The 57671-nt window shown below is 50.7% G+C and carries 55 protein-coding genes and 1 tRNA gene (2 of these 56 cut by a window edge); 23 read left to right on the top strand and 33 right to left on the bottom strand.

Translation table 11 applies throughout. The features are described from left to right. The 3 genes in view from CFREI_RS03965 to CFREI_RS03955 are tightly spaced (each overlapping or abutting the next) and all read left to right on the top strand, a layout consistent with a single transcriptional unit that may run on beyond the window. Window positions 1-1677 carry the 3' portion of an ABC transporter ATP-binding protein gene (locus CFREI_RS03965; protein ID WP_051256039.1) on the top strand. The gene continues 93 nt to the left of window position 1, outside the view, so the window shows 1677 of its 1770 coding nt (coding positions 94-1770); its start codon lies off the left edge, out of view; it ends in the stop codon at window positions 1675-1677. Then, the gene (locus tag CFREI_RS03960) at window positions 1674-3446 is read left to right on the top strand and encodes an ABC transporter ATP-binding protein (protein WP_084170808.1); all 1773 of its coding nucleotides are present in this window, start codon (window positions 1674-1676) and stop codon (window positions 3444-3446) included. Before CFREI_RS03965 ends, CFREI_RS03960 begins: the two co-directional genes overlap by 4 nt. Continuing rightward, complete coding sequence (locus CFREI_RS03955; protein ID WP_169719165.1) at window positions 3370-4116, top strand: TetR/AcrR family transcriptional regulator; 747 nt, start codon at window positions 3370-3372, stop codon at window positions 4114-4116. The genes CFREI_RS03960 and CFREI_RS03955 overlap by 77 nt, the downstream gene beginning before the upstream one ends. Before the next feature lie 6 nt (window positions 4117-4122). Here CFREI_RS03955 and metG read toward each other — a convergent pair whose 3' ends face one another. The 3 genes from metG to rsmI form a co-directional block, all read right to left on the bottom strand. Then, the gene (gene metG, locus CFREI_RS03950; protein ID WP_027013171.1) at window positions 4123-5952 is read right to left on the bottom strand and encodes a methionine--tRNA ligase; all 1830 of its coding nucleotides are present in this window, start codon (window positions 5950-5952) and stop codon (window positions 4123-4125) included. A 604-nt stretch (window positions 5953-6556) separates the two neighbouring features. After that, window positions 6557-8464: a BCCT family transporter gene (locus CFREI_RS03945; protein ID WP_084170807.1), complete on the bottom strand. Its 1908-nt coding sequence runs from the start codon at window positions 8462-8464 to the stop codon at window positions 6557-6559. Window positions 8465-8613: 149 nt separating this feature from the next. Beyond that, window positions 8614-9474 (bottom strand): 16S rRNA (cytidine(1402)-2'-O)-methyltransferase, encoded by an 861-nt coding sequence (gene rsmI / locus CFREI_RS03940; protein WP_027013170.1) that lies wholly within the window; start codon window positions 9472-9474, stop codon window positions 8614-8616. Here rsmI and CFREI_RS03935 point away from each other — a divergent pair. Continuing rightward, window positions 9463-11001, top strand: a complete 1539-nt coding sequence (locus CFREI_RS03935) for a dolichyl-phosphate-mannose--protein mannosyltransferase (protein WP_084170806.1) — start codon at window positions 9463-9465, stop codon at window positions 10999-11001. The two genes, rsmI and CFREI_RS03935, sit on opposite strands and share 12 nt — an antisense overlap. A gap of 33 nt (window positions 11002-11034) precedes the next feature. Here the strand turns inward: CFREI_RS03935 and CFREI_RS03930 are convergent, their stop codons facing one another. Next, window positions 11035-12213, bottom strand: a complete 1179-nt coding sequence (locus CFREI_RS03930; protein WP_035112321.1) for an alpha-amylase family glycosyl hydrolase — start codon at window positions 12211-12213, stop codon at window positions 11035-11037. Window positions 12214-12312: 99 nt separating this feature from the next. Here CFREI_RS03930 and CFREI_RS03925 point away from each other — a divergent pair, with 99 nt between their 5' ends. Both CFREI_RS03925 and CFREI_RS03920 read left to right on the top strand, forming a co-directional pair. After that, window positions 12313-12918: a TetR/AcrR family transcriptional regulator gene (locus CFREI_RS03925; RefSeq protein WP_027013168.1), complete on the top strand. Its 606-nt coding sequence runs from the start codon at window positions 12313-12315 to the stop codon at window positions 12916-12918. 76 nt (window positions 12919-12994) lie between these two features. After that, the gene (locus CFREI_RS03920; RefSeq protein ID WP_027013167.1) at window positions 12995-13894 is read left to right on the top strand and encodes a hypothetical protein; all 900 of its coding nucleotides are present in this window, start codon (window positions 12995-12997) and stop codon (window positions 13892-13894) included. A gap of 329 nt (window positions 13895-14223) precedes the next feature. On the opposite strand, the gene CFREI_RS03915 is transcribed toward CFREI_RS03920, so the two are convergent. Together CFREI_RS03915 and CFREI_RS03910 are read right to left on the bottom strand one after the other, a co-directional pair. Next, window positions 14224-14901: a zf-HC2 domain-containing protein gene (locus CFREI_RS03915; protein WP_027013166.1), complete on the bottom strand. Its 678-nt coding sequence runs from the start codon at window positions 14899-14901 to the stop codon at window positions 14224-14226. After that, window positions 14898-15302 carry a DoxX family protein gene (locus tag CFREI_RS03910; RefSeq protein WP_027013165.1) on the bottom strand — a complete coding sequence of 135 codons (405 nt, stop codon included), beginning with the start codon at window positions 15300-15302 and terminating at the stop codon, window positions 14898-14900. Before CFREI_RS03910 ends, CFREI_RS03915 begins: the two co-directional genes overlap by 4 nt. A 490-nt stretch (window positions 15303-15792) precedes the next feature. Between CFREI_RS03910 and CFREI_RS03905 the strand changes: the two genes are divergently transcribed. Together CFREI_RS03905 and CFREI_RS03900 are read left to right on the top strand one after the other, a co-directional pair. Continuing rightward, window positions 15793-16482, top strand: a complete 690-nt coding sequence (locus tag CFREI_RS03905) for a GOLPH3/VPS74 family protein (RefSeq protein ID WP_169719168.1) — start codon at window positions 15793-15795, stop codon at window positions 16480-16482. Between the two features lie 139 nt (window positions 16483-16621). Further along, entirely contained in the window at window positions 16622-19468 is a 2847-nt protein-coding gene (locus CFREI_RS03900) for an FAD-binding and (Fe-S)-binding domain-containing protein (protein ID WP_035112319.1), read from the top strand. Between the two features lie 20 nt (window positions 19469-19488). Here the strand turns inward: CFREI_RS03900 and CFREI_RS03895 are convergent, their stop codons facing one another. The 3 genes from CFREI_RS03895 to CFREI_RS03885 all read right to left on the bottom strand — a co-directional run bounded on the left by CFREI_RS03895 (window position 19489) and on the right by CFREI_RS03885 (window position 22008). After that, the gene (locus CFREI_RS03895; RefSeq protein WP_051256037.1) at window positions 19489-20484 is read right to left on the bottom strand and encodes an NlpC/P60 family protein; all 996 of its coding nucleotides are present in this window, start codon (window positions 20482-20484) and stop codon (window positions 19489-19491) included. Between the two features lie 381 nt (window positions 20485-20865). Continuing rightward, window positions 20866-21123, bottom strand: a complete 258-nt coding sequence (locus CFREI_RS03890; RefSeq protein ID WP_035112316.1) for a GlsB/YeaQ/YmgE family stress response membrane protein — start codon at window positions 21121-21123, stop codon at window positions 20866-20868. Between the two features lie 24 nt (window positions 21124-21147). Further along, window positions 21148-22008: a fructosamine kinase family protein gene (locus CFREI_RS03885; RefSeq protein WP_027013161.1), complete on the bottom strand. Its 861-nt coding sequence runs from the start codon at window positions 22006-22008 to the stop codon at window positions 21148-21150. 314 nt (window positions 22009-22322) lie between these two features. On the opposite strand from CFREI_RS03885, the gene CFREI_RS03880 reads away from it, so the two are divergent. The 5 genes from CFREI_RS03880 (at window position 22323) to CFREI_RS03860 (ending at window position 28351) form a co-directional block, all read left to right on the top strand. Further along, window positions 22323-23090 (top strand): DNA alkylation repair protein, encoded by a 768-nt coding sequence (locus tag CFREI_RS03880; RefSeq protein ID WP_084170804.1) that lies wholly within the window; start codon window positions 22323-22325, stop codon window positions 23088-23090. 159 nt (window positions 23091-23249) lie between these two features. After that, window positions 23250-24545, top strand: a complete 1296-nt coding sequence (locus CFREI_RS03875) for an HNH endonuclease signature motif containing protein (protein WP_051256036.1) — start codon at window positions 23250-23252, stop codon at window positions 24543-24545. A gap of 123 nt (window positions 24546-24668) precedes the next feature. Then, window positions 24669-25298 carry a TetR/AcrR family transcriptional regulator gene (locus CFREI_RS03870; RefSeq protein WP_027013159.1) on the top strand — a complete coding sequence of 210 codons (630 nt, stop codon included), beginning with the start codon at window positions 24669-24671 and terminating at the stop codon, window positions 25296-25298. Beyond that, window positions 25292-27598: an ABC transporter permease gene (locus tag CFREI_RS03865; RefSeq protein ID WP_027013158.1), complete on the top strand. Its 2307-nt coding sequence runs from the start codon at window positions 25292-25294 to the stop codon at window positions 27596-27598. The genes CFREI_RS03870 and CFREI_RS03865 overlap by 7 nt, the downstream gene beginning before the upstream one ends. A gap of 12 nt (window positions 27599-27610) precedes the next feature. Beyond that, entirely contained in the window at window positions 27611-28351 is a 741-nt protein-coding gene (locus CFREI_RS03860) for an ABC transporter ATP-binding protein (protein ID WP_051256035.1), read from the top strand. Window positions 28352-28468: 117 nt separating this feature from the next. Here the strand turns inward: CFREI_RS03860 and CFREI_RS03855 are convergent, their stop codons facing one another. From CFREI_RS03855 to CFREI_RS03830, 6 genes are all read right to left on the bottom strand, one after another. Further along, entirely contained in the window at window positions 28469-28861 is a 393-nt protein-coding gene (locus CFREI_RS03855; protein ID WP_205618468.1) for an SRPBCC family protein, read from the bottom strand. Window positions 28862-29030: 169 nt separating this feature from the next. Beyond that, window positions 29031-29106 (bottom strand) — tRNA-Ala (locus CFREI_RS03850). 26 nt (window positions 29107-29132) lie between these two features. Continuing rightward, a complete protein-coding gene (gene sepX, locus CFREI_RS03845; RefSeq protein ID WP_027013155.1) occupies window positions 29133-30074 on the bottom strand; it encodes a divisome protein SepX/GlpR in 942 nt (313 codons plus the stop codon). Window positions 30075-30272: 198 nt separating this feature from the next. After that, window positions 30273-30962 (bottom strand): GNAT family N-acetyltransferase, encoded by a 690-nt coding sequence (locus CFREI_RS03840; RefSeq protein ID WP_027013154.1) that lies wholly within the window; start codon window positions 30960-30962, stop codon window positions 30273-30275. After that, window positions 30963-32237 carry a molybdotransferase-like divisome protein Glp gene (glp, locus tag CFREI_RS03835; protein WP_027013153.1) on the bottom strand — a complete coding sequence of 425 codons (1275 nt, stop codon included), beginning with the start codon at window positions 32235-32237 and terminating at the stop codon, window positions 30963-30965. Window positions 32238-32270: 33 nt separating this feature from the next. Then, entirely contained in the window at window positions 32271-33188 is a 918-nt protein-coding gene (locus CFREI_RS03830) for a UTP--glucose-1-phosphate uridylyltransferase (protein WP_027013152.1), read from the bottom strand. An 81-nt stretch (window positions 33189-33269) separates the two neighbouring features. Between CFREI_RS03830 and CFREI_RS03825 the strand changes: the two genes are divergently transcribed. The 3 genes from CFREI_RS03825 (at window position 33270) to mscL (ending at window position 35052) form a co-directional block, all read left to right on the top strand. Continuing rightward, window positions 33270-33836: a 5-formyltetrahydrofolate cyclo-ligase gene (locus CFREI_RS03825; RefSeq protein WP_051256034.1), complete on the top strand. Its 567-nt coding sequence runs from the start codon at window positions 33270-33272 to the stop codon at window positions 33834-33836. A 6-nt stretch (window positions 33837-33842) separates the two neighbouring features. Continuing rightward, a complete protein-coding gene (locus CFREI_RS03820) occupies window positions 33843-34532 on the top strand; it encodes an SAF domain-containing protein (protein ID WP_027013151.1) in 690 nt (229 codons plus the stop codon). 112 nt (window positions 34533-34644) lie between these two features. Next, window positions 34645-35052, top strand: coding sequence for a large conductance mechanosensitive channel protein MscL (gene mscL / locus CFREI_RS03815; RefSeq protein WP_027013150.1), 408 nt, complete (start codon window positions 34645-34647; stop codon window positions 35050-35052). A gap of 66 nt (window positions 35053-35118) precedes the next feature. On the opposite strand, the gene CFREI_RS03810 is transcribed toward mscL, so the two are convergent. The 9 genes from CFREI_RS03810 to rpmB form a co-directional block, all read right to left on the bottom strand. Further along, window positions 35119-35280 carry a hypothetical protein gene (locus CFREI_RS03810; protein WP_156907789.1) on the bottom strand — a complete coding sequence of 54 codons (162 nt, stop codon included), beginning with the start codon at window positions 35278-35280 and terminating at the stop codon, window positions 35119-35121. Then, entirely contained in the window at window positions 35273-35827 is a 555-nt protein-coding gene (locus CFREI_RS03805; protein WP_027013149.1) for a MogA/MoaB family molybdenum cofactor biosynthesis protein, read from the bottom strand. Before CFREI_RS03805 ends, CFREI_RS03810 begins: the two co-directional genes overlap by 8 nt. 28 nt (window positions 35828-35855) lie before the next feature. Continuing rightward, window positions 35856-37667, bottom strand: a complete 1812-nt coding sequence (locus CFREI_RS03800) for a trypsin-like peptidase domain-containing protein (protein ID WP_240483226.1) — start codon at window positions 37665-37667, stop codon at window positions 35856-35858. Window positions 37668-37747: 80 nt separating this feature from the next. Continuing rightward, the gene (locus tag CFREI_RS03795; protein WP_240483225.1) at window positions 37748-39325 is read right to left on the bottom strand and encodes a sensor histidine kinase; all 1578 of its coding nucleotides are present in this window, start codon (window positions 39323-39325) and stop codon (window positions 37748-37750) included. Next, complete coding sequence (locus CFREI_RS03790) at window positions 39322-40014, bottom strand: response regulator transcription factor (protein WP_027013148.1); 693 nt, start codon at window positions 40012-40014, stop codon at window positions 39322-39324. Before CFREI_RS03790 ends, CFREI_RS03795 begins: the two co-directional genes overlap by 4 nt. A gap of 379 nt (window positions 40015-40393) precedes the next feature. Next, a complete protein-coding gene (gene rpsR / locus CFREI_RS03785) occupies window positions 40394-40642 on the bottom strand; it encodes a 30S ribosomal protein S18 (RefSeq protein WP_027013147.1) in 249 nt (82 codons plus the stop codon). Window positions 40643-40653: 11 nt separating this feature from the next. Further along, a complete protein-coding gene (gene rpsN, locus CFREI_RS03780) occupies window positions 40654-40959 on the bottom strand; it encodes a 30S ribosomal protein S14 (RefSeq protein ID WP_027013146.1) in 306 nt (101 codons plus the stop codon). Window positions 40960-40962: 3 nt separating this feature from the next. Then, on the bottom strand, window positions 40963-41127 hold the full coding sequence (rpmG, locus tag CFREI_RS03775; RefSeq protein WP_027013145.1) for a 50S ribosomal protein L33: 165 nt from the start codon (window positions 41125-41127) through the stop codon (window positions 40963-40965). Window positions 41128-41130: 3 nt separating this feature from the next. Beyond that, window positions 41131-41367, bottom strand: a complete 237-nt coding sequence (gene rpmB / locus CFREI_RS03770) for a 50S ribosomal protein L28 (protein WP_084170802.1) — start codon at window positions 41365-41367, stop codon at window positions 41131-41133. A gap of 620 nt (window positions 41368-41987) precedes the next feature. On the opposite strand from rpmB, the gene CFREI_RS03765 reads away from it, so the two are divergent. The 6 genes from CFREI_RS03765 to CFREI_RS03740 all read left to right on the top strand — a co-directional run bounded on the left by CFREI_RS03765 (window position 41988) and on the right by CFREI_RS03740 (window position 46152). Continuing rightward, window positions 41988-42254, top strand: coding sequence for a type B 50S ribosomal protein L31 (locus tag CFREI_RS03765; RefSeq protein WP_027013144.1), 267 nt, complete (start codon window positions 41988-41990; stop codon window positions 42252-42254). Window positions 42255-42268: 14 nt separating this feature from the next. Next, window positions 42269-42442: a 50S ribosomal protein L32 gene (rpmF, locus tag CFREI_RS03760; protein WP_027013143.1), complete on the top strand. Its 174-nt coding sequence runs from the start codon at window positions 42269-42271 to the stop codon at window positions 42440-42442. A gap of 94 nt (window positions 42443-42536) precedes the next feature. Then, window positions 42537-43463 (top strand): putative nucleotidyltransferase substrate binding domain-containing protein, encoded by a 927-nt coding sequence (locus tag CFREI_RS03755; RefSeq protein WP_027013142.1) that lies wholly within the window; start codon window positions 42537-42539, stop codon window positions 43461-43463. Window positions 43464-43516: 53 nt separating this feature from the next. Next, entirely contained in the window at window positions 43517-44179 is a 663-nt protein-coding gene (locus CFREI_RS03750) for a TetR/AcrR family transcriptional regulator (RefSeq protein WP_027013141.1), read from the top strand. Between the two features lie 91 nt (window positions 44180-44270). Next, window positions 44271-44459 carry a DUF8730 family Cys-rich protein gene (locus tag CFREI_RS13445; RefSeq protein WP_084170800.1) on the top strand — a complete coding sequence of 63 codons (189 nt, stop codon included), beginning with the start codon at window positions 44271-44273 and terminating at the stop codon, window positions 44457-44459. A 4-nt stretch (window positions 44460-44463) separates the two neighbouring features. Further along, a complete protein-coding gene (locus CFREI_RS03740; protein ID WP_027013140.1) occupies window positions 44464-46152 on the top strand; it encodes an FAD-dependent oxidoreductase in 1689 nt (562 codons plus the stop codon). Here CFREI_RS03740 and CFREI_RS03735 read toward each other — a convergent pair. The 8 genes from CFREI_RS03735 to CFREI_RS03700 form a co-directional block, all read right to left on the bottom strand. After that, window positions 46149-47003 carry an HpcH/HpaI aldolase/citrate lyase family protein gene (locus CFREI_RS03735; protein ID WP_035112312.1) on the bottom strand — a complete coding sequence of 285 codons (855 nt, stop codon included), beginning with the start codon at window positions 47001-47003 and terminating at the stop codon, window positions 46149-46151. The two genes, CFREI_RS03740 and CFREI_RS03735, sit on opposite strands and share 4 nt — an antisense overlap. Before the next feature lie 706 nt (window positions 47004-47709). Continuing rightward, entirely contained in the window at window positions 47710-49143 is a 1434-nt protein-coding gene (aldA, locus tag CFREI_RS03730) for an aldehyde dehydrogenase (protein WP_027013138.1), read from the bottom strand. Beyond that, complete coding sequence (locus CFREI_RS03725) at window positions 49140-49778, bottom strand: substrate-binding domain-containing protein (RefSeq protein ID WP_051256032.1); 639 nt, start codon at window positions 49776-49778, stop codon at window positions 49140-49142. The genes aldA and CFREI_RS03725 overlap by 4 nt, the downstream gene beginning before the upstream one ends. Further along, window positions 49762-50115, bottom strand: a complete 354-nt coding sequence (locus CFREI_RS03720; protein WP_051256031.1) for a LacI family DNA-binding transcriptional regulator — start codon at window positions 50113-50115, stop codon at window positions 49762-49764. The genes CFREI_RS03725 and CFREI_RS03720 overlap by 17 nt, the downstream gene beginning before the upstream one ends. A gap of 62 nt (window positions 50116-50177) precedes the next feature. Then, window positions 50178-50465, bottom strand: a complete 288-nt coding sequence (locus CFREI_RS03715; RefSeq protein WP_240483229.1) for a hypothetical protein — start codon at window positions 50463-50465, stop codon at window positions 50178-50180. Window positions 50466-50916: 451 nt separating this feature from the next. After that, window positions 50917-52539: a bifunctional phosphoribosylaminoimidazolecarboxamide formyltransferase/IMP cyclohydrolase gene (purH, locus tag CFREI_RS03710; protein ID WP_027013136.1), complete on the bottom strand. Its 1623-nt coding sequence runs from the start codon at window positions 52537-52539 to the stop codon at window positions 50917-50919. A 32-nt stretch (window positions 52540-52571) separates the two neighbouring features. Continuing rightward, window positions 52572-53180 (bottom strand): phosphoribosylglycinamide formyltransferase, encoded by a 609-nt coding sequence (gene purN / locus CFREI_RS03705; protein WP_035112310.1) that lies wholly within the window; start codon window positions 53178-53180, stop codon window positions 52572-52574. Next, window positions 53158-54615: a cell division protein PerM gene (locus CFREI_RS03700; protein ID WP_051256030.1), complete on the bottom strand. Its 1458-nt coding sequence runs from the start codon at window positions 54613-54615 to the stop codon at window positions 53158-53160. Before CFREI_RS03700 ends, purN begins: the two co-directional genes overlap by 23 nt. 221 nt (window positions 54616-54836) lie before the next feature. Here CFREI_RS03700 and CFREI_RS03695 point away from each other — a divergent pair, with 221 nt between their 5' ends. After that, window positions 54837-55568, top strand: coding sequence for a M23 family metallopeptidase (locus CFREI_RS03695; RefSeq protein ID WP_027013134.1), 732 nt, complete (start codon window positions 54837-54839; stop codon window positions 55566-55568). A 141-nt stretch (window positions 55569-55709) separates the two neighbouring features. On the opposite strand, the gene pcrA is transcribed toward CFREI_RS03695, so the two are convergent. Next, window positions 55710-57671, bottom strand: the 3' portion of a protein-coding gene (gene pcrA / locus CFREI_RS03690) for a DNA helicase PcrA (RefSeq protein ID WP_084170798.1). It continues 468 nt past the right edge of the window; 1962 of the gene's 2430 nt are visible here — the last part of the coding sequence; its start codon lies beyond the right edge, outside the window; its stop codon occupies window positions 55710-55712.

The following is a 57671-nucleotide window of genomic DNA, read 5'->3' as shown; positions in this document are numbered from 1 at the left end:
CGAACTCAACTTATGATCGGCAGATTTGTTGCATTGTGCTCTGCAGCATTAGCTATTGCACCATATGTTGCCTTGGTTGAACTTGGCAGACTGCTACTCGACGCCCAGAATGCTGGAGTGGCCCCCGACAAGGCAGCGGTACAAGATTTGATCTGGTGGCTGATTGCTACATTTATCGGGCAACTCACACTACTATTTATCGCCCTTGCCATTACCCACTTTGCAGATAATATTCTTGTTCGAAATCTGCGCCAGCAGATTATTGATCGAGTTGCTCGCGCCCCATTGTCCTGGTTTAGTGACACAACATCCGGGCGAGTTCGGAAAGCTGTACAAGATGACACACGGACGCTGCACCAATTAGTCGCACACGCTCCGGTAGAAATAACCGTTGCGGTTGTGGTTCCTATTTCGCTGCTGTGTTATGCAATATACATTGATTGGCGCCTTGGACTACTCGCTATTGGTACCTTGCCTCTTTACCTACTTGTGCAGTTGTATTCCATGAAAGATATGGGTGTAAAAACCGCAGAAATGGACAACTACCTCGGCGAAGTATCATCAACTGCAGTTGAATTTGCAGACGGCATTGAAGTTGTTAAGGCGTTTAATACTGTTGGTGAATCCCACCAACGATATCAAAACGCCACATCGCAGTTCCATAAGTTCTATCTAGCCTGGGTATCCCCTCTGCTGCGGATGTCTGCCCTTTCTGAAGCAACAATTAGCGTTCCAATTCTGGTACTTGTCAATATCGCTGGTGGCGCTGCGCTTGTACATGCTGGGTATATCTCCCCTGTGGATATTATGACAACCACCCTTATTTCATTGGTACTACCCGCAACCATTCTTATTATTGGCACTACGACCTGGTCATATCAGCTTGCTGGAAATTCTGCACTCCGCATTGTTGAGTTTATCGATGGCCCAGAACTACCAAACACTGATCTGGACATTGAAGTTCCTGAAACTACTATCGAATTTAATGGTGTTTCATTTGCATATGGTGATCATCAAGTACTCAAAGATATTCACCTCACCTTGCCACCAGGGAGCATCACTGCACTCATTGGCCCTTCTGGCTCTGGCAAATCCACGTTGGCTACAATGCTCGCCCGATTCCAAGATCCAAAAACTGGTTCGATCACTATTGGTGGCGTGAATATTCAGGATCTGCCCACTGAAAAGCTGTACAACCTTGTGTCTTTTGTACTGCAAAACCCACAATTGCCAGAGATTAGTATTCGGGACAATATCACCCTTGCCGCACCCGATGCTACTGATGAACAAATCCTTGAAGCAGCTCTCAATGCCCAAATCTTGCAGGATATCGAGGCGCTGCCCAAAGGTTGGGAAACGATTGTTGGCGATGATGCCGAACTTTCCGGCGGGCAGAAACAACGCATTGCCATTGCTAGGGCATTGCTTGCCGATACCCCAATATTAATCCTCGACGAGGCCACCGCAGCCACGGATCCTGATTGTGAGGCTGAAATTCAAGCCGCCCTCAACCGTCTGGTGCAGGGACGAACAGTTCTTGTTATTGGACATAAACCAGAAACCATTATTGGAGCTGACCAAGTAGTTCTTTTGCGTGATGGCCGAATCACCGATTTTCTACAAGGCGTTGAAGTTACCGCTGAAGCCATTCATAACCTTATGGAGGTGCACTCATGATCCGCTCAGTACTTGAAGATCCTTTCCTGCTCCGTAAATGTCAACGGTTTATGGATTCAGAGGGGGTAATGCATCAACGTAAATCAGCAGCCAATGCGTTTTTATCTGGGACTTTTGACGGCCTAGGAATGCTTACGCTTATTCCAATCGCTGCATGTTTAGTCACAAACGAACCTCAGTTTGGTTTATCCATTCCAGGATGGTTAATAACGCTTGCCGCACTCGCGCTACTTGGCGGAGTATTCCGCTACTTTGCGGCTCGGCATAGTTATTCTTCTGCATTGAACTTTATGAAAGATTGCCACAATAAAATTGGCGTCTCCCTGGCTACGCTGCCTCTAGGCTGGTTCCGCAGCGAGCGAACAGGTGAATTATCTCGACTAGTTACCCATGGGCTTATGAGCTCTGGTCAAGCACTGGCGCATATGATCAACTTGCTATTTAGCAATCTGGCCACACTTGTGGTTATTTTGATTGGTTCGTGGATTTGGGACCCTCGTCTCGGACTAACTCTTACAATTCTCGCGCCATTCGCGGCAATAATCATGTTATTTGCCCAAAGTTTAAAACGCCGCTTCGCCGATGCCGTGGTTCCCTCTGAACAGGAACTTTCTCACCGCATAGTGGAGTTTGCCACCTGCCAACCGGCGATTCGAGCTGCTGGCCGAGCAAAGCATTTCCAACCATTAGAAAATGCGTTAAAAATAAACGGGCAGGCCATGCTAAAAGAACTTTGGCTTTCCATGATCCCACTAATGCTCAATGGAATTGTGGTTCAGTTCTTCGTAGTGTCCATTATTACCGTAATTTCATTCGCAGCTCTTGACGGCTCATTCAGTGCTATTGAAACAATTGTTTTTATCGGTCTCACGCTACGCTTTACACAAAATCTAAATGAGTTTGGACAACTTATAATCGGCGTTGATAGTGCCCGGCCTCCTCTGGAGGAAATGTCGGAGATTACCGACGCCCCGACCCTCCCCGAACCCAAACAGCCACTCGAAGGCGATGGTAGTGGCCGCATCGAATTCTCAGACGTTACTTTTGGCTACCATCCAGAAAAGCCTGTTTTGCGGAATATTTCATTTTCAGCTGAACCCCACCAAGTCACGGCAATTGTGGGACCTTCAGGCTCAGGTAAAACCACAATCGCTCGCCTTGTAAGCCGATTCTGGGATGTGGAACACGGAACGGTAAGCGTTGATGGAATAGATATTCGGCAACTTGGGACCGAGGCACTAATGTCCAGGTTATCCATGGTCTTTCAGGACGTATACCTGTTCGACGACACCTTGGCCGCAAATATTCGCGTTGGCAACCCAAATGCCACCGACGCTGAACTTCTTGAGGCCGCAACACTCGCGGGCGTCGATAAGATCGCAGAGCATTTACCTAATGGTTGGGATACCAAAGTCGGCGAGGGCGGTCGTTCCCTATCTGGCGGCGAACGTCAACGCGTATCCGTGGCTCGAGCCTTGCTAAAAAACGCGCCAATCGTACTCTTTGATGAGGCGACATCAGCGCTCGACGCAGAAAACGAACGCAATATTCTTGCCGCAATGGAGCGACTCCGTGCACAATCAACATTCCTTGTAATCGCACACAAGCTCGATACTGTTCGCACGGCCGATAAAATTATCGTCCTGGACGATAACGGACACATTGTCGAACAAGGCGCCCATGAGGAACTCTATGAAGCCAACGGTCCTTACCGGAATTTCTGGAACCGTAGGCTCGCCGCCACTGGTTGGAGCCTCACAGCAAAGTAAGATCACATCCATGACCACCGTAGGGCGCAAAACCGGGCCGAAACCACGTTTCCACATCGAAGATGTGATCACTACAGCTCTTAGCCTCGGCTTGGACACCTTTACGCTTTCCGACGTCGCGCGAGCGCTTAAGGTGTCCACGCCCTCCCTTTATAGAGTCGTCTCAACCCGGGAGGAACTCGTACACCTGTGCCTTAGACACGCAGCGAAAGAACTCCAGCTCCCACCAGAGACACAATCATGGCAAGATCAACTCCGCTTCTATGTCGACGAACTTTGGTCCTTTGCCGAACGACACCCCGGCACCACAAAAGCAATCGTTGATACCCCTGGCGCCCATATCCATGTTCAACAATACTTCGAAGATTTTGGCAAATCACTGACAAAGGCAGGCTTCCCCGGAAACACAAATGTAATCGACTTTACACTCGATTTCCTCGGGGATATTACCCTTATGACCCATATCCAAGTCACAACATTCCGCGCCTCCACCGAGCACGGCATCACAGGATTCGAACAGGCCAAACAAATCTTCGACGCCGCCGCTAAAGAAACCGGCGGCGCCACCCACTTCCCACCAAATGAAGCTTGGATTGAACGCGGATACCTCGAACGTAAAGTCGAATTTATTATCCGTGGACTCGAAGCGAAACTCGCACCAGAATTCTAAAACATCCTACTGAACCGGAGCCCACTCCGGACCAGTTTCACCAAGCTCCGAAGGCAGTTTGGCAATAAGCGGCTTAGGCTTTGCAAGCACAGTGCCGGGCGCGACGTCGATACGCTGCCAAATTGCCTGCGCCTGCGCATAATCCCCAGTAATTACCGGATATGCGCGCCCCTCCGCCGGAACGCCAACACCAACTGGCGATACCGGCATATCATCAACAACCTGCCGAATCTCCGGGAACCCCGACCAATCACCAGCACGCCCAAGTGTTTCATGAACCTTTTGCGCAGTAAACGGCAAATACGGAGTAAGCAACGTATTGCAATCACTAACCACCTGCAACGCAGTCCACAACACTGTAGCCAACCGGTCACGCTGCGCCTCATCCTTGGCAAGTTTCCATGGCTCCTGCTCCGCAATATACGCATTGACCTCCCCAACCACATGCATAATATGCGAAATGCCTGCCTTAAACCTGGAATGCGATAGTGCCTCACCTACCACACCAAATGCCTGCTCCGCCAAATCCAAAATACGACGATCCGAATCCGTAAACACACCCGGTTGCGGCACCTCACCAAAATTCTTAAATGCCATAGAAACCGTGCGGTTCACCAAATTGCCCCAACCATTAGCCAGCTCATTATTTACCCGGCGAACAAACTCTTCCCACGTAAAATCCGTATCACTATTCTCCGGGCCGGCAACAGCAATAAAATACCGCAATGGATCCGGGCCAAACTCACGCAAGAAATCCTTTACATAAATCACCACACCCTTAGACGAAGAAAACTTCGAACCAGACATAGTGAGATACTCTGAAGATACAACCTCTGTAGGCAACTGCAAATCCCCGAACTCACCCGGATTGCCACCGCGGGAACCTAAACCGCGATAACCTAAGAGCTCAGCGGGCCAAATCTGGGAATGGAACGTGATATTGTCCTTGCCCATAAAATAAAACGAATCGGCAGATGGGTCACACCAAAACTTCCGCCAGGCCTCCGGGTTGCCGCTACGGAATGCCCACTCTATTGAAGCCGATAGATAGCCAACAACAGCATCAAACCAGACATACAGCTTTTTGGCGTTATTATCCTGCCAGCCATCGATTGGGATTGGCACACCCCAATCAATATCCCTGGTCATTGCGCGGGGACGAATATCCTTTAACAAGTTCAATGAAAACTTCAGCACATTCGGGCGCCAATCCTCACGCTGTTGCAACCAGTTAGCGAGTGCCTCCGCAAGTGCCGGCAAATCCAAAAGGAAATGCTCGGTTTCCACAAACTGTGGGGTTTCGCCGTTGATTTTAGAAACCGGGTTAATCAGATCTGAGGGATCAAGCTGATTACCACAATTGTCACACTGATCCCCACGAGCACCACCAGCACCACAAATTGGGCAAGTGCCCTCAATATACCGATCCGGCAACGTACGGCCCGTCGAAGGGGAAATCGCCCCAAGCGTAGTTTCTTTCACCATATAACCATTCGCATACAAACCACGGAATAGTTCCTGGACCACCGCATAATGGTTGCGTGTAGTAGTGCGAGTAAATAAATCATATGAAAGACCAAGGCCCGCAAGATCCTCCACAATTTGGGCGTTATACCGATCCGCCAACTCCTGGACCGAAACTCCCTCCTTCTCCGCCTGCACCAACAACGGAGTTCCATGCTCATCCGTGCCCGAAATCATTAGCACATCAGCTCCTGACATTCGCTGAAAACGCGAAAACACATCAGAAGGAACACCAAAACCCGCCACATGACCAATATGGCGAGGACCATTGGCATAAGGCCAAGCAACCGCAGTGAGCACAGACTTTGTCATGCATTCCACCTTAATTTATAGAAACGCAAATACGCGAAGCGAAGCGACGAAACCTCACTGTATACCTATTGGTTAGCACTACTGCCCCCTAGTGAGATACGGGGCTTTTGCTGTGGGGCTTTTGCTGTGGGGCTCGATGACTTAGACATTGCCTAGGTTGAATACGTAACCCTTGGTAGCTTTGGCACTGCTTTTTAGTCCAACTGGCCAGGAAGAACAGGATCGTTTTGGGCAGATGATACAAAAAGGGCAAGTTTTTTAAAAACCCTTCCATTTTGTACCAGTTGGGTTTTTCTGACCTGGGGTTTTAGAAACGGCAATGATACAAAAAGGGCAACTTTTTGAAAAAGTTGCCCTTTTTATATCACCTGCTGGAGTAACCACATTTCAGAGGCGTCTTTCAAAAGCATCCCCCACTCTGACACCAGACCGTCAACCCCGGACTACCTCGAACAAAAACAATCTCCCACCGGGCAAATTCAAACCCCCTGAAACTAATGCTCATGCATCAGTCCAGGGGGAGTACTTTCAGGGCACTACGTGCTTCCGGCCAACAGGCACCCTTCAAGCTCAAGCCCTTCAAGCTCAAGCCCTCCAAGCTCAGTTACTTTGTCTTCTGGGCTCCAGCACCGGTTCCTACTGTTTTAGGTGTGGGGTGTTCGGTGATATTCCGGCTTTCGGTTTTTGGAGCTGCTTTCCCAGCTGCCTTCCCTCCTGGTTTTTTCCTGCGGGGTTGATGGTTGTGGAGGCGTGCTTTTCGGGCTGCAGCGGCTTTGCGGCGTGCTTCGTGCTCAGCATGGATACGTCGTTCGCGAGCGAGTTTCATGGCCCACTTTTGTTGGGATTTGTGGTCGAGGTAGAGCGGGTCGTCGGAGAGCCCGCGCGCTAACGCAACCATGAGACCAATAATGACAAGTAGGAATGGGCTAGCTGCGATAATGGTAACGCTTTGGAGATTACTTAGTGAGTCTCCTCCTCCAGAAACAAGGAGGGTAATGCCAATGGCTGCGGTAAGTAGACCCCAGACGGCTACTACCCAACGGTCGGCGTCGAGTCGTCCGTGTTGGCTCATGGATCCCATAACGGTCGCTGCCGAGTCTGCAGAGGTGATAAAGAATGTTGCGAGCAGAATCATTGCAACGATGGCTGCGATCCAGCCTCCGGGGAGGGAATAGAGCAGGTCAAAGAGTTGTCGTTTAGCATCGCCTTCACCCCAGATTGATTTATTTTCTTGTTCGAGGTGAATTGCAGTACCGCCAAAGATTGCAAACCAAACCACTGAAACAGCTGCGGGTACAACCATAACGCCTACAACGAATTCACGGATTGTGCGTCCACGGGAAATACGGGCAAGGAACATGCCTACGAATGGGCTCCAGGAAATCCACCAGGCCCAGTAGAAAATGGTCCAGCTAGCGAGCCATGGCCCTGCGGTACCGTCTGCTGAGTCGGCGGTACGGGCTGCCATTTCAAAGAAGTTTTGGAGGTAGTTGCCAACCGCTGTGGGCACCATATTGAGCAATGCAACTGTAGGCCCCATAACAAATACAAAGATGGCCAAGACTGCAGCAAGCACCATATTGGCGTTGGAGATATATTGAATTCCTCGACCTACTCCGGACATGGCGGAAAAGATAAAAGCCAAGGTCAGGATGCCTACAATCACAACCAGTGTGCGGATGGAGGGATTGCTCACTAAGCCTGTGCGATCAAGACCAGCACCGATTTGAAGTGCACCCAAGCCAAGTGAAGCGGCAGTACCGAATACGGTTGCAATGACGGCGAAGGCGTCGATAAAGCGGCCGGTGATCCCATCGGCCGCACGGGGCCCAATGAGTGGAATAAACGCGGAGCTTAAAAGCTGCTTTCGGCCAATTCGGAAGGTGGAGTAAGCAATGGAAAGTCCGACGATTGCATAGATTGCCCATGGATGAAGCGTCCAGTGGAAGAGTGTAGACGCAAATGCCATGCCAACTTCATTGGGCTGGTGCTCCGGCACACCATTGCGGTAGAACGTGAGGGGTTCCGTGGTGCCGTAAAACATCAAACCAATACCCATCCCGGCCGCGAACATCATTGCGATCCAGGAGAAGGTGGAAAATTCTGGGGCTTCGTCGTCTCTGCCTAATCTAATGTGCCCGAATCTACTGGCCGCGATTGCAACAATGTAAAAAACGAACACGGTGCCGAACAGCACAAAGGCCCAGCCAAAGTTCTGCACAATAAAGGCAAGCGCACCCGAGGCAAACTCCGAAAACGCCTCTGGCCAGCTTAAACCCCAAACAACAATAGCTGCTACTACAGCCATTGCGGGTATTACCACCAGCCAATTTATGCCGGCTTCGCTGGATTCACCCTCAAGCACCACTTCTGGCTCTTCAGGAAGATGGGTGACGGGATTATCAAGCATCGCGGCGAGCTGCTGCGTCGCCGACATTTCGCTTGTCGACGCCGCGGCAGGCCCGGCGCCTGCTTGGCTCCCGTCTACATGGGTTGTTTCAGAGGTAGTCATGCCTCCAGCTTGAAGGCCCCTACCAGCAGATTTCAAGCTGCACGCTTCATATCTGCCACCAAAACATGTTGATGTTACCCATTCGTAACGCAAGAAGGTGCCAGTATATTTACACCTTTTGCATCACACGATCACAAAACTATAACAATTTAGTATCGAGCGGCTACATACGCGTCATATAGCTCCTTCTTGCTCACTCCGTGTCGCGCCGCTAACTCCGAGCACACAGCCTTTAAGCGTTCCCCTGCAGCCACTCGATCAGCTACTTCAAAAAGAAGAGACTCAATATCCACTACAGGTCCGGTAGCCCCCTCAAGGACAACGGTTATCTCGCCTTTTACTCCATCACGAGCCCATACCAATAATTCTGCTAGCGAACCTCGCCGAACTTCTTCAAACATTTTTGTGAGCTCACGGGCAATGGCCGCTCGGCGATTGGGCCCCAAGATTTCTACTGCCTGTTCAAGAGTATCGACCAGCCTATGTGGGGATTCGAAAAAACAGACGGCTCGTTGTTCGGAGCGTAATGATTCCAACCATCCGCGGCGCGCCCCATCTTTACGGGGTGCAAACCCCTCAAAGCAAAACCGGCCTACAGGTAACCCGGAAAGCGCAAGCGCCGTGGGTACGGCGGATGGGCCCGGGAAGCACGTAACTGGCACGCCCTGTGCGTGCGCGGCGTCGATAAGCGCAAAACCGGGGTCGGAAACGCTGGGCATGCCAGCATCAGTAACAATAACGACGGTCCCGGAGGTTGCTGCCTCCAGAAGCTGCGTGATGCGTGATTGTTCATTGTGGTCAAAATTTGAAACAACGCGGCCGGTAATCTCCACCCCCAAAGCCGACGCCAAATTCCGCGTTCGGCGCGTATCCTCGGCCGCAATCACGTTCGCTTCCGCCAAAGCTTGACGCAGGCGAGGCGAGGCATCGTGAATATTTCCAAGGGGCGTCGCGGCAATAATAATGCCCCGCGGAAGCGGCTCAAGGTGTGTTTGAAGATGAGTGTTCATGCACCACACCCTACAATCAACAGAGTGATTGACAGCCAGCAACGCACCCGCCGCGCCCGCAGTGCACCCCGAACTCGCCGCAAGCGGAAGCAAGCATATAACGAGCTTCTCGCCTCGCTGATTGTAGGGGTCCTCGCATTTGCCACACGTTTTATCGGACTTGGGCAAGCAACCAGCAGCAATACCCCTGTTTTCGATGAAAAGCACTATGTGCCACAAGCATGGGACATGGTAGTAACCGCCACCGATCCAATTACTGGCGGCATCGAATCAAACCCTGGCTTCGGACTGGTTGTCCACCCACCACTGGCAAAACAGCTTATTGCTATAGGGGAATTTATTTTCGGATACACCCCTCTTGGCTGGCGGGTCATGACAGCACTTTTTGGCACCCTTACTGTACTGCTCATTATGGGACTGGCAAAGCGCCTTACACATTCCTCCACTATTGGGCTGCTTGCTGGGATTATTGCAACCTGTGATGGTGTGCTGCTGGTTTCATCACGATTCGGCATGCTGGATATTTTCCAAGTCTTCTTTATTGTTGCGGCAACATATTGCTTGGTCCGTGACCACCAACAAATGAAACATCACATCGAAGCATGGCAGCCCCACACCCCCACTGAAAAATTCAAATTCGGGTGGCGGTGGTGGCGGTTCGCCATGGGCATAAGCCTTGGATGTGCGCTCTCTGTAAAGTGGTCCGGGCTCTACTACATGGCCTTTTTCGGTGTTCTATGCGTGGCACTTGACTGGATGCTGCGGCGCCAACACCAACGCAAAGGCCTAGCCAATACTCTTACATTCGATGCCTTCCCGGCATTTGCATCAATCGTCTTACTGCCAATCGCCCTTTATATATGGAGTTGGCGCGCCTGGTTTGCCTCCGAAACCGGCGTATACCGACATGCCGCCAGCGACGGAACCATACCGGAAGACTCGCCACTTATGTTGCTGCCTGAAGCACTCGCCGGTTGGATTCATTACCACCAATCTGTACTCACATTCCACGCCTCACTCACCACATCCAGTGGCAATAACCACCCATGGGAATCAAAACCATGGTCATGGCTGGTGGCAAGCCGCCCCGTGCTTTATCTATCCGCCACCGACACCCCCTGTGGCGACACCGAATGTCGAACCGCCATATATCTATTTGGCACACCCGCAATCTGGTGGCTTACTGTGCCACTATTGTGCTGGGCAACCTGGCGATTTTTTATTCACCGTGAACGGCTCATGAGCATACCAATCATCGCCTTTCTAGCAGGGTTTGTCCCATGGGTACTCGCCTACGACCGCCAAATGTACTTCTTCTATGCGGTAGCCCTTGCACCATTTACTATCGTGTTACTTGCCTGGGCATTGGGACTCGCAGCCCGCAGTGGTCCCAAAGGCAAATGGGCCGCCGCCGCATATGCGGCACTCATCGTTGGCCAATTCATTTACTTCTCCCCCATTCTCTACGGCTTCCAAATCCCCAATGCCTGGTACGACCAACTCATGTGGCTGCCAAGCTGGAGATAACGCAATAACAATACTGATTCGTGCAACTAGTTGTTATTGCGGAGCATGGATACTTAAAACCTCCTCACCTTGTTCAAAAACTTGCGCTGAGGCGGTATCAAGATACAAGCGCACTTCAAGGCGTTCCCCTTGGGGACCAATGACCTCGTAAATATATTCAGTATTGGTCAGGTGCACTTGTTGAGTTTTCGCAAATTCCAACCATGGACGCTGCGCCCGAAACTCTAAGCAATGTTGATGCAGTTCATACATCCACCAGCCTTCTGCTGCAAGGCCCTCCGGATATTGCGGGAACACTGGGCGCACTGCATCATCCCCACCGATACGCTCTTCTTTTACTCCGCGAAAAGCCTGTTCATCGCCATAATAGATACTTGGGTTACCGGAAACAGTGGCTACAATACATAAGGCCAAAGCCGCACCCGCATCACCAATTTGCGAAGCAATCCGAGTAACATCATGATTTCCCACAAAAGTCATTGGGGAAAATACAAGGTCATTATTGCGCTGTAAGCACCAATCCAATTCAAAGAAATTCCGGTCACGGATAGAACTCCAGATGGCCTTCCAAAGCTCGTATTGGGTCACAGCATCAAGGCCAGATTCAGATACATAGGCGTTGTAATCACCGTGAATCATTTCGCCAACAAACCACGCCGATGGGTGGTTTGCACGCACTGGTGGTAGCACCCGTGCCCAGGTCTGTGGGGCCATGGCATAGGCGGCGTCTAGACGCCAACCAGATATCCCTTTATCCAACCAAAAACTCAAAACTTCGCTAATGTATTCGCATACTTCTGAATTTGTATGGTCTAACTCAAGCAAATCCTTGTGCCCCTCAAACACCGAGCCGGAAAGCAACCCACGCCGCGCTAATTCATGTTCAGCAGCCACATGGTTAAACACTCCATCCAAAACGACGCCCAGTCCCCGCGAGCGCGCAGCCCGAATAAACCGTTCAAAATCCGCCAAGGTGCCTAAACGTGGATCGATCTCAAAATGATCAATAGTGTCATACCCATGGGTTTTCGATGCAAAAATCGGACCAAGCTGAATGGTATTTATATGCATATTTGCCGCATAATCCAACCAACCCTCCAGGTATTCAAAAAAGTTTTTCGATGGATCATTAGGGGCGGGACGCGTACTTTGAGCTGGGCGAATTTCTGCGTCAATAAAACCTAATGGATAGAGATGCCAGCAAAGATACATTGTGTTTCCTTAGTGGTGTTTCGGGAGTATCTTTCCGCTAGTGAGTCTGAGTCACTAACTATTAATGACTCTAACTCACTAACCCACTATTCTGTCAATATGCCATGCGAGACAACCCCTCACGGCCGCCGCCGCCTTAACCCCGAAACCCGCAAAGCCACCATTATGAAATGCGCAATGGAGCGGTTTAGCCAGTCACCCTACGAGCAAACATCAATTGCCCAAATCGCTTCCGATGCAGAAGCCTCCGTGGCGCTCGTCCATAAATACTTTGGCACCAAAGCCGAACTATATACAGCTACGCTAGATAGCACATTTGCCGAGCTCCTCCGGCGCCAACAACAAGCAGATGACCCCCAACAAAGCGCACGAGAACGTGTTCGAATAATGCTGCTTGTTTATATTGATCTTGTGGCTGAACTGCCAATCGAATGGGCGAAAATATTTGTAAGTCCGGGCGCCGAGCCAGCACTTGCCACACAAACCCGAATGCACTACCACCAACAAGAAGTGACAACAATAGCCGAGCTTATCGGCGGTATTCACTGGTACCGCGATGAAGCCGCCCTTCACGGGTACCTTGGCTTCCTTCAAGCCGCCACCTACGCATGGTTGGAAGCTGGGCGCCAAAAGGACCACAAACACGCACTTATCGACGCCACTCTTGGCGCACTCCAAGGAGCCCTCGGCGACTGGCGACAATAAACTCCCCCTATTGTCCACGTTCAGGCATACATGCTACTTTGGCTGATACATGAACAAAATAACTCTGGGGGGAAATATGAAAACACCACTGACCAGGAATGACATCCTAGAAATCAAAAACTATCGCGGCGCTGCTCGCACAAAACTCTACCGAGGAATCCAGCGCGGGATCTACACCGTTCTCGCCCCCGGAATAGTCACACCGACCAAAACATTTGAGCCTCTTCCCCACTGGGAACAACACAAACTGCGAGCCCTAGCAGTTGGAGCAAATCGAACGCGCATTATCGCTGGCATATCGGCAGCAAACCAATGGGGAATGTGGACTAATATCACCCCTAGGCAGCCCGTAGAGTTCTACACGCAAAAAGATATCCCAGCCAGGCAATTTAACTATGGTCAACGGCTGCGAGGATACTTGCCACACAGCCATATATGTATCGGCCAACATATTAGCGCAACCACAATTCCCCGAACAATCATTGACGTAGCCAGATACCACTCCTACGAAACGTGCTTTATGGCAGCTACCTGGGCGATCCGCAATCAAGCATGCACTAAAACAGATATTCGAAATTCACTGACGCCATCACTAAAGATAGACACCACGATTGAAGACATATTGGAAAAAGTTGACCCAATCGTGGAATCCCCACCGGAAGCTTACTTATTCGCCCAATCTCACAAATACGGGCACTTTACACTCGTTCCACAAGAACCCGCAGTAGATCGAATGCATACAATCCGTCGCGCAGACTTTCGGATCCGAAACACCCGCTACCTTGTAGAGATATCAGGTACCAGTAAATTTGGCAGGACACACAAAGAACAAACCATTAATTTCCAGCAAGAAATCGAACGCCATTACGCTTTGACCAATAACGGATACCACATTTTAAGCTATACGGCTGCCGATGTATTTTCAGGTCGCGCGTATAACGACATCGTTTTCCGGCTCCAAGAGCCCGAGTTTTAGTGAGTCCAGCCAAGCCCCAACGGTCTTGCACATCCTGCATGGTAGGGGCGTCGAAAAGCAAAAATATGGCAAGCACCCTTGCTATAAAATCATACTGGTACAAAATGGAGGGGTTTCTTTAAAAGTTGCCCTTTTTGTATCATTCGACGCTCGAAAGGCCCAGGTGAAAGTTCGGCCGATGGTACAAAATGGAGGGGTTTTTTAAAAAGTTGCCCTTTTTGTATCGTTTGCCCAGGTCAGCCGTGCCTGAACGCCTCCGTGCCTGAACGCCTCCGTGCCTGAACACCTCCGTGCCTGAACATCCCCGCGACGAAAGCTCACGACGAAGTTCACGCAGTGGGTTGGGCAGTCACAGTTTTCCAGGCGCGGCTAATTGTGGCGAAACCAATGCAATGAAGCCAGGTGGAAAGCATCAAAAGAACACTAATAAAAAGGAGGAATAACCCAAGAATGTCTTGTGTGCTAGCAAACCCAAGGACAACTTCGCGAGTCGCAAAGCCAAATGAGAACGCCCAAAGGGCACCGTAGACCGGCAGAAGCCCCGAGGTAGCGGAGGGCCGCCACGTGGCAAAAAAGAGCCCAAAAGCCAGTGCGAGCCTAACTGCAGCAGCATCTACAAGGAGACTGGCTGCTTGTTCATCTTCGGCGGCAAGGTGGCTGGTTTGACCAAGAAGAATAATCGCCCACCCGATATAAGCGCACCCCAAAATACTCAAACCTACCCGGGAAAACGCAAGGCCTACCGCGTGCGTAGTTGCAATATGTCGGCGTTGGGGTTCGATTCCAGCGAGGATAGCTTCGGAGAGATCCGGCGGCGTACCGACGTCCGCGACCCGACCGCCCGAACCAAAGCGCAATGCACCGCAAAGAAGCTCGATTTTCTCCGCATAAGCTTGACATTCGGCGCAGCCAGACACATGGGCATCCACAATATCGTCTGGTACGCCGGTTTGTTCACCGTCGCACCGCGCAGACAAAGCCGCCTGCACTTGCGAACATTCGATCACCTGTTTAGCACTCCGTCAATACTCGCTCTACCACTACCAAACACCACAATAATAAATAGCGCGGCAACAAGGAGAAGCGTGTATTCGAATCCGTTTTCAGATATAAAGAGCCCGTGATCGAGGTGCACAAAATACAGTGCCGCCGACATAAGCAGTGCCATTGCTCCTGCGATAAAAGTGCACAAAAAACCAACGACGAGCAAGGAGCCGCCAATGAGTTCGGCAAGTGTGACGATCCATGTAGACAGCTCCGGCTGCGGCACACCTAGTGCGCTAAACTGACCGGTATTTTCTTCGAGTCCTAAAATGAACATACGATTCCAGCCATGCGCAATAAAGATAATGCCGAGTACGAGCCGCAAAAAGAGCAGCGCTCCATCCCTGACAACCGGTTTATCCATGCAGACGAGGTTACCCGCTTCACACCAATAACGGAGTAGCGAAACTTCAACACCCCTATTACGGCACACCTAACTGGGGCTTTGGCGATAAAAAACCCACATTTCAAGCCCACTTACATACAGTGGTTACCCCTGAAATAGAGTACTAATTTAGGCGATTATTTGTGCGCATAATCTCAAATTTAAACCAGTTTGCCTGGATAAACACCGAGGCTGTCACGATTAAGCAAACATTACACCCGAGAACAAAATTGCGAAAAAAGTCTAATTATAAGCGACGTACTTTCCATTGCTCCCCTAACACAAATAGAAAACAACCTTATTGCACCTAATGCTTTTCCGCGTATCGACGCCCCACCTGTGCAATGCCGCAGATAGCCGCATGCTACAGCTGGGTGGGCGTCGAAAAGAAATTTGCAGCCCCGAAAAATGGTGCCCGACGCCTTTTGGCATAAAACGATAACGTGGACTGCGAAGAGAGGATGAAGCATTGCAAAACCTAACCATTTCACAACAGTTTCTGTTGTGTGCTGTCAACGCTAAAGGAAAACTACCGAGTACACATACAAACCCATGGTTATGCTTTGTATTCAGTGCACTGATGGATATGCATCTTGCTGAATGTGTGGATTTTGATGAGTCGAAAAAATCACAAATCACAATTACGGCGCCATTACCGGAAAAACTCCGCCACTTAACCCCCGCCTACAATGACATTGCGGAAAAAGCCCCAATAAGAATCACAAAATTAATTGAGCAATACACTCTGGGGCTAAGTGCAACCCAACGCACAAACCTATTTGAATCCATAGGAAATAGCCTGGTGCGCGCCAATGTGGCAACCACCGAAACTAGCGGATTTCTTAGAAAAACTGACGGCTTTGTCCCCGCCCCAAACGCTGTCGAATATATTATCAATAAAATTCGCACGCAGCTCAGCACTGGCAATAGCGCTGAACAGGCGGATGAGGAAACCGTTGTTATGGCCGCACTATTGAAAAATAGCCAATTACTGCAAAGCTACTTCGCCAAACCAGAACGCAAACAAATCGAACAAGCATTAAAAGATTTTGCAGAAACGCAGTCTGGATCATTGCTTAAGAAAACAGTACGGCATATAGATTCGCTTCTTGCAACAATCTTCCTTGCCAGCGCAACAGCAGCTGGTAGCTCTACATAATCTGCAGCGGCGGGGTACTGGCCCGAGGCATTGAGGATTGGCTAAGCACACTCGGTAATTACGTTTGGTGGGTATCGTGCTTTTTATACGAGGTTTTCGCCCGTAACCAGCCAGTTCTTATCCCCTCGGAGCACCCACAATGTCTGTTACTACATCACGATCATTGCTTTCTCAAGGCAATACCGCTGCCCTTGAAGCATTACGCGCCGCGCTTGGGGCCGACACAGTAAGCACCCGCGAGCTTGATCGCATGGCGCTTGCTGTTGACGCCTCCCACTATTTACACACACCAGATGCAGTTATGCGTGCCAAATCTCCCACCGATATTGGCATTGCAATGCGAATAGCCGCAGAAATGAACTGGCCATTAACATTTCGAGGTGGCGGCACCAGCCTTTCTGGTCAGGCACTATCCGAAGGGCTCACCGTCGACGTTCGACGCCACTTTCGAGGCATGGAAGTCCTAGACAACGGAAAACGTGTTCGAGTGCAGCCGGGACTTACAATTAGCCAGGTCAATGCCACTCTGGCACGCTATGGAACAAAACTCGGGCCGGACCCGGCGTCTTCAATAGCGTGCACGATCGGTGGGATGATTGCCAATAATTCCTCCGGCATGACTTGCGGCACTACGGCGAATGCGTATCGCACAATCGATTCTATGACCATAGTGCTCCCAAGTGGCACGGTAATTAATACTGCCGCACCTAACGCCGACGAGGTACTCCGCTCCAATGAGCCAGCACTCGTCGAAGTGCTTGAACGTTTGCGCGACACTTTACGCGGCGACGCATACCGCGCCGATATCGAACGCCGTTACGCGATTAAAAACACAATGGGCTACGGCATTAATTCCTTTTTAGACTTTGATACACCAGCGAAAATCCTTGAACATCTTATGATTGGATCCGAAGGAACCCTGGGATTTGTTGCCGAAGCTGTGTTCAATACCGTACCGGTCCCAAAGCGCACGGCCACCGGGCTACTTATGTTCGATTCCCTTGATGCTGCCACCAATGCATTACCCACACTTGTACATTCCGGCGCCGATGTTGTAGAACTTATCGACGCCGCGTCCATCCAAGCAATGGGCGAAGATGCGGCGAACGTACTCCCCAAGGGTTTTCAAGTGAATCAACATGCTTCCCTATTGGTGGAATATCAGGCCATGGATGATGATGGCATTGCCGAACGAATAACCGCAGGCAAATCTGCATTTGAGCAATTAGGCGGGTTGGCCACAGCGCCGGAACTTACAAACTCCCCAGATCGGCGCGCACAAATGTGGGTTATGCGCAATGGGCTCTACACCAAAATTATGCGAAATCGGCCCAAAGGAACGATGGCATTACTTGAGGATATTGCCGTCCCAATGGAACAACTTGGCGGAGTATGTACCGAACTCCAGGAGCTTTTTGTCAAACATAATTATGATGGCGCGGTTATTTTCGGACACGCCAAAAATGGCAATATTCATTTCCTAGTGACAGAAGATTTTGCTGGGCCTGCGTCCCTTAACCGTTATGACGCTTTTACCGAAGATATGGTTGATCTTGTATTACGCGAGGAAGGAACCCTCAAGGCCGAGCATGGTACCGGGCGAATTATGTCTCCATTTGTACGCCGTCAATATGGTGACGATCTTTACCAGGCAATGGTGGATATTAAAGATGCCTGCGATCCAAAGCGAATACTCAACCCCGGAACGATTATTACCGACGACCCAGAGCTTCACCTTAAGCACATTAAACCAACCGAATCTGTCCGCGAGATTATCGATGATTGTGTCGAATGTGGTTATTGCGAACCGGTGTGCCCATCCCAGCACCTCACTACTACCCCAAGACAGCGGATTGTAATCCAGCGAGCCATCGCTGCCTGCGAAGCAACAGGTGCTTATGACCTTGCCGAACGCCTTAAGGAACAGGAAGTTTATGACGTCACACAAACATGTGCGGTAGATGGTATGTGCCTTACAGCCTGCCCGGTGAAAATCAATACCGGTGATCTCATTCGAGAAAAACGGCGTGAGACACAATCCAAAACACTAGATAAAGGTTGGAAAATAGCCGCTGAGCATTGGGGAAAGGTCTTGCGCGGGGCGTCGATAGGCATGAGCATGACCCATGCGGCGCCTACACCACCATTGCGCACTGCGCTTGGGCTTGCTCGAAAAGTAGCCGGTGAAGATATCGTGCCCACATTGACATCCGAACTGCCTGGCGGAGGAAAAATTCGAACTCCGAAACCAACAAAACACCCAGATGCGATTTTTATGCCTGCATGTGTTGGCACCATGTTTGGAACCGAGCATGCGTGCGGAAAAGGCGTAGCTGATGCAGTGCGCGACCTAGCCCAATACGCTGGGTTGCAACTCAGCACTCCAAGCGGTATCCAGGACCTTTGCTGTGGAACCCCATGGAAATCTAAGGGTCTGGCGCAGGGCTATGATGTTATGAAAAACAAACTCACCGAATGGATTGTCGAGCACACGCAGCAGGGCGCAATCCCCCTGATTTGTGACAATGTTTCCTGTACGGAAGGCATAATTGTTGCACTTAGAAACGCTGGGATAGAAAATATACGCGTTTTAGACGCCACCGAATGGGTAGCCGAGCATATTGCGCCTTTATTGCCTCCGCTCCCCAAAGCCCGGCGCGCTGCGGTACATCCCACATGTTCTTCAACCCACCTTGGCGTTAATAATGCTCTTATGATGCTTGCTGGCCTGGTCGCAGAAGAAGCAACCATACCGGATGGTTGGCGTTGCTGTGCATTTGCCGGTGACCGTGGCCTATTACACGAGGAACTCACGGCCACCTCAACCCGAGACGAAGCCCGCTCCGTAGCACATATGAATGCTGATCTCTTTCTTTCCTGCAATCGCACATGTGAACTAGGGCTTACTCGCGCTACCGGACATACATATGTTCATGTACTGGAAGAGCTGGCAGCACGAGTCGCAGATAGGATCGGGCAACATTAAGGCCTGTTATTTAGAAGGGGCTAGTGGGACAGCTGGCCCTTTTGAATATCATGTTCAAACTGTGGTTCTGGATCCGTACCAGGAGCATCTGCATCTTGTGCCCTGCTCCATGAGGGGCGCGCAATAAATGAAGTTTTATCTCGCAAGTGATCACTATATTCCTGTTCCACTACTCCAGCGCCGGAGGATTCCCCATAGGAATGAATCACCTTATTGTTCCCCACATATAGCGCTGCATGGTACACATTGCCAAAATATGTCCCAGTATTAGCATCCTTGCCCTCCGGCTTTTGTTCGGAAAGGAAAATAATGTCACCTGGTTCAAGCCCTTGGTTTCCATCAGCAACCCAAAGGTCTCCGTGAGTATGGAACCAACGAGCCAGTTTATGCGCCTGCCATAGATCCATATTGGGGTCAGTAGCCGCACCATTATCACCAAAATCTACCCAGGGCCCTACCGTTTTATTGGTATCGGACACATAGGTTGTGTGCTGGTAGTCCCAGCCTTTTAGCACCATTCCTACAAATGACGAACACGTCACACCATAGGGCTTGCTAGATTTCTGGTGAACAATTTCATTTGTAGTAACTGGCGATGGTTTTTGGGCATTCCATTTCAAATCAGTCCCAGCATCAATAAAGGTTTGTGCGCGGGTTATGGCGCTGTCCGCGGCAGCTTTATCTACTGGATTTGTCGGGCTGTTAGGAATATCTTTTGGCACTGCCCATTTACCATCTACTAGTGGAACAGCAATATCCCCCTCGGTACCTTCAGGTTTACGGTTTTCTACTGTAAATGTCATTCCGGCATTGTCATTAGGCTCAACATGATCTTCTGTCACCACCGTTCCGGAAAGCCCTGGGGTGGTTTTTAGATCCTTAACGTTTTCGAGTGTGGTTACGCCGCTTGTTTCGGTAGCGGCTCCAGGCTCAGCAATGGCTAACGGCGCAACCATAACCGATACCGAAACAAAAAGAGCAGCACACAGCCCAACGGCAGGCGAAAGTTTCTTCACAGTCCGAATTCCTTACTATCGGTGTCTAGTAAAAGTTCGATGATGTTGATTTTTCGGCTCGAAAAAGCCTTATCCCCAGATGAGGACGATATTTATATCGCACTCGACCCGACGGTATCAGATGTGCATTCAGGCCGCACGCCCCTTAAAATTCAAATTCCCCATAAATCTAGTGTTTGCCCACTGCAAAAATCCGCCCCTCCACTCATATGAACCTCATATCAGCCCTTTGTGGTTTCACTTATTTTCGCTGGAAACTACGGAAAATTACCATCTTTATACTTATCGACGTCCACCCCACCAACGCCCCATAAAAGCCCACCTTTTGTGCGTTACATAAACAAGAATGAATCACACCAATAAGTGGGTAATGTGTTTTTCCTACTTCGGACGAATAATACTCCAAGCCGCCAGCACGACTAGCGCACCAGCAATTGCGCTCGCCCAAGTGCTTATGTCATATAAACCTTGCTGAAAATTCTCATGCAGAAAATACGATCCCAGTGCGCCACCAACCACAGATCCCAAAATCCCCAAAAGACTAGTCACAATACAACCGCCACCTTGCCTGCCCGGCATAATAAATTTAGCGATTGATCCAGCTATAAAACCAAAAATAATCCAAGCAATAAAACTCATTGTTCCACCACGATCCTCAATACCTTATTGCGCTAAGCGCTTTAAGACGCCAAGCGCCGAAGCTCCATACCCTCCACCAAACAAAATTGCGTGAACTAAGAGTGGTGGAAGCTGATACCAGGAAACTCGTTCACGCCAGCCTTTCGCTAATGGATACTCCTTGGTATAGGCGGCAAACACCGCGTCCCCAAACCCGCCAAAAAGCAACATCATTGCTAGGTCGACCTCACGGTGAGCATAATAAGCGGCAGGATCAATCAGCCAGCTTCTCCCCAATCGATCAATCATTCGATTGCCGCCCCAAAGATCACCATGCACTAATGCAGGTGCCTCTTCCGGACCGCAAAGCTCAGCTGCCCGTGGCACTAGGGCATCAAAAAGCGCAGCGGCATCACCACTAATAACCTTTGCCCCAATTGCACGGTCTAACAGTGGTTTTACTCTGCGTTCCACATAAAATTCAGGCCAAGAATCCGCTGGAGTCAAATCTACTTCCACCGAGCCAATATATCCGGACTCATCACCCTTTAGTCCCCCAAAATAAGGTTGCTCCAACCGATGCAAACACGCTAAACCCCTACCGAACTCAGCTTCGGATTCTATGGTAGGGCGCCCCTCTTCAATCCACTCCAAAAGCAACCCGCGTGACGACGCCGCGATCACACGAGGCACCCCCAAATACTTAGGTGCATTTGCCCGCAAGGCTTCCAACCCCCGAGCCTCACGTTCAAACATTTGATGATTTGGCCGCGGATGGGTCTTAAGAAAGAATGTCCCATCCGGGCCTTCCAAACGGAATGCTTTTGCAATATCGCCGCCACGCACCGCCATTACCTGCGTGACCCGTATGTCTTGAATTAATTCCTCGGGAAGGTCTTGGTGCATACCCTCGACGTTAGCAAAAGTACATCACGTGCAGCTTTTTATTAAAAGCAAAAAATCCTTACATCCAGTGCTCCAGATATGGAACTGCAATTACTTTTTGTGGTGGAGCGATAATGTCAAGGAACCATTCCCAAATATCCGAAGAAAGCAAAAACATGCTCTTTCCTTTCTATAAGCACTGTTCAATGCAAATATTTCTTGCGGAAGTCCTGTTTGGAACTTCCGCATTCTCAGCATCGGACGAGAGCAAACTTAACAAAAGCCCCGAAAACTTGGGCCAATAATATTGGCTACTCAGTGACAAGGATTTCTTTATGAGCGCTTCCCAAAAACCTTCTCATATCACTCCCGAACTGCGCGCAGCACTCGAACACGGGGTTGAAGAAACGGCAACTCTTTCGGAAATTTTAGCCATCGACCAACTAGCACTATTTACAAGTATTTTTCCTAATGCACCGGAAGCGCTTGTTGCCACAGTTCAGGCAAGCACTCACCTAGGTATTGCCGCAAAAATGCGCACCATAGGCGCGGCGATTCAAACTCACCTGCCTGAGAACGAAATAGCAAAAATAGCCGAACACACTTCAGACACTGTCCGCGGATGGGCTTGCTTTGCAATCGCGCAAGACTCACTAAATCAGACCCCAAAGACTCTGTTACCTAAATTAAAAGTAGCGGCAGACGATCCTCACTTTGGAGTCAGAGAATGGGCTTGGATGGCAGCTCGACCCACGCTAACTTCACAATTAGATTCAAGCATTGAAATCCTTGCTACTTGGACTTCTGATTCCTCGGAACGCATCCGCCGCTTTGCCAGCGAATCCCTTCGGCCGCGCGGCGTTTGGTCCAAACATATTTCCGAACTCAAGGAAAAACCTGAGCTTGGACTACCAATTCTTGAACCACTTCGCGCCGACCCCTCCAAATATGTCCAGGACTCCGTGTCGAATTGGATAAACGATGCCGCGAAATCCCGCCCCGACTGGGCAATTCAGCTTGCGCACCGCTGGGAAGCAGAAAGCCCTGTGACGGAAACTCGGCGAATTATCAAGCGCGGGCTACGTTCTATTAACCGCAATTAGTTTCGACGCCGCGCCCGCCCGGAACGTCGAAAAGCATGCGCAAAACCTATCTTGACCTGCAAAAATAATTAAAAAAATCCTTGCATCTTCATTGCTACTTAGGTAGAATAAGTATTAACAATATCGGCAGGGATTTTCGGGAGGGTGTGAACACACCACATGCACACAGTGGCGTATGCGATTGAATCCGCGAGTGATTCACTTGCGCTTCAACAGCGTGCCGCAAACCGGCTAATCCTACAATTGCAGCTCGATGCCTATGCGGAATTAGAAGATGTTGACTGCTTGGACCAACATATAGCCCGCATTGCTACCAGAATTGGAATATCGGCATATACACAGGAACAATGGACCCTTTTTATTGATTTCCTCCACCGCTGGCTGCCCCTCTTCCGCACGCACATAATTACGAAAGCTCACTTACAATTCAAGCATTACCGCAAACTCCTCAATGTGCTGAGCACTGTGGATTGCCTTCTCCCCGAAGACGCGGACTACGCCGAAATTATGGACGCAATCGACCACTTTCTTGTGGAACGCACCACCGCAACAAGGGATAATCAAGCCACGCCTACTCCAGCAATGCTGTCCCGAGCGCTAAAAAAATTCTTAGAAGGGCTCCACATTAGTGCTGCAACACAACAAAACGAACACTATTGCGAGGTGAGCTTCCGACCAACAAACGTTCCTGGGCTTTCTACAATGAGCTGGACCGGCCCATCTGAAGCCATACTCACCATAGAACGGGCAATTCGAAACTTTGCCAATACCCACGACCTGAGCTTTGCTAAAGCCTGCGAAACGTATCTCACCGAGCATCCGCACCACGAACAACGAACCACAATAACGCTACTCGGATTCGCTGAAACGCCGCCGAGCCCAATACCAACGTATATTGTTGGGGCGGGCGAACTAACTGAAGAGCAACAAAAAATACTTCGCAATACGCGAATGTACTACCACTGCGTAGATGACGTAACAAACACCCTTGGTAAAGACTACGCACCTACACTTGCACAACACACCTTTGTAAAATTGCGCGATGGAACCTGCAGATTCCCTGGCTGCACACGAGATGCAATCGACTGCCAAACCGATCACGTAATCAACTATGCCGACGGCGGATGGACAGCAACCGGTAATCTCCAAAGTCTGTGCCAACACCACCACAATATGAAAACGGACCGTAGAGTCCACGCAACAATGGATCCGTATGGAATAGTCACCTGGCACTTCCCTAACGGTGAAACCATAACTACTGAACCCACCGGGAAGCTCGCCGGTACTTTTAGTACCCCCAAAGCAATCACCACTCGCTGGGGTAATCATCCACTTATAAAATCACAAGCACCTCCGGCAAATAATGGATTGGGATATTGGGGATACACCCTCGAACAAAGACTCGCTAGAAATAAACGAAAAAGCGATAAAGACCCGCCAAAGTCGGCTAAATAAGCCCCACCATAGCGATCCGTGGGGCTCATAGGCATGCCCTAAAAGTATTGACAGCTTAAGAAAGAGCCAGTTACGATAAAACCAATCGACAGTCGGTCGGTAGTTACAAGCGAAGAGAAAAACATGAAGGCTCCGCGTATATCAAAACCCGCCCCGGAACGGCGCACAGAAATTCTCGACGTCGCACGTCAGCTGTTTATTACAAAGGGCTTCCAGAAGACATCTATCGAAGACATTCTTAAGAAAGTCGGCATTGCGCGAGGCACGCTGTATTATCATTTTTCGTCCAAAGAGGAAATCCTCCGCGCCCTTATTAGTCGCGTAACAGAGCAAATAGTCGAAAACGCCACTGAAATAGCGCAACAAGACAGACCAGCCGTATATAAGTTCCTTGCTGTTATTAGTTCGTCCAGAATACAAGACACAGAAGGCGAACTCACTGAACAATTGCACGCCCCAGGCAATGCCAGTTTTCATATTTTGTCAATTACTGAAACCGTAAAACATCTTACGCCCATCCTCACCAAAATCGTCGAACAGGGAATCGAGGAAGGTACATTTCATACACAGTATCCACGGGAAACAATCGAGATTTTGCTCACTAGCTCAGGCATGCTTCTCGATGAAGGAATATTCACCGATGAAGCAGCAGAAATTCCGCGTCGCACAGCCGGGATTATTCACGCCGCAGAGGTGCTTCTCGGTTGTGAACCTGGCACACTCCAACCAATTATGGAAGCCCCGCCATGCTAACCAGACTCCTTAAAGCAGACCTAGCTCGTGGTATGGCAGTAGCCATTACATTGGCGGCATTAATTGCACTTGCGTCTACATTGATGTCCGCCAGCACGGCCCTTATAGTTAACACCGTTGCTGCCACAAATCAGCTTTCACAACGGGCAAAAGTACCTGATCTTATTCAAATGCATGCAGGTGAAGCAGATGTGGAGGCAGTTGAAGATTGGGCTGCGGAACATCATCAAGTCACCGAATACGAAGTCATCAAAACACTGCCCATTCCCCGCCATGAATTTTGGATCAATGGCGCTCACCAGGCAGATTCCTACCAAGAACCAGCATTTGTAACCGCACCACAACGTATTGATTTGCTGCTCGGGGATAACGGCAAACCTTTAACTCCTGAGCCGGGTGAAGTGGCGCTTCCAGTTCATTACTTGGCGGTTGGAATGGCCAATGTTGGGGACACAATCGTAGTCAAAGACGGCGATTGGAGCACCGAACTTACAGTTGTTGGTTTTATCCGAGATGCACAAATGAACGCTGCGATGATTCCTTCCAAGCGCCTTGTAGTGCATCCAAAGGACTTTACAGAACTAGAACAACACATAGCAGACCGTGAATATTTGTTTGAGTTTGCCCTGGAAGAAGGCGCTCGACCTGGCACTATTATTAATGAATACAAAGCAGCAGGCTTGCCCAGCAGGGGTATTTATGTGGATGCTTCCATGCTGCAGCTTATGAATGCAGTAAGCACCATGCTTATTGCTGCCGTGGCCTTAATCGTTGCACTTGTATTAGTTGTGGTTGCGGTGCTAGCTCTCAGGTATACCGTCCTTGCGGCAATTGAAGCGGATTTACCTCGCATTGCAGTATTAAAGGCGATTGGTGCACCTCAAAATAAGATTCGCAGGCTTTATCTGCTGAAATACCTTGCATTAGCAATTACTGGTGCTGTTGTTGGTTATGTGCTTGGGTTGCCACTTGCCAAAGCTTTGGGTGCACCAACGTTATTGTATTTAGGTGATCCACCTGTGACTATTTGGAGCATTGGGCTTCCGATTGTCATGGTTATTATGCTCGCTGGTTCGATTATTGGGTTTACGTGGATTGCATTAGGCAAAGTGGGAAGAATTTCCGCTATTGAAGCGCTGCGCAGTGGCACGAGTGGTTCATTAGGTAAACGACGCCTCCGCTGGAACCTAACGAGCGTTCGACGCCTTCCCGTGCAACAGTGGTTGGGAGTACGTGAAGCATTACGGCCATCAAATGCGCTTTTGCTTGGTGTTTTAGCATTGTGCACATTAACAATGGCACTGCCAATCAATGTAGCCACAACACTAGAGAATCCACGGATCGCAACATACCTTGGCTCTGGGCAAGCAGATTTACGTATCGATGTTCGAGCAGGAACACAAGATCTCAAGGCTGTGGAGGACTATATTTCTGCCGACGAACGCATAAGTAAATTTACGTCCATTGTTCGCCGCGAACACAAAATGGAAACGGCCAGCGGAGAATGGGAATCAGTGCTTATCGATATTGGTAACCATGAAGCATTTCCAATGAATTACATTGCGGGGAATGCACCAAAATCCGCTAATGAGATTTCCTTGTCCTATAACCAGGCCGAAGCAACGCAGGCACAGGTGGGTTCGAAAGTTTCGGTGCGCACCACTGAAGGAGATAAAGAGTTTACCGTCACCGGCGTGTACCAGGACATTACCAATAATGGACTGACTGCAAAGGCAATGTTTGACGACGCCGCGCCCGCTCTATGGCAGTTAGTTTACGCTGATGCCGCCAACAAGGATCAGGAACAAGTTATTGCCGAGGACTTGCGCCAAAAGTTTCCTGGGGTTCAGGTCACGGGTGTTAGCGAATATGCCTCCCAATTTTTCGGAGCTACAAGTTCACAAATTCGTATTATTGCTGCGCTTGCGTGTGCGATTGCCCTCGGGTTAGCGTTTCTGATTACCGTACTGTTTACAGTGCTTGTGCTTTCACGGGAACGGCTTCACATTGGAATTCTCAAGGCCCTAGGGTGCACCAATAAAGCGGTAAGTGGTCAGTATTTGACTCGCTTTGGTCTGCTCACATTTATTGGAATTTTGCTTGGATTAGCGCTTACATTCACACTCGGGGAAAGTTCGCTCGGGTTGGTTTTGGGTTCACGTGGGGCACCAAATGTTGAGTTACTACCCGATCCGTTGCTCACCGGTGTAGGAGTCCCAGCAGCGCTATTTATCACCGTTATTTCGGCAGTTGCAATTGCCCTAAGAAGAATTCGCGCCTTTGGCATAACAACGTTATAAGGAATCCTGACAATGAATATTTTGAGCACTCGTAAGCTTACAAAGAAATATGATGTCACCGTATTGGACTCCATAGACCTTGATATTGAGCGAGGACAATTTGTTGCCATTATGGGCCCATCAGGCTCTGGAAAGTCAACGTTGCTCCATAGTTTAAGTGGCATGGATCGTCCAAGCTCAGGGTCGGTATTTTTGGAAGACACGGACATTACCAAACTCAATGAAAAACAATTATCTGCCCTGCGGCTTACCCACTATGGTTTTGTATTTCAGCAAGCGCACTTAATGACCACACTGTGCCTTTTAGACAATATTGTGCTTCCTGGTTTTCTGGCGAATATTCGCCCCCGATCCGAAGTAGAAGCCACAGGCAGAACCTTAATGGATCGCATGGGCATTGGGGACCTCGCCAAAAGTGATGTTACGGAAGTTTCGGGTGGCCAATTGCAACGAGCGGGCATCTGTCGGGCCCTTATTAATGAGCCTCGTATCGTATTTGCAGATGAGCCTACAGGCGCATTGAATTCCGCAACAGCAGCCCAGATTCTTGATCTCCTTGGAGAAATCCATGAAGCAGGAACCACGCTGGTCGTCGTCACGCATGACACACATGTAGCAGCTCGCGCCGACCGCGTATTACTGCTGGTGGATGGCCGTATTGTTGAAGACCTTGATCTTGGCCGATATCGTCCCGAGGACGCCTCCACAAGGTTTTCCACAGTAACCGAGGCACTGCGGCGCAATTCCGTGTAATAAAAATTTGGTTGAAGGCTTCCTCATGCTACAAGGCGACGGAAAAACGGGAAGTGAGCCACGTTCTGCTCCCCTATTATTCGCGCATAAAAGTTGTTCATTTCCCAGCGCTTGTAGTCAGCCATAGCGTGATTGAAGTTCGGCTCGGAGGTCACGGAAATACCGAGCTTGATAAGCTCTGAGGAATCGTTTTACGATCCAGCTCGGAAACAGTTTGTGCCGAAGTTGTACGGCTTCTACGAAAGTGACTTGGCTTCTGCCATTTTCTTTTGGGGCAAAGGTTCCATGCCATGTGCCAGTCAGGGTTGGTGAATCCATTTGAAATTCCCAGATTCGAGGTTCTTCCCGGCGAGTGGTACAAAAATGTATAGATTTTCCCTTCTTGGGAATCTCAATAAACCGTTGTTCATCAACAATCGTGCACGCAGATAGATCACTACGCCATTGCCAGTGCTTTAGGTCGGTAACAACCTGCCAAATCTGCTGCGGAGGCAAACCTGAAGCACTCAAAGGCAAGCTCGACTCGGATAAGATTGCCTCCCGGTTGCTTACCCCCTTTTGTCCTATAACCCCAAAAGTGAGCCGCAAGCAAAGAAAAATGGGACTCACGCGAAAATATATCAACGTGAGTGGAACTGTAGACATGGAAAACCGCTTAGCCTTCGCCAAGCGGAATCCCTGGTGGAGCTAAGGGGAATCGAACCCCTGACCTTCTCGATGCGAACGAGACGCGCTACCAACTGCGCCATAGCCCCAACGCACATTATTGTACGCTGTGCGTCTAGCTCACGCGACGTGGGGTGGGGTATTCGTAGTCGTCATCCGTGTAATAGTCAGAAGCGTTCACTTGCTCCAGGTATTCGAAGTCTGGGCTATCGTCGTCTACTTCAAGGACAACGGCACCTGGACGCCGCAGGCGCGCAGGAATACCCAGTTCTTCATCATGGGCATTGCGCACTCCAAGACGGGCGCGACGCAATTGCCGAATTCGACGATCGCGCAACTCATTCTCTGCTCGAACCTGCTGGCGGAGCACAAAGAGGTAAATGCAAAGAAGTCCAGCCGCACTACTTGGGGCAATCCAGGCAAGTCCACCGACAATTGCTCCGATAATCAGTGTGATTACAAGCGCAGCGATAAGAATCATTAAGGTTCGTTGACGGCGCTGGTAGCGGGTGGAACGGTTGGCCGCATCTGCGACTGGGTCATAGCCGCCCCGACCGCGACGTCGTTCAGCAAATTCCCGATCCTCATCGGTGAGTTCGAGCTCTTGTTCCTCCTGGGCATAGGCCTCTGTTTCGTCGAATTCATCGATTGGTTCGTCTTCGTCCGCTGCGGGGTGTAAATAGTCCGCTGGCGAAGTGTATGCCTCGTCATAGCCATAGGGTTCGTCACCGAGTTCGATCAGTTGGACCGGCTCATAGTCTGGCTCTTCGGGCTCGGAATGATCTACTGTACTGACTGAGACCTTGGGCTCGTCTTCGAAAATAATTTCGGGTTCTTGTTCGGTTTCTTCGACGATTTCTTCTTCTGGCTGTTCCCGCCGAGGAAGTCGAGGGCGTCGTCGTTGAGCAATATCTCCACTGCCACCCTCGTATACAACGCGGGTGTCTTCGAATGCGTCACCAGCGTGGCTAATTGGTTTTTGGCTACGCAGCACCAAAGGTGCAAGCACGAAAAGCCAAACCGCCACGATAAGTCCGATCACCAATCCTCCGGACACGCGCGTACCCCTTCCATCTGTTCACATCAGTCACTTGAGTTACCTGTTAACCCTAGCTATGAACACGAAAAGTTCAGCGATGCCACGCCGGTTTTTTCCCTATAAAAGTCATCGGTTTTGAAGCATACGATCGAATAAGAATAGTCCTGTGGAAACCCTGAAAAGTACTTATTTTACCAGTTCAAAGCAGGTTTTTTATCACAGGATTCGACCGGATTTACGCAACCTATTTACGGTCGTTTGTGTGAAATCATCTTGAGTGATGGCAACCAGGTAATGATCCCTCCATTCGCCATGAATGTGAATATTGCGTCTCAAAAACCCTTCAATTCTGCAACCACACTTTTCGAGAACTTTCCCCGAAGCGATATTTTCTGGCAAATAGGTCGCCGTAATTCGATGCACACCAACTCGCGTAAACGCATGGTCAATTCCCAAAGCCACCGCGGCCGTCGCAACGCCTCGCCCCGTTACAGAAGAATGCACCCAATACCCAATCCAGCAATCACTCACTGCTCCATGCTGGATATTGCCCAAGGTTACCTGCCCAATAAAGTTTCCATCTAAGAGGATCGCAAGCGGCAAAATATACCCAGTATCAGCAGCCGACCGTAAAGACAGCACCATACCCAACCACGAACTTACAGAATGTGCAGCCTTCCAAGTGGATTCGATCGTAGGCTCCACAGGTTGCAGAATGTGCTGGTCGCTTAGCCGCTGGGACCTCCAGGCTTTGCCATCGCCCATTTGCAAAGGACGCAACTGTACCGTGCTGCCATCAAGCAACGTAACAATCGGCGTGGCCTCCGGCCACCCCGGATGCCGGGGATGACGATCCTTCGAAGGATCAACGGGACGGAGCCTACCTCCAAACAGTGCGTTTAGCATTTATCCAGTCTGAGAAAGAAAAATAACGTCTACTTCGTCGCCAGGCCGAATTTCTTCAATGTCTTCCGGAATCCGAATCATAGCGTTTGCCTCCCCCATACCGGCAAGGAGATGCGCAGGAGCACCCGTAGCTCCACCAAGCCCCTCAACCAAATAATCCTGAGTTTCCGCATCGCGCATTAAACGAGCACGAATTAAGCCCCTGCGTCCTTTACGGGAAATAACTTGGTTTAATGCACGAGCTCGAATAATTCTGCGGGTAGCATTACGCTTCCCTAATGACATCCGAATCAGCGGGCGCACGAAAGTTTCAAAAATAACCAGGGCGGATACCGGATTACTAGGAAGCAAAAACACCGGTATTCCTTCTTCTCCTATCAGCCCAAAACCCTGCACTGAACCAGGGTGCATAGCCACCCGAGTAATATCGATATCTCCCATTTCGGCTAATACTTTTCGGATTTGTTCGCTACTTGAACCACCAACTGCGCCGGAAATAACAATGATTTCACTGCGAAGAAGCTGTCCTTCCAAGATTTCCCGCAAGCGCCTAGGCTCCCCGGCTGCAATGCCTACTCGGTGGACATCTGCCCCTGCTTCCCTACCGGCTGCCGCAAGCGCATATGAGTTCACATCAAAGACTTGCCCCAGGCCGGGATCCCGATCAATATCAACAAGCTCATGACCAACAGAAAGAATAGCTACCCGAGGCCGCGGATATACTAGAACCTTCGATCGACCCACCGCAGCCAAAAGGCCAATATGTGCGGGGCTTAGAATCGCCCCTGGAGTTACGGCGACATCGCCAGGTTGGATATCGTCACCAGCACGGCGAACAAATTCCCCAGATCGTACTGGGCGTTGGGCTACCACGCGACGGGATCCTCGATCCGACCATTCGAGCGGTAGTACTGCATCGGCTAAGGCAGGAAGCGGAGCACCTGTGTGTACTCGCACTGCCTGTTTTGGCTGTAAGCGCAATGGTTGCTGAGAACCCGCTGCCACTTCACCCACTACGGGAAGAGACACATCATGCAGTGCTGGCCTCGCTTCTTCTTCGACGGCCCGTTTGAGCAGTGGGCGTTCCCCACCAACATCAACCGCACGTACCGCATAACCATCGATGGCAGCTTGCGAAAACCCTGGCAAAGGCTGTGTGGCCTGCACTTCTTCAGCGCACATTAAACCGAGCGCTTCAGAGATTGCGATTCGCACTGGTTCTGGGGTGACAGCGGCGCGGGTAACCAACACCAATTGCTCCTCAACAGAACGCATGTGCTCCTCCTCATTGGGCAAAACCTTTATGGTTTACAAGGTTATACCGCGGTCCCGAAGCATCTTTGCAATGGCACGCTGCAAACCTGGGCCATACGTTGGATGATCCAAACCAAAATCTACACAGGCACGAATATAGCCACCAGGATTGCCCAGGTCATGGCGCTTTCCATGATGCACGAGAATATGCACTGGATGGCCTTCTTGGATAAGTAATTCAATAGCATCGGTGAGTTGCAATTCCCCACCTTTGCCCGGAGTGATACGGCGCAGGGCGTCGAAAATTGCACGGTCAAGGAGGTAACGGCCAGTCGCAACAAAGGTCGAAGGGGCATCTTGAGGATCAGGTTTTTCCACCATGCCGGTCACTCGTTTTACATCATCCTGACCGATTTCCTCAATTTCGAACACACCATAGTTGCATACCTCATCTAGTGGAACTTCAAAGGCGCATAGAACGCTACCACCGAATTCCTGGCGCACCTGTGCCATGCGTTCCATTACACCAGTAGGCAGCACGAGATCATCAGGAAGCATTACGGCGAAAACATCCTCATTATCATCGAGCACACTTTCGGCAAGCCCTACCGCGTGCCCCAATCCCAATGGGCGGGTTTGCTCCACTGGAACCGCCTGGATCAAATCCGCAGCATGACGCACTTTCCTTAGTTGTTCTTCTTTGCCGCGCTCCCCCAAGGTCTCTTCAAGTTCAATATTGCGTTCGAAATGGGCAAGCACTCCTTGCTTCCGTGGCGCAGTAATCACCGCAAACCGTGTGGCCCCCAAACTTGCAGCTTCTTCCGCAATGATTTCAATACCGGGCGTGTCTACAACTGGTAACAACTCCTTAGGCACTGTTTTCGTCGCCGGCAAAAAGCGGGTCCCCAGACCAGCAGCTGGCACTACAACGGTCTTCACCGCATATTTATGATCACTAATGGAGAGGGTCATGGCTTTCAGCCTACCGACCTATTCTCCACAACGAACTACATACGCACGAATTCTGGGCGTGTTTTAACTATCGTCAAACACATGGTTAAGGCAATATTACGACATCAGCTACTTAAAAAGCGTGCCCAACAAGTAGCGGATCCGCTCCCCCTTATCGAGGGAATCTGCAGCCACATACAACAACACAGCATAACAACAGTCGCAGCGTACGCACCCACCGAAACCGAACCTGGTGGCGGTCGCATGCTTCTCGACGCCCTGCGCGAAGTAACGCCCACACTCTACCTTCCGGCAACCACATCCCAACACCAAATGGTATGGGGAGAATACCTGGGTCCAGACTCGCTTACCATTGGAGCTTTTCATATTCCCGAACCAAGTAATGCAACTCACCCTAGCAGCATTTTAGCTACCTGCGGACTCGTACTTGTCCCCGGATTAGCGTGCACCCCAACAGGCATTCGCCTCGGCCGTGGCGGCGGGTTCTATGACCGCGCCCTCAGTGGGATTAATCGAGCCAGGACCTGCATTGCTGTAGTGCTTCACCCCTGGGAAGTACTGGACGAAATTCCATTCGAACCACACGATATAGTTATGGATTTAATTTTCACTGCTGAGGGAACCATTTCATGCCAAAAAGATGTCTAAGATCATATGAAGCTTTCCCTACCTCAGCTAGTAACACCAGGCTGGCGAAGAGCGCGGGACATTCGACGCATACTCGCGTTTGTACTGTTGATTGCCGCATTTGCCTTAACAATTCACAGCGTTACTGATAGCAATTCAAAGGTATTAATCGCTACTCAAGATATTCCTGCAGGCACCGAAATAACTGCGGAGAACCTTTCAATAGAATCTGTTCCAGAAATTCTCAAACCCGAAGGAGCGTTTCAATCATCTGATGAAATTGTGGGACGCATTGTGGTCACTACGATTCGGAAAAAAGAAGTCATTACCCCTTCAAGAATCTTAGGATCTGAGCTTACAAGCGAATTAGTGAGCAGTAACACAATGACTTCCGAAAATGATCCACCAACAATGGTTCCAGTAGTAGTTGCAGATTCCACAATTATTCCTTTGTTACATCACGGTGATACAGTTAATATCGTTTCCCAAGGTCAAGGAGACACAGAGCCGAAAGTAATTGCTGCAGGTGGGCGGGTAGTTTCTCCCGGAATTTCAAGTAAAGGTGAAACTCAAAAAAATAACACGACTATTCTGATTGCCTTGCCACAATCTGCAGCACATAGTGTTGCTGGTGCATCATTAAATAGTCCTTTAACGGTCGTAATTACGGGGCCGAGAGCAAACAAATCATCAATAAGAATGGACCAACAACCGTAACATCAGCTATGGTTATTCGTGTCCGCAAGGAAGCATTCTCAATTCGATAATCATCTGAGATATTCCTTAGCAAGTTTTAATATTTTGGCCTCAAACCCTTTAGGAGACAATTATGCTACAGGGCTTTAAAGATTTTATCCTGCGCGGTAACGTGATCGATCTCGCAGTTGCTGTTGTAATCGGCTCTGCATTTACCGCAATCGTTACTGCATTTACCGATAATTTGATCAATCCTATGATCGCTTCTGTCGGTTCTGTTGATGCATCTGGTCTTGGTTTTTATATTCGCTCCGGTGACCAGGCCACCTTTATGGACTTTGGCGCAGTTATTACAGCTGCGATCAACTTCCTTATTATTGCCGCTGTTGTGTACTTCGTCCTGGTTCTCCCAATGAACAAGCTCAAGGCTATCCAGGAGGCACGCAAGGGCGTCGAAGCCGATGAGGAAACACCAGCATCTATTGAAGCTGAACTGCTTACCGAAATCCGCGACCTTCTGCAAAAAGGCCGCACTGTCTAATTCAGTGCAATAGAAACCCCGTCACACTATTGCGGTGTGAACGGGGTTTTTCCATGAACTCTCGAGTTATTTTCCCCAGTGCGGCGGCATTTCATTGCGCCAGTATTCTTCGGGGATCGTTTCTGCCCAGTGCCCGTTAGGACGGTCTGGGCTGCGATCAATATCGGGGTTATCGCATTCACGCCGCACCCTGCGGCGTTGTTTGCGTACTATTTTTTCATTATCCACGGCGCAATTGATCGATCACATGATTGACCAGAGGCCCAAGCGTTGCCATTCCGTCACGAATAGCTGCACGGGATGACGCCAGGTTTACAATCACCGTGGAACCAGACACTCCAGCAATCCCACGTGAAGTACACGCATCAACAGCACCGCAGGCAAGTCCGGAAGAGCGTAAGGCTTGTGCAATGCCAGGCAAAATCATATCGAGTACTGAGCGAGTGGCATCTGGTGCTTTATCGCGAGGACCAACCCCTGTTGCACCAACGGTAATAACTAGATCTGCACCACCCACTACTGCAGTTTCAATTGCTTGGCGAATCTCAACCCGAGTGGATTCGACACTGACCACCGCATCAACAGTAAAACCATCTTCATGAAGCAGCTCTGTTACCAAACGATCGGTGTCTTCGCTGCTGGAATACAAATCATCATGTATCAATACAACGAGTGCACGGCGAGGTGAATGCGATGCTTGAGCATGTTCCTCTGCCCTGAGCACTTCAGGGTCGGGATCATTTATGTCTGATAGCGAAGAAATCACGTGGTTCATAGCTGGACTCTTTTCTTAACTCGAGGTTCTACTGTTCAGGAAGCGTGACTTGAACTTCCCGCGTCTCCTTGGATTCGGGGTTCATTACTTTCAGTGTGACAGTTTCGCCGAAATCTAGGGCACGAATCGCAGCAATAATTGCATCAGTTTCGCCGATTCGACGATCGCCAACCTGAACAACCAAATCTCCACTGCTAAGACCAGCCTTCTCAGCAGGGGAATCCGGCTCAACTTTGGCAATCAGTGCACCAGGTCCCGGGTACCGTTGATCCAGACGAACACCAATCCTTGGATGATCAATTTTACCTTTTTTAATCAACTGATCGGCATATCTACTCGCCTGATTTGCAGGAATGGAAAAGCCCAAACCAATCGAACCTTGAGTCTCGCTATAGATAATCGAATTCACGCCAATAAGTTGGCCTTGCATATTCACCAATGGACCACCGGAGTTGCCGGGATTAATGGAAGCATCGGTTTGAATTGCATCAATAAATACTTCTGCGCCGTCATCTGCACCAATACGCACCGGTCGGTGTAGTGCTGAAACAATACCAGCGGTAACGGTTGCAGTCAGACCGTGTGGTGCACCTACTGCAAGCACAGATTCACCTACAACAACTTCATCGGAGTCACCAAAAGTGACTACGGGAAGATCCTTAACGTCACGGATTTTAATAACTGCAATATCAGTCTCTACGTCACCCGCCACTAAATCTGCCTCATAAATGGAGCCATCATTGAGCAAAACCTCAATTTTGCCACCATCTTTTGCCAATTCAACGACGTGATTATTGGTCAATACATGGCCATCGGAAGAAATAATCGACCCCGATCCCGTGCCACCCTCGTTTGCACTTGCAACATAAATGGATACCACGGTTGGCAATACACTTTTAGCTACTTCTGAAACGTCCCCAGGCTCCGTAAGACCACTTCGCTTTGCGGGAGCTTCGCCTAAGGCGCTAATCGACTCCCCGACCGAATTCTGCTGCCCAGACAGTACGACGCCCGTCACACCGCCCGCACCTATAGCAGCAACAAGCATGAGTGCAGCAAGGGTTCCTAGACCGACACTACGTTTTTGTTTTTTCGGGGGTTCTTGTGGAGTGACCACTCCAGCTGCTTGCATCCCTGGGATAGGAACTGCTGGCGCCTCAACTTCTTCCTCGGACGTGGGAGTCGGTGGCGTCGATACGCTTTCTGGTTGGGGTGCACCCGCAACACCACTACCACCAATTTGCGGTGGAACCTTTTCCGATGGCGCTTGAGCCAGCGGGGATTTCCACATTGGCTGAGATTCTTGCGTATTAGTTTCGCCGGAAGGTGCAATTGGCGCCGTGGCGTTGTGGGCAATTCTATTGCGTGAATATGGGTTTTCCGGAACGGTTGCTGGTGGGTTCGCCTGGTTAAAATTCATACCTGGCCCGGGCTGCTGCACAAATGCGGTAGTTGGTGCCGCACTTGGTGGTAAATGAGCGCCCGAAGGCATCTTTGGCGGAACAGAAGGCGTTGGCGGTATACCCGGAGAAATTGGTGGCTCGGAAGATTCCGCAGATTCTGAAGGAGTTGCTTCATCAGAGCCCCATGTTGGTGCCGCTGTCCAATCTGGCACCGGCACATACTCGGGGTTTTTGTCTTGTTGAAGTTGTGGCCTTGCTAGAGACTCAGTGACTTCGTTCCCAGTCTGCGAAGCCACTTCATTATCGTCTGCTAGGTCATCAGCTGCGAGTTCAGGTTCACCTGGAGATTCGCTATCCCGTACGACTTCAGATTGGTCTAGATTGTCGTTGTCTTCAGCATCTTTCTTTGCAAATTTAGAATCGTTTGCGTCAGTCATTATGAACCTTTCAACTGGGGCTACGCTTCAACAAGCCTATGACAACGCTACCAAGACAATCAGAGTACGGAAAGCCTCCTTTAGCTCTTCGCCTGTGAACTTTTCTCCCACAATTGTGCGAAGAAGTCCTTTCGGCTCCCGTGTCCGCGAGGAGAATTCGTGTGCTCTTCAGCCTTGCTTTCCTCGCCGTGTATTCCGTCATGCTCGATAGCATCGCCAGCATCACCACGTGACCCAGGCAACGTTACACGCATTAACGCACCACCATCGTCAGATTCTTCTGCAACGATCGTTCCGGCGTGTCGCACAATCACTTGTTTTACAATTGCCAACCCCAAACCAGAACCTGGCATGGAGCGCGCCTGAATAGAACGATAGAAGCGCTCAAACACTTTCTCACGGTCTTCTACTGGAATTCCCGGTCCGGAGTCCGCAAAAGTTAATTCAACCGTGCTATCGGTCAATTGGCGCATTGCAATTCGTACAACACCGTTTGGCGGTGACCATTTCGCCGCATTATCCATAAGGTTCAGTGTTGCCCTGCCCAAAGCGAATGGATCACCATACATATTCCACGAGAACGTATCCATTTCAAAGGTTACGTCCGGTCGACGACGTTTCACTCGTTCGAGTGACGTTTCCATACATTCACCTAAATCGAGTGGCTCTACCACTTGTTGTGGACCGTCTTCGCGGGCAAGGTCAACAAGATCCCCAATAAGTGTTGACATTTCGTCAATTTGAGCGATTACATCCCGCTCAAGATCTCGCCGATCTGATTCTGAAATTGAAGCACCGTTCGACGAATTCACCATCATGAGTAACTCAATATTGGTGCGCAAACTCGTCAGTGGAGTTTTTAGTTCGTGACCGGCATCCGCAACTAATTCAGTTTGCCGTATGCGGGAAGCCTGCAACGCAGCCAGCATTTCATTAAAGCTGCGTGTCAATTGTGCTAACTCATCATTACCCTGTACCGAAATTGGGCGTAAATCATCAGTTTTCGCAACATAATTCACCGCATGTTGAAGCCTACTCACTGGTTTCAAACCAGCAGAAGCAGCACCGATACCGGTGCCTAGTGCCGCGAGAACTCCTACAGCACCCATTAATGCCAAAGCCACACCTAAAGAACGCGTAAGTTCGTGCATGCTTTGTAAATCTTGCGCCAAAATAACAGTCGCCCCGGCTTTATTGTTTTTAGCCAAGATGCGCTCCACACCACTTGTGCGGATCGTCATTTCTTTTTTACCGGTGAGCACATCGAATTCATCAAGAATTTGAATGCGATCGCCAACGCCCGTTGGTGAGCCTGGAGGTACATAGGTCACCTTAATATCCGGGTTATAAGACTTAAATGCTGTGATTTCGGATTCTGGGCTAATCACAAAATTGGGGTCAAAGCTCTTGTACAACAAGGAGGTTGCTTTTTCCTCAAGTCCTTTATCCACGGAACTACTCAATGAGGAGCTCACGGTAAAAAACGCAACAATCGTCACTGCCACGACGGCAATCGCCACCATGATCGCGGTAACTAAAGCAAGCCGGACACGTAGCGAAAGACGTCTAGATGACGACAACCCGCCTAAATGAGCGGGTGTCTGTGAACCGTCTTCCACTGTTGGGTATTCACCGGAAGACGGCGTACGGAGAATCACGGTGCGGTCTCCCGCAGAACATACCCAACACCACGAACGGTATGAATCAGGCGAGGCTCACCTTCGGCTTCGGTCTTACGGCGTAGGTAACCAATATAGACTTCGAGGGCATTTCCCGAGGTTGGGAAGTCATATCCCCATACCTCTTCCAGAATATGTGAACGGCTGAGCACCCGACGTGGATTTGCCATAAGCAATTCCAATAATGCGAACTCGGTGCGAGTAAGGCTAATTGGGCGGGACCCACGAGTAACGTCACGGGTATCTGGGTTTAGGCGAAGATCCTCAAAAGCCAATTCAGTGCTGGTATTGGTGCCAATACCTTCAGCAGCGGCCCGACGAAGCAACGAGCGAACACGTGCAAGTAGCTCCTCCAGTGCGAATGGCTTTGGAAGATAGTCATCAGCGCCAGCATCAAGTCCAGCTACACGGTCAGAGACACCATCACGCGCAGTGAGCACAAGAATTGGTCGATCATCACCGGTGGATCGAAGACTACGGCAAACCTCTAGCCCATCCATTCGGGGCATCATTACATCCAAAATGACCAAATCTGGTTGGTCACGCTCAATCGCTTCCAAGGCTGCTGCACCGTCATCAGCAAGGGTGACATCATATCCATTGAAGCTCAGCGAACGCCGCAGCGATTCGCGAACAGCTTGCTCGTCATCTACTACAAGAATCTTCATACCCACTATTTTGCACATGTTCCCCTGCAAAGTGCTGATTTGCACCCGAAGAAATGATAAGAAAACTCACCCATTTGAACAAATAGCCCCAGCACACACCGAAAGTTTGGCAATAAAATATCGTTTCTCAGACTCCCCCATTATTGTGTATAAAACACAATTTTCTTAGTTGATGATAGATCAGCACGTCATTCTCAGGATCAAAATTCCTCTTTGAATAACCTCATTCAAATAGCAAAAGCCTGCGTTTTACATATAGGCATTCATCCCCCGTATTGCACTATCCAAATACTACAAAACGCCCGACCTTTTATGGTCGAGCGTCTCGTGCTGTTATCGCTTCCAGGAATACCTGGAGCGTTGCGTCCCAGTTTCCGGTTTACCGGCTGGTGAACGGCAGGAGTGCCATTTCACGGGCATTCTTGACTGCTGCAGCAACCTGGCGCTGCTGCTGCGGGGTCAAGCCAGTGACACGACGGGAACGGATCTTACCGCGGTCAGAGATAAACAAGCGAAGAGTTTTCTGGTCTTTGTAGTCGACCTTGTCAATGCCTGCATCTTTCAGCGGGTTTTTCTTTGGGCGGCGGGATTGTTCCATCCGCACCTTTTTCATATTTGCGCGCTTCATCACAACTCCCTTTACCAGCTGGACTTACGAACGCCGGGCAGCTCACCACGGTGAGCCATCTCGCGGACGCGGACACGGGACAAACCGAACTTGCGGAGGTAACCGCGTGGACGACCATCAGCAGCGTCACGGTTGCGGACGCGTACCGGGGAGGCGTCGCGTGGCTGGCGGTTCAGTTCGAACTGAGCCTCCATGCGATCTTCATCAGAGGTGTTCGGGTTTTTAATGATTGCCTTGAGCTCATTACGGCGCTCCGCATAGCGGGCGACGATTTCCTTGCGCTGCTCGTTCTTGGCGATCTTAGACTTCTTAGCCATGAATTATCGCTCCTCGCGGAATTCGACGTGCTTGCGGGCGATTGGATCGTACTTCTTTAGAGTCATACGGTCCGGGTTATTGCGCTTGTTCTTGCGGGTCACATAGGTGTAGCCAGTGCCTGCAGTGGACTTCAGCTTAATAATTGGACGAATATCATTACGTGCCATTGTTTAGACCTTCTCTCCACGAGCACGGATCTTTGCAACAACGGACTCAATGCCGTCACGGTCAATAACCTTAAGACCCTTGGTGGATACAGTCAGAGTGATGGTACGGCCCTCAGAGGGCAAGTAAAACCGACGACGCTGTACGTTGGGATTCCAACGACGGTTGGTGCGTCGGTGCGAGTGCGAGACAGACTTGCCGAAACCCGGCTTGCGTCCCGTAACCTGGCAAATAGCCGACATGGACTTTTCTTTCTCCTAGCCGCCCACATCAAATTCAAGGCCGCAGCCGCACCAAACTTTATTGTTCGGGGCGCGGCCATGCCAGCTGACGGGGCGAAAACGAATACTTCGACAACAGCAAGGGAAAACCCTACCTGTTTTCCTACGATTTTCCTAATTGCCCGCTCACACCAATGGTGAGCCAACCCGGCAATAACTAATCACCCTTATATATTAGCGGTCCAGCCAAACGTATGATTATTCTCGCTTGGCATCGTGTCGTGCACAGCTTTTGCCTTGAGCGTGGTGTAACCACTACGCTTGAACAGTCGAACATGTTCCGCCTGGAAAGGTGAAAATCACCACACACAGGGTGGGGCGGCACTTCTTTTACCAGTATTTTCGCACAAGCTGGCTAGAATCCGTCCTCGGGATTTCGAGTTTCGGCGGTCTACGTTGTAGGATTCTGCGATGCGTATGTGACTGTATTTTTTACTAGTCATTTGGCGTGTCTTGATTGGTCCTCGTTGCCCCTTAGGCGGCTTCGTGGCTTGCGGGCACCTTCGGTTTTGGAGGGATTCCCCGACCGACAGCGCCCAGCACGCCGAGAAGCACATGTACTTGATCTATTAGGGATGAGAATGAAGAAGGATATCCACCCCGACTACCACCCGGTGGTCTTTCAGGATGCGGGTACGGGTCACCAGTTCCTAACCCGTTCCACCGCGAAAAGCAATCGCACCGTACAGTGGGAAGACGGCAACGAGTACCCGCTGATCGTTGTTGATGTTACAAGCGAATCGCACCCATTCTGGACCGGCGCTCAGCGTCTTATGGACACAGCTGGCCGCGTCGAGAAGTTCCAGCGTCGTTACGGCAACCGTACTCGCCGCGCAAAGAAAGCTTAAGGAGGGAATATCAGATGGCAGTTCCAAAGCGTCGTATGTCCCGAGCTAATACCCGCTCGCGTCGCTCCCAATGGAAGGCTAATAATGTTGCCCTCCAAGAGGTAAAGATTGACGGCCGCACCCACTTGATCCCACGCCGCTTGGTAAAAGCTGCGCAGCTGGGCCTAGTTGAGGTAGAGCAGTTTTAATCTCACCTAAATATCTTTAATGCGGTGGTTTACGCCACCGCATTTTTGCATATATTGTCCCTTAGGGCTCCTATTGTGCGATACATTTAAGTTCGTGTTGCATGTGTCTTTAATTGAGCTTGCGGAGCAGGCGCCTCGTTGTGGGGACATTCCGACATTTCGTGGGGTATTGGCTGAGGCTGCGGATTTAGCGCGTAACGCTGCGGTTCATGCTAGTGATGCAACCGATATTGCTAGTTGGTATTCATCATTATTGCGGGGCGCCTTTGCGTCTCCTGCGGTGGCTTCATGCGTTGGCAATGCTGAGCTGATTTTAACTGGCCCTGCCGGCCGTAATGATGCGCTTCCTGGCTCACCACTTACCTGGCTTACGGTAATACCAAATGAGTCGAGCGTTCCCAATATGGGACCTCTCCTTGAGGTTTTGCATAGTGTTGGGGTGATTTTGGTGTATCCGCCATGGCCAGCGTTTACGCAAAAGCAATGGGAGGCGCGTATTGCAGAAGCAGGCGCCCACGCCGATGGAGCAGCATTGGGCTGGCTCTATGATGCGGGCGGCTGGTTTAGCGATGCCGTCGTAGCCCAAACGAATGGTGTCCAGGAAGCACTATGGCAAGAAGTACTGAGGCATCGTCCGCCAAGTGTTCGAGTTTCGGGCGGGTTGCCGGATCGTGATATCGAGATTGATCTGGCAAGGAATTTACTGCATCCGGTGACTCGGATTACACGTTGGGCCGGCTTGGTTTCTGGTTATTCGGGGACGTATACGCGCCAGCGTTTGGAGCATGCCCGCCAGGCTGGGGTTTTATCCTTGGAGGAGACTACATTGCTTGCCGAGGCTTGGCGTGCTGGCCATGCATTACGCTTGCAGCGTTGGCTAATGGGGTTGGGTCAACACACTGAATTTCTTGCAGATATGCCACCACTGCAGCGTTCTACATTTGGGGCATCGTGCCGCGCAGTCTCGGATGTTACGCGTGCAGTGGCAGCTCGACATGGTTTTGAGCTGGGATCAGCGTAGTATCGTTCGGAAGTGCGTTCAGCAATTTTTGGAAGGGAGTGTGAGGCGCCTCGATGGCTGGAGCAGTTGGCCGCCCGCGAAAGCAAAGCCCTAGGCGCCGTGGTGATACCGCCCGGGATGAAATTCTCGACGCCGCCGCCGAGTTATTCACCACTCGTGGTTTTGCCACTACTTCCACACACCAGATTGCGGAAGCGGTTGGGATTCGTCAGGCGTCGTTGTATTATCACTTTCCCTCTAAAACGGAGATTTTTCTTACCCTGTTAAATTCCACTGTTGCACCCTCCACGGAGCTTGCAGAGCGCTTAATGTCTTCTGATGCCGATGCCCCGCTACAGCTATGGGCACTGGTCGCATCGGAATCTCGGCTTTTATTGTCTACGCGTTGGAATGTTGGACGGTTGTATCAGCTACCTATTGCGAATTCCACTGATTTTGCGGAGTTTCACCAGCAACGCCGCGCCTTAAAGCAAACCTATCGCGATCTTGCGGCCACACTTACCAGCGCTGCGGATCCCCGCCTGGATTTACCGTTTTTGATAGCACAATCCGTAATTGAGATGCGCCCAAATGATGGTACTGTGCCGGTGCCGCTACAAACAGGCATGCTTCCGGACACCTCCATTATGCTTGCCGACGCCGCACTTACCGTGCTTGGAGCAAACCTTCCGGAACAGCGGGTCGAGCACTGTTTGGAACTCATCGGTACGGTGTAACTTATACCCCCGGTTCTTTACCGTCGGGAATATAACCCGTCTGTAGTGCACTGATTATCGTGACGGTCAAAAATATCTTGGAGGTCTATGTATGTGTCGTGCAACTACGTGCCCTGAATGTCATAAAACCACTTGGTCTGGCTGCGGCCGCCACATCGACCAAGTGATGGCAACTGTCCCGGAATCCCAGCGATGCCATCACAAGCCCACAAGCACCGCAGAAGCCCAAGCAACACAACGATCTGGTGGTTTTTTCCGCCGTCTTTTCGGAGGTAATTAGTCCTATGACCCGCACTATTATCGTCGGCGGTGTTGCCGGCGGCATGTCCACCGCTACTCGTCTTCGCCGGAATGACGAATCCCGCGAAATCATTGTCTTTGAACGCTCCGGTTATGTTTCCTTTGCCAATTGTGGATTGCCATATCACCTAGGTGAGGTTATTCCTGATCGGGGTTCGTTGCTTTTGCAAACACCGGAAGCTTTGAAAACTCGTTTTAATATTGATGCCTATGTAAACCATGAGGTCATCAGTGTTTCTCCTGCCACCCACGAGGTTGTAGTTCGTAACCTTTCCACTGGTGAAGAGTCCACCTGGGAATATGACACTCTCGTATTGGCTCCTGGTGCTCGCCCACGAGTTCCGGAGATCCCGGGCATTGAGCGTGGTCTTTCGCTTCGTACAGTTGAGGACCTGGACCGTATAAAGGCCCAAGTTGATGGCCTAGTGGCTGGCCAGGGCACCTCAGCCCCGAGCGCCGTCGTTATTGGTGGTGGATTTATTGGTGTGGAGGTCGCCGAAAACCTTGCCCACCGTGGCCTTAGCGTCACATTGGTCGAAGCAGCCCCGCAGATCATGGTGCAATTGGATCCGGAAATGGCGATCCGGGTACTACAAACCCTCGAAGCCAATGGGGTGCGCGTCCTTACAAACGCAAAGATTTCCGCAATTCATCCCGAAACCATTGAGGTTGAGCGTGGTTCCCAGAAAGAAACTCTCCCCGCCGATCTTGTAATCACCGCCATTGGCGTTGTTCCAGATTCTCACCTTGCCGAAACCGCTGGCCTTACCCGTGACGCGCGAGGTTTTATCGTGGTAAATGCCTCGTGCCGGACCAGCGATCCAGATATTTATGCCCTTGGTGATGCTGTGGCAAAGCGCGACTTTATTACCGAATCGCCGATTCCCCTTCCGCTTGCCCAAAACGCCAACCGCCACGGCCGCATTATTGCCGATATTCTTACTGGGCGCGACACCACCACAAAGCCCGTATTGGGCACCGCCATTCTTGGTGTATTTGGCACCGTCGCCGCCACTACTGGTTGGACTGAAACCCAATTACGTTCCAAGGGTCGCCCTTACCGCGCGATTCATACGCATCCCATGCAGCACGCGGGATACTACCCAGGCGCCCAGAGCATGGCATTAAAACTCCTTGTAGACCCCAAAACAGACGCTATCCTTGGCGCACAGGGCGTCGGCGGTGAGGGCGTGGATAAGCGTATCGACGTCCTGGCCACCGCCATTACCGGCGGCATTACCGCCAGCCAACTCGCCGACCTTGAACTCGCATATGCCCCACAATTTGGCTCAGCGAAGGATCCTGTAGCCCTTCTTGGCATGATTGCCGAAAATCGGGCACACGGCGATAAAGCTGTCCAATGGCACGAACTCCACACCCTTATGGAAGTAGATCGTATTCCCCTAATAGATGTTCGAACCTCTGGTGAAATAGCCACCGAACCTATCCCCGGAGCACTGAGCTACACCCTTGATGAACTCCGCGCCAATATCGATACGATCCGCGAGCTCGCCACTGATGGAAAAGTGATTGTCTCCTGTCGCGTAGGCCAACGCGGACACACCGCAGCCCGCATCCTTTCAAGCCACGGCATTGAAGCCTACAATCTCGACGGCGGCTACCTCACCTGGAAAGACGGCCACACCGCCACCGAGTACGCAGCACTCCCCTAACTGCCCAACACCTCCGATAACGCCAAAACCCGATGCGCCTGACTAATTAAAGGCGCATCAACCATTTCACCCTCCAATTGAAATGCCCCTGGATACTTCTGCGACTCCGCCACAACCTTCCGCGCCCACTCCACAGCCTGTGGTTCTGGGCGATACGCCTCATGCACCACATCCACCTGGTTTGGATGAATACACGCACTACCTGCAAAGCCTGAACGAGCGGCGTCGATAGCCTCATCCTTCATACCTCGAAGATTCCGGAAATCCGCATGCACTGCATCAATGCTAAACTTTCCAGCCGCACTAGCATGCATATGCATAAGCGCACGAGTCAGCCGCATAGTATCCCGATATCCACCAGGCCGATCAGCAGGCGCCCCCTCATCACTTTGGAACCGAGAGTGCGTGCCCCCTAATAACACCGTCAAATCTTCTGCACCCCAAAATAGCCCCACCACGTTTGGATGCTCGGCAATTTCCGCAAGATGAACAACCGCCTGCGGCGTCTCGATCATCGCAATAACCTGCAAACCTTTCAATTCAACCGGAATCTCGCGAACCACCTTGGGCAGCATTACCAAGCGATATGGCGTCTCCCTCACTAATGCCACATCCTCGGCAAAACCTGGATCCCGGGGACCACAGACTCGAACTATTGTCCGCTTTGGATCTAGATTGGCAGATCGAATATTGTTTCGGGCGATATCGCGGTCACCGCTACCAGCCCCGTCCTCCAAATCTAAAATCACCATATCGGCTTTCGCTGCAGCCTTAGCAAAAATCTCCGGACGATTGGCAGGCGCAAACAAAATCGCAGGACCAATAATCAAATGGTGAAAAGAAGAATTCATAACCTAAATTATGCCCCAATGTGAAAGCCCCCAGACGATATAAAAGCCAGAAGTGAAGCTTGCTAAAGGTGAAACAAAAGTGATCCGTGAGGTAGATGTGATGGATAATATATGGTGGTAACGGCAAAAAACCTGGCCATACCAGAAACTACTATTTAGCAGGAATTTTGGGCGCGTGGTTGTCGGGATTTAGCTGGTTTTACCGGGTCTTTGAGCTAGCTTCCTAGGGTGTGGGCTGGTTTTCGGGGTGTGGGCTGGTTTCCGGGGTGTGGGCTGGTTTTCCGAGCCTTCGAGCCGCATTCCCTGCGGTTTGATAGGCCCACCCTATCGAACTAGTGATGTTTTCATGTCGAGTGTCGCAGATTCCATAAAATCGGCTGAAAAAATGGAATTTGTGACAGCAAGCCATGTTGCGCACAAGCGTTGACCTGGGGTTTGTCGCAGATTCCATAAAAACAGCGAAAAAAATGGAATTCGTGACAGGTTCCCTACCTATCGTGTCGCAGATTCCATAAAATCCGCCGAAAAAATGGAATCTGTGACAACACGCCCAACCAGCGCCTGAAAAGACCGACCAGCGCCCAACCGGCGCCCAAAAAGACCGACCACCTCCCAACCACCCCCCCAAAAAAAGCCCTCACCTATTGCAATTAATTTTGCATCAAAGTGAGAGCTTTGGCTTCCCCAGTATTAATGGGTTTGGATATTAATGGGTTTGGATGTAGGTGACGTGGGTTTCTACGTATTCCATAAGGCCATGCTTGCCGTCAGCTCCGCCGATACCGGAATTACGACGTCCGGCATGGAAACCCTGCATCGCTTCGAAGTGTTCGCGGTTAATATAGGTTTCGCCATAAAGCAGCTCGCGGGATGCTTTGAGTGCTTTATTTAGGTCATTAGTGAATATGGAACTGGTGAGCCCATATTGGGAGGCATTGGCAATTGCAATTGCTTCGTCCAGGTTTTGTACTTTCACAACCGGGAGTACCGGACCGAAGATTTCCTCTTTGGCAATTTCCATATCTGCAGTAGCGCCGGAAAGTACGGTTGGCTGGTAGAAGTTGCCATTGCCTTTGTCGGTTGCTCGGCCGCCGCCGGTTTCGATTCGGCATCCTGCCGCTACGGCTTTTTCGATCATTTCGTCGAGTTTGTCCATGGCCCCTGCCGTAATTAATGGGCCCATATCCAGTTCAACGATTTGTGATGGGTCTCCGTATTTGGTGCCTTCCATTTTTGCTACGAGTTTTTGGAGCAATTCGTCATGAACGGCTTCTTCAACAAGGACAACTTCGGCGCAGTTGCACACTTGGCCGGTATTGATTACGCGTGAGTTCCAGATTGCGTCTGCGGCAAGTTCAAGGTCGGCATCGGCAAGGACGATTGCGGGTGCTTTGCCGCCAAGTTCAAGGTTTACTCGGGTGAGGTTTTTACCTGCGGCTTCCATAATGCGCTTACCGACGCCCACAGAGCCGGTCATAGAGACTAAGTCTACGTCAGGGTGCGTAGTTAGGGCTTCACCTACAACGCTGCCGGATCCACCAACCATATTAAATACACCTGCAGGGATGCCTACTTCTTCAACGAGTTTGCAGAATTCGAAGGCGTTAATTGGGGTTTCTACACTCGGCTTAATCACAATGGTGTTACCAGTGAGCAGCGCAGGTGCCATTTTCCGAGCAATAAGGAAAAATGGGAAGTTCCACGGTAGAATGCCTGCTACTACACCAAGTGGTTGGTATGTAAGCATAATGGTTTCGCCTGGGCGATCGGATGGGATGATTTCGCCCTCAATGCGGCGTGCCCAACCGGCCATATAGTCGAAGTAGTCTGCGGTAAATTGGACTTCCACTTCTGCGAGACCACGAACTTTGCCTTGTTCTTCGACCAGGTAATTAGCAAAACGGTCAACATGCTCACGAAGTTTTGCGGCGAGTGCAGTGAGGTATCCCGCACGCTCAGTATTGGTCAGGGCGGCCCAGGCTGGTTGCGCTTTGCGTGCGGCGGCTACCGCTTTATCGACGCTCGCGACATCGGTCTCCGGCACTTTAGCTAAAAGTTCTCCGGTGGATGGATTGGTGACGTCCATAGTTTCGGCACTGGGGACAAATTTCCCATCAATAAAGTTTTCGTAGATATTCATGTTGTACCTTTCTTGCTCGTTGATTCGCGAGCAATAAGTTCTGGAATTAAAATAGTTTGGGTTGGTGATTCACCATCAAGAATTTTAGTCAGTGCGGTAAGCGCTGCGGTGCCTAATTCCTGAAAATCTTGAGTTACGCTGGTAAGACTCGGCCAGGTCCACTCACTCAGGGGGGTGTTATCAAATCCTGTCACCATTACTTGATCGGGCACAATAATGCCTGCTTCATGGCAAGCCCGTAGTACACCTACAGCAATATTGTCATTACAGGCAAGAATGGCATCCGGTTTGCCCGATTCAAGGGTAGTATGTGTTGCGGCATAGCCAGAAGCGGCGGACCAACCACCCCCTGCAACAACTCGACCACGTACACCCCGCTCCTTACAAAGCTGTTCGAATGCGGTGGCACGGACCACCGCGTCGTCCCAACTCATACCACCAGCAATGTGGCAAAGTGTCTGTGCGCCCTGCGCAATAACATGCTCAACAAGCAATCGCATTCCCACAAGCTGGTCTACTGCAACGACCGCCGTATGTGCTGTTGCGGGCTGGCCAGTAAGTACAAGGCAACTTGGCAACGTAGCAGCTTGTTTTGCCAATGCGGACAGCACATCAGCATCAGTGAGCCAGCACAATATACCCAGCCACCCGCTGGTCTGCGAGCTGACCCAATGCCACACCGTACCGACTAGGATCAGAGGCGGTGGCTACACAAAGGTAATAATTTTGTTCTCGCGCAGCATGTTCCACAGCCCGAAACGCTGAAGACATACCAAAATCAACATCACCAGTAATAAAAATTCCCAGGGCGCGAGATTGCCCGACAGCAAGGGTGCGCACGGCTAGATTCGGACGGTACCCCAAGGTATTAATCACCTGGGATACCTTTTCACGCGTGCTTTCACTCACCGCGCTGGAACCATTAACCACTCGAGATACCGTTTGTAACGACACGCCTGCAGATGCCGCCACATCCTGACATCAGCCCCTCCGCGCCATGACTACACAACCCCTTTCTTATTGGTCAAGCGGCATTAATGTACAGATTGCATCGAGCATTTCTGACACACCGAAACCATCAGCACTTTACCGGTAAGACGTCGCACAAAGAATGTTGTGGGCCAGGTCGGGTCGGTGCGATCGACAATGGCGGCGGTCGCGGCGTCGTCAAGCAAAACGGTGGCGCCTTCAGCGATCTGCAACACTAGCCCCACGCCCTTTACCAAATTCAAGCGAGCCACAGTGAGTGGTGTAGCGAAGTGGGTAGAGAAACCGCCGCGGAAGTACTCGTGGGTGGCGGCGGGGAAGGAAGTTGCCTCCAGGCATGCAGCAATGTCTTGGTTGGTCTTTTTTGGGCGCTGGTTGGGTGTGTTGTCACAGATTCCATTTTTTCGGCGGATTTTATGGAATCTGCGACACGATAGGTAGGGAACCTGTCACGAATTCCATTTTTTTCGCTGTTTTTATGGAATCTGCGACAAACCCCAGGTCAACGCTTGTGCGCAACATGGCTTGCTGTCACAAATTCCATTTTTTCAGCCGATTTTATGGAATCTGCGACACTCGACATGAAAACATCACTAGTTCGATAGGGTGAGCCTATTAAACCGCACGTAAAGCCCAGCCCACACCCCCGGAAACCAGCCAGTACCCCCGGAAACCAGCCAGTACCCCCGGAAACCAGCCAGTACCCCCGGAAACCAACTCCAACCCGAGGTAAAGCAGCTTAAAAACCAGCCTCGGGCTAAGGCAAAAAGCCCCAGCCTATTGGCATTAATGTGCGAAATGGCGGGCACCAGTGAGGTACATGGTCACTCCAGCTTGTTCAGCTGCCGCAATTACTTCAGCATCCCGAATCGAACCACCAGGCTGCACTACCGCCGTAACCCCAGCCTCAGCTAAAACTTCAAACCCATCCGCGAACGGGAAGAATGCATCTGATGCAGCAACCGAACCCTTGGCACGTTCTACCTGATCACCTAGAGTATTAGCACGTTTTACGGCTAATTTTGCCGCATCAACTCGGTTTACTTGTCCCATACCAACGCCAACAGTTGCACCATCTTTCGCAAGCAAGATCGCATTCGATTTCACTGCACGAACTGCGCGCCAAGCAAACTCAAGTTCAGCGAGTGCATCAGCTTCAAGGGCGGGACCAGCAACAAGTGTCCAATGTTCGGGATTATCCCCTTCAGCATCCACAAGATCACGTTCCTGTAACAGCAAACCACCGGAAATTTCGCGGATTTCCAACCCAGCACGCTGCGGAGCAGCTGCTTGTAGCACACGAATGTTTTTCTTTTGGGCAAGGATCTCTACGGCACCTTCTTCATACGAAGGCGCAATAATTACTTCAGTAAAGATCTCTGCAACTTGGCTAGCCATAGCTTTGGTTACTTCCCGGTTCGCCGCAATAACACCACCGAAAGCCGAGACTGGATCGCAAGCATGTGCTGCGCGGTGCGCGGCAGCAATTGAGTCATCTGACACTGCAATGCCACATGGATTTGCGTGTTTAATAATGGCCACACAAGGGCGCTCATGATCCCAGGCCGCACGCCATGCCGCTTCAGAATCGGTGTAGTTGTTGTAGCTCATTTCCTTGCCATGCAATTGTGTTGCTCGAGCAAGACCTTGGCGCTGGGCATCAAGGTGAGCACCAAGCTGGGCATCAAGGTGAGCACCAAGCTGAGCATCAATATAGAGCGCCGCACTTTGGTGTGGGTTTTCCCCATACCTCAGTGTGTTTGCACGCTCGTATGTTGCGCCAATCCATTCGGGGAATGGCTCATCTGAATTGTAAGTCTGTTCCCCCAACCAGGTTGCTACGGTGACATCGTATGAAGCAGTGTGCCGGAATGCTTCAACGGCAAGTTGCACCCGTTGCTCTCTAGTAAATCCGCCTTCAGCGATAGCTTGTTCGATTGCGCCGTAGTGTTTTGGATTGACCACAATGGCAACCGAGGGGTGGTTTTTCGCAGCGGCACGAACCATAGATGGGCCACCAATATCAATCTGCTCAACACAAGCATCGAAGTCTGCGCCTGAAGCTACAGTTTCCGCAAATGGATAAAGGTTCACCACTACCAGCTGAAATGGCTCGACCTGAAGTTCGGAAAGCTGCTGTAAGTGATCTGGTTTACGAGTATCAGCAAGAATCCCAGCATGGACCCGTGGATGAAGGGTCTTTACCCGGCCTTCAAGGCACTCCGGGAAACCAGTGAGTTGTTCCACCGGTGTGACTTGGATACCAAGGTTTGCAATGGTTGCAGCTGTAGAGCCGGTAGATACGATTTCCACACCTGCCGCGTCTAAAGCTCGGGCAAGATCTTCAAGACCAGTCTTGTCATACACACTAATGAGTGCTCGTTTGATTGGTTTCCGGTCATTGCTCATGGCTTCGCGGGCCTTTCATATTAAAAAAGTTTTTAAGGATGGAGTTGCGGATTCGAAAGCACAGAAACAATGAGTGTGCGTTCTTGTTGCTTAATGCGCTCATGCAGAGTTGCTTCAGTGTCTTCGGGAAAAACCGAAACGGGGACTTGCGCAATAATTGGGCCCGTATCAACGCCTTCATCGACAATATGTACGGTTGCTCCAGTGACTTTTACACCGTAGGCCAGTGCATCCCGCACAGCATGGGCTCCGGGAAATGCGGGCAATAATGCCGGGTGGGTATTAATGATTTTCCCTGGAAAACGCTGCAAAAACGGTGCTCCAAGAATTTTCATAAACCCTGCAGAAATCACAAGTTGGGGTTGGAACTCCGCGACCGCTTCCGCGAGCTTGACGTTCCATTGTTCACGGCTTGTACACTGCGCCAGTGCAATAGTCCGAGCAGGGATACCAGCTGTGACGGCACGCGCGACCGCTTCGCACTCTTGGTCGGTCACTACGCCAGTTACTGTGTAGTGCTCCCCTTGCGCATTAATAATTGCTTGCAGGAGGGTACCAGTGCCTGAAGCAAGGACTACCACGGGCATTGGTGTGTGTTGGTTGGTCACCTGGAAGAGTTTAGCGCTCTCTGGTTGCGTCATCGGAATCGGCGGGGGCAGCCCCTTCGATATCGTGCGTATCGACGTCCCGTTCGTCAGTGTTTTCGGTATCAGCTTCGGGTGTTTCCTCAGTTTGTTCTGGTTCCTGTTCCTCTTGTTCTTCCTCTTGTTCTTCCTTTTCTTCTTGTGGTTCTTCCTTTGGTTCCTCTTCTTCAGGTTCGTCTTCGTCTTCACCTTTGGGACCAAGAACTCGGTGAACCATAACGGCAAGCACACCAGTTCCTGACACAAATACAAATGCCAAGAGCGAAGTCAACCATACAAGCGAACCAATATGGGCGAATACACCTAATTCGCCGCCAGCCAGATACATTGCAATGGCAGTAAAGAGAATAAGGAATCCTCCGGCTGCAATAAATTCTGCAATGGGGTGTTCTGATTCGCCCATACGTCGGTAGGCCATAATCGCCGCGAGTGCCAGCGGAATAATAAGGAATACCCATGCCCATGGAACAACGCTTGCTGGAACCGCTGCGAATAATGGCACTGGGGGCAATGGGATAAGGTGCGCGCTAAACAGTGATATCGAGGCATCGCCAATATGGAATTCAGAACCAAGTAGTACAGCCGCCGCAAATAAGGCAGCATTAAGCAGGTAGAGCAGGCTTATTCCAATAAGTGCCGCGATCCCACCGGCGGTTGGAAAGTTTTGGAAAAGATCTCGCAGTGACTCCCAATGAAAGGCCATAGATATAAGGACTGTTATTAGTCCTATATATGTAAGCCACCGCAGATACTGCAACGCATATAGCGCGGCGTCGACAAGCATGCCGGGTACCGCAATACGCCGAGCCAATGCCCGCCATAACCGAGGCCCCATGCCTATGCCTACTACACAAAGGTGCATAAGTAAGGTGCGCACAATCGCATCCCCGAGCGACGGCGGCTGCACTGGAAGTACAGAAGAGGCGTCATACAACATCGCGGTTGCGGTAAGTGTAAGAAGCAATGGGATGCCCAGCGCCCACAGAATGGTTAATTGCAGCTCCACCATACTGACCCGGTCTTTTACTGAGCGGTACATTCGGCGAGCCAGTAACCAACCGAACACCAGAGCGGGACCCAATGGCAGGATCCCAACAGTAGCTTCTAATCCCGATACCGGAACGAGATTCAGCACCAGCCATGCTTGAGCCACAGTTGCCGGCAAAGCAACAAGGGATGTGTTCGTAAATATCAGTCCCGCAAGCGCAAAACCGACCAAAAAAAGTACCGTTATAGCTACCGGAACCAGAATTGTGACCAAAGTCGCTTTTGCACGATCTTTTAGTTGCGGCGGGGCCTTCTGCGCCTCCGGCATTGGAGGGGTTGTTGCACGTGCAGCACGACGAGTTGTCCGCAACCTAGAATTACGGCCACTGCCCCGCGTTTTAGGGCTTCGGCGGTCACGTTGCTGTGGGCTATTCTTTCTATTCATCGATGCTTACTTTGCCACTGTTTAGGTCCATTCTGGGGGACCCACCCCCAACACCCCCAGGGCACCTGATATCTAGTTAAATTACGCGCCGTTAGTCACATGCGTAACTTTAGTAACGTCTTGGGTTGCCCCTTGTGTAACGAACCGTTATCATCGGAATCTGTTAGTAACGGAATGGTCACAAATTGCGATTGTGGCTAATGCGACAGGGAGAAATCTAGATGAACACGACTCATCGGCGGTCGGGTAGGTCTGGCGGCGCACACCGCAAGCAGACCGTATCCGCCGGCACTAAGAGCCGGGTCGCGATGGTCGCAATGGCGACCGGCGCAGTCTCCACCGCAGGTGTTGGCGGCGCTGCAGCAGCCCACGCTACTCAGCCGGAAACGGTGACCCATACGCCTGAGTACCAACTCACCTCGGATGCCGCCCTCGGCTCCAGCGATGCAGCACCACAGGTGCTTGCCATTGCAGAATTCAAGCCAGTGGCAAACCTTGCGGATCAGCTCAATAAGGCCGTTCAATTTAATGCTGAACGTGTCGCTGCAGATGAGGCAGCCCGCGCACCACAAACTGCACTACCCGCAGTTGGCTCTTTCACTTCACCATTTGGCCCACGTTGGGGAACATTCCACAATGGCATTGACATTGCCAATGCTGTAGGAACCCCAATCAACGCCGTCATGGATGGCACCGTGATCGACTCCGGACCAGCTTCTGGTTACGGGCAGTGGATCCGAATCCGCCACGATGACGGCGCTATTTCTGTCTACGGCCATATGGAAACCCTTGATGTTTCCGTAGGTGAGCGAGTTGTAGCTGGCCAAAAGATCGCCGGCATGGGCAACCGTGGATTCTCCACCGGCCCACACTTGCACTTTGAGATCCACCCAGATGGCCAAAGCGCTGTTGACCCTGTGCCGTGGCTTGCGGCACGTGGCATCAACGTCTAAACCTTCCTGACAAAACCGGCTTCCGCGCCTAAAAACGTCGGAAGCCGGTTTTGCGCGCCTTTAATAAGCTAGGCCTTAAAGAACACCCCTGGACGATATTCCGTCCGTGAGGCGTCCTCTAAGGCTGCAATGCTGCCACATCTAAAGCTTTTCCATTGGCACACCGCCACTGACAATGAGCCGCACCTTACCAGCAGACCCAAAATCTATAGTGGCAGTTGCAACGGCGCCTGCACCAAAGGTCTCAACTACAGTGCCAAGCCCGTATTTTTCGTGGTTTACACGGTCTCCCACGGCAAGCACCAAGCTTTTTCCGGGGGCTTTCTTAGCCTTAGGCACGCCCCGAGGCACGGTGCGAGGTGCACTTCGATAAGAAGATTGCCCCCAATCCAAAGGTGCCCAATCATCTTCCCCAAAACCGTTGTACTGGGGTTCTTCCCGACGCCACTCCACTAGCTTCTCAGGAATTTCTTGCAAAAACCGGGACGGCGGATTTGTCATCGCCTCGCCCCAAGAACTACGCACCATCGCACGTGTGAGGTACAGGCACTGCCGGGCCCGGGTAATGCCCACATATGCCAAACGACGCTCTTCCGCTAGCTCATTCATATCCGAAAACGCGCGCATATGCGGGAATTGGCCGTCCTCCCAGCCCGTTAAAAATACCACCGGGAATTCCAGGCCCTTTGCGGTATGCAGGGTCATAAGCGTTACGACGCCCTGCCCATCATCGGGAATCTGGTCAGCATCCGCCACCAGAGACACCCGCTCCAAAAACGCCTGCAGACTCCCTGGTGATAATTCCCCTTCCGTGAGTTCCTCCTGGTAAGCAAGACGATTTGCAGCCTCTGAGCTAAACTCCCGGGCCACGGATACCAATTCATTCAAGTTATCTAGGCGGGCACCGTCCTGTGGGTCACGAGACTTTTCCAACTCGGCTTGATATCCCGTCATATCCAATACCGCACGGATCAATCCCGCAATATCCGGCAACCCCGTAGTCTCATCAACTAATTCAGTAGATTGCTCCCGCAGCCCCGCTAAGGTTTCCACAAAGCGTGCCACCGCGTTTCGGCCCCGCGCACCAAGCATATCGACGTCGCCGGCCGCGGCGTCGATAAGCGCCTGCCAGTAGCCAATACGTTGCTGATCAGCATAAAGACCAATAATCGCCTGAGCCTTATCCCCGATGCCACGGCGCGGAGTATTAATAATCCGCTGCACTGACATCACATCATCCGGGTTCAGTACAGCCCGCAAATAGGCCAGAATATCGCGGATTTCTTTGCGCTCATAAAATCGCGTGCCCCCCACAACTTTATAGGGAATACCCGTTCGAATAAATACATCTTCGAGGGCGCGGGATGAGTTATTTGTTCGATACATTATGGCGATATCAGAAAACGCCAACCCAGCATCAACTAAAGTATCAATCTCATTGGCAATAAACCGCGCTTCATCATGCTCGTTATCTGCAACATAGCCAATAATTGGCTGTCCTTCCCCCAAGGCAGTCCATAAACTCTTTTTCCGCCGCCCTTGATTCTTTTCAATCACTGCATTTGCAGCAGAAAGAATCGTCTGCGTGGAACGATAATTCTGCTCCAAAAGTATCGTATGTGCCTGGGGATAATCCCGTTCAAATTCCTCAATATTACGAATCGTGGCACCGCGAAATGCATAAATCGACTGATCAGCATCACCAACAACACACAATTCGCTTGGCGGCACCTCGGAATCAGGGCTTCCTACAAGGGTAGAAACCAATACATATTGCGCATGGTTGGTGTCTTGGTATTCATCTACAAGCACATGCCGGAACCGCCGCCGATAATGCTTTACCACCTCAGGATGCCGCCGGAAAATACCAACAACTTCCCCAATTAAATCATCAAAATCAACCGCATTTGCCCTACGCAAACGCTGCTGATACTCCCGAAACACCTGGGCAACCACCCGATCCCACGGTTGTTTTGTTTGATCTGCCTGCTGCTGCGCATCATCCGGACCCAATAACTCATTTTTAAAATTAGAAATCGCCGATACCAAACCACGAGCCGAAAACTTCTTGGCGTCCAAATCAAAATCTTTAATAATCATTGA

Source organism: Corynebacterium freiburgense (assembly GCF_030408815.1).
Taxonomy (GTDB): domain Bacteria; phylum Actinomycetota; class Actinomycetes; order Mycobacteriales; family Mycobacteriaceae; genus Corynebacterium; species Corynebacterium freiburgense.
Note: the sequence above shows the minus strand (reverse complement) of the source record. Positions and strands in the feature narration are given on the sequence as shown.

Bases quoted from the DNA above. Each gene is read 5' to 3' on its own strand.
- CFREI_RS03870 (WP_027013159.1), top strand. From the start codon at position 24,669: ATGAAGGCTCCGCGTATATCAAAACCCGCCCCGGAACGGCGCACAGAA.
- CFREI_RS03700 (WP_051256030.1), bottom strand. From the start codon at position 54,615: ATGAATAGAAAGAATAGCCCACAGCAACGTGACCGCCGAAGCCCTAAA.
- CFREI_RS03910 (WP_027013165.1), bottom strand. From the start codon at position 15,302: ATGGATAAACCGGTTGTCAGGGATGGAGCGCTGCTCTTTTTGCGGCTC.
- rpsR (WP_027013147.1), bottom strand. From the start codon at position 40,642: ATGAAGCGCGCAAATATGAAAAAGGTGCGGATGGAACAATCCCGCCGC.
- mscL (WP_027013150.1), top strand. From the start codon at position 34,645: ATGCTACAGGGCTTTAAAGATTTTATCCTGCGCGGTAACGTGATCGAT.
- CFREI_RS03800 (WP_240483226.1), bottom strand. From the start codon at position 37,667: ATGACTGACGCAAACGATTCTAAATTTGCAAAGAAAGATGCTGAAGAC.
- CFREI_RS03920 (WP_027013167.1), top strand. From the start codon at position 12,995: ATGAAAACACCACTGACCAGGAATGACATCCTAGAAATCAAAAACTAT.
- CFREI_RS03765 (WP_027013144.1), top strand. From the start codon at position 41,988: ATGAAGAAGGATATCCACCCCGACTACCACCCGGTGGTCTTTCAGGAT.
- CFREI_RS03695 (WP_027013134.1), top strand. From the start codon at position 54,837: ATGAACACGACTCATCGGCGGTCGGGTAGGTCTGGCGGCGCACACCGC.
- CFREI_RS03825 (WP_051256034.1), top strand. From the start codon at position 33,270: ATGGTTAAGGCAATATTACGACATCAGCTACTTAAAAAGCGTGCCCAA.
- CFREI_RS03830 (WP_027013152.1), bottom strand. From the start codon at position 33,188: ATGACCCTCTCCATTAGTGATCATAAATATGCGGTGAAGACCGTTGTA.
- rpsN (WP_027013146.1), bottom strand. From the start codon at position 40,959: ATGGCTAAGAAGTCTAAGATCGCCAAGAACGAGCAGCGCAAGGAAATC.
- CFREI_RS03820 (WP_027013151.1), top strand. From the start codon at position 33,843: ATGAAGCTTTCCCTACCTCAGCTAGTAACACCAGGCTGGCGAAGAGCG.
- CFREI_RS03805 (WP_027013149.1), bottom strand. From the start codon at position 35,827: ATGAACCACGTGATTTCTTCGCTATCAGACATAAATGATCCCGACCCT.
- CFREI_RS03955 (WP_169719165.1), top strand. From the start codon at position 3,370: ATGAAGCCAACGGTCCTTACCGGAATTTCTGGAACCGTAGGCTCGCCG.
- rpmB (WP_084170802.1), bottom strand. From the start codon at position 41,367: ATGTCGGCTATTTGCCAGGTTACGGGACGCAAGCCGGGTTTCGGCAAG.
- CFREI_RS03880 (WP_084170804.1), top strand. From the start codon at position 22,323: ATGAGCGCTTCCCAAAAACCTTCTCATATCACTCCCGAACTGCGCGCA.
- metG (WP_027013171.1), bottom strand. From the start codon at position 5,952: ATGACAAAGTCTGTGCTCACTGCGGTTGCTTGGCCTTATGCCAATGGT.
- CFREI_RS03735 (WP_035112312.1), bottom strand. From the start codon at position 47,003: ATGAATTCTTCTTTTCACCATTTGATTATTGGTCCTGCGATTTTGTTT.
- CFREI_RS03900 (WP_035112319.1), top strand. From the start codon at position 16,622: ATGTCTGTTACTACATCACGATCATTGCTTTCTCAAGGCAATACCGCT.
- CFREI_RS03890 (WP_035112316.1), bottom strand. From the start codon at position 21,123: ATGAGTTTTATTGCTTGGATTATTTTTGGTTTTATAGCTGGATCAATC.
- CFREI_RS03885 (WP_027013161.1), bottom strand. From the start codon at position 22,008: ATGCACCAAGACCTTCCCGAGGAATTAATTCAAGACATACGGGTCACG.
- purH (WP_027013136.1), bottom strand. From the start codon at position 52,539: ATGAGCAATGACCGGAAACCAATCAAACGAGCACTCATTAGTGTGTAT.
- rsmI (WP_027013170.1), bottom strand. From the start codon at position 9,474: ATGAACACTCATCTTCAAACACACCTTGAGCCGCTTCCGCGGGGCATT.
- CFREI_RS03875 (WP_051256036.1), top strand. From the start codon at position 23,250: ATGCACACAGTGGCGTATGCGATTGAATCCGCGAGTGATTCACTTGCG.
- rpmG (WP_027013145.1), bottom strand. From the start codon at position 41,127: ATGGCACGTAATGATATTCGTCCAATTATTAAGCTGAAGTCCACTGCA.
- CFREI_RS03865 (WP_027013158.1), top strand. From the start codon at position 25,292: ATGCTAACCAGACTCCTTAAAGCAGACCTAGCTCGTGGTATGGCAGTA.
- CFREI_RS03790 (WP_027013148.1), bottom strand. From the start codon at position 40,014: ATGAAGATTCTTGTAGTAGATGACGAGCAAGCTGTTCGCGAATCGCTG.
- CFREI_RS03750 (WP_027013141.1), top strand. From the start codon at position 43,517: ATGGCTGGAGCAGTTGGCCGCCCGCGAAAGCAAAGCCCTAGGCGCCGT.
- CFREI_RS03925 (WP_027013168.1), top strand. From the start codon at position 12,313: ATGCCATGCGAGACAACCCCTCACGGCCGCCGCCGCCTTAACCCCGAA.
- CFREI_RS03840 (WP_027013154.1), bottom strand. From the start codon at position 30,962: ATGCTAAACGCACTGTTTGGAGGTAGGCTCCGTCCCGTTGATCCTTCG.
- CFREI_RS03945 (WP_084170807.1), bottom strand. From the start codon at position 8,464: ATGACTACCTCTGAAACAACCCATGTAGACGGGAGCCAAGCAGGCGCC.
- rpmF (WP_027013143.1), top strand. From the start codon at position 42,269: ATGGCAGTTCCAAAGCGTCGTATGTCCCGAGCTAATACCCGCTCGCGT.
- CFREI_RS03860 (WP_051256035.1), top strand. From the start codon at position 27,611: ATGAATATTTTGAGCACTCGTAAGCTTACAAAGAAATATGATGTCACC.
- CFREI_RS03960 (WP_084170808.1), top strand. From the start codon at position 1,674: ATGATCCGCTCAGTACTTGAAGATCCTTTCCTGCTCCGTAAATGTCAA.
- aldA (WP_027013138.1), bottom strand. From the start codon at position 49,143: ATGAATATCTACGAAAACTTTATTGATGGGAAATTTGTCCCCAGTGCC.
- CFREI_RS03935 (WP_084170806.1), top strand. From the start codon at position 9,463: ATGAGTGTTCATGCACCACACCCTACAATCAACAGAGTGATTGACAGC.
- CFREI_RS03930 (WP_035112321.1), bottom strand. From the start codon at position 12,213: ATGTATCTTTGCTGGCATCTCTATCCATTAGGTTTTATTGACGCAGAA.
- glp (WP_027013153.1), bottom strand. From the start codon at position 32,237: ATGCGTTCTGTTGAGGAGCAATTGGTGTTGGTTACCCGCGCCGCTGTC.
- purN (WP_035112310.1), bottom strand. From the start codon at position 53,180: ATGACGCAACCAGAGAGCGCTAAACTCTTCCAGGTGACCAACCAACAC.
- CFREI_RS03740 (WP_027013140.1), top strand. From the start codon at position 44,464: ATGACCCGCACTATTATCGTCGGCGGTGTTGCCGGCGGCATGTCCACC.
- CFREI_RS13445 (WP_084170800.1), top strand. From the start codon at position 44,271: ATGTGTCGTGCAACTACGTGCCCTGAATGTCATAAAACCACTTGGTCT.